Here is a 57,671-nt window from a genome sequence, read left to right as displayed (position 1 = left end):
TAAGGATGCAGCACAGGACAGTCAAAAGAAACTAAACGTCGTCGCCACTACGACGATGCTGACCGATTTAGTAAAAGAAATTGGCGGTGACCATGTGTCCGTCCAAGGTCTTATGGGCCCTGGCGTAGACCCTCATCTCTATCAAGCGAGCGCCGGCGATGTAACAACTATGTCTAAGGCAGATGTTGTAGTGTACAACGGTGTTCACTTAGAAGGTAAAATGGGTTCTATTTTCGACAATTTAACAAAACAAAATAAAGCTACTATCCGCGTATCCGACGCCATTAATCCAGCTACTCTACTCGACTTTGACGAAGAAGATGGCGTGAAAACTAAAGACCCTCATATTTGGTTCGATGTAGCAAATTGGAAACTTGCAGCCAAGGCTGTATACGAAGGACTTTCAAAAGCAGACCCAGCTCACAAAGAGGATTTCAAAAAACGCTATGATGCATACCTCACTAAATTAGATGAAACAGATGCATACATCAAAACTCAAGCAGAATCAATTCCTAAAGAATCTCGCGTTCTCGTAACAGCACACGATGCCTTCCAATACTTTGCTCGTGCGTATGGCTTTGAAGTAAAAGGTTTGCAAGGTGTAAGTACTGCTACAGAAGCAGGCACACAAGATGTGAATGAACTTGTGCAATTCATCGTAGATCACAAAATTAAAGCGATCTTCGTAGAATCTTCTGTACCGCACAAAACAATTGAAGCCGTTCAAGAAGCAGCTAAGGCTAAAGGTTGGAACGTTGCCATCGGTGGCGAATTATACTCCGACTCCCTCGGTTCTGAAGGCACTGAAGGCGGCACATATATCGGTATGGTAAAAGCCAATATCGATACCATCGCTAAAGCACTTAAATAAACAATGATAAAAGGAGGTCTCTATGGAATGGGCCGTTGAAGTTGAAGATATGACCGTAGCCTATACGACAAAACCCGTATTATGGGACGTAGATATGAAGGTACCCATCGGTTCCTTAGCGGCTATCGTCGGCCCTAATGGAGCCGGTAAATCTACATTATTAAAGGCCATGTTAGGCCTATTAACAGTTATCTCAGGTAGTGTTAAGTTTTATATCGACCACCACCTTGCGATGGACAAAAAGGATTACAAGAAAATCGCCTATGTCCCTCAAAGCGGTAGCGTAGACTGGGACTTTCCTACTACCGTATTAGATGTCGTACTTATGGGCCGCTATGGTCATCTAGGTTGGTTCAAACGACCAAGTAAAAAGGATAAGGAACTCGCCCTCTCCATGATTGAAAAAATGGGCATGAGCGACTATGTAAATAGGCAAATTCGTCAACTTTCAGGGGGCCAACAACAGCGTGTATTCCTCGCGAGAGCCCTCGTACAAGAGGCAGATATTTACCTCATGGACGAGCCTTTTAAGGGCGTCGATAAAACGACGGAGCACGCCATTATCTCCCTTTTACAAGAAATGAAAGCGCGCGGCAAAACGGTTATCGTCGTACATCACGACTTAAATACGGTACCTCAATATTTCGACTGGGTAACGATGGTCAATAAGCAAACTGTTGCCTATGGTCCCGTAGCAGAGACCTTTACCGATGAGGTCATCGAGCGCACCTACGGCAAGGGGAGGATTGTATGACCATACTCCAGTCCTATACGACACAGATGGTATTGCTCGGCACGGCTCTCTTGGGCCTTGCCAGTGGTATTGCAGGCACCTTCGCTGTACTGCGCAAGGAAAGCCTAATCGGTGACGGTCTCTCCCACGCGGCACTGCCTGGTGTAGTCATCGCATTCTTGCTGACCGGTATAAAAGACATTGAGGTACTCATTATAGGTGCCGCCCTGTCCTCTATCACTGCGGCGTGGCTCATAACCATTACCGTAGAAAACAGTAAAATCAAATTCGATGGTGCTCTGGCTACTATACTATCTGCTTTCTTTGGTCTTGGTATGGTTCTACTCACCTACCTTCAAAGTCTGAACAATGCAGGTCAGGCGGGGCTTTCAAAATTTATATTTGGACAGGCCGCCACCATATTAGCCCGCGATGTGTACATTACATCGGCGGCAGCGCTCATCATTATCGTTTTAACAGCCTTATTTTGGAAAGAGCTAAAGCTCATTTCCTTTGACGTAGAATACGCCAAAACATTGCAAATTCCCATCACCTTTACACTCATTTTATATCGATTCCTATTGATCATGACCATCATCATCGGCATTCAATCAGTAGGTGCTATCTTAATCAGTTCCCTACTCATTGCACCGGCCGTAGGGGCTCGTCAGTGGACGAACAAGCTAGGTACCATGTGTATGTTAGCAGGATGTTTCGGTATGGTATCTGCTATCGGCGGTACCATTTGGAGTACAACAGTACAAAAACTGCCTACAGGACCTGCCATCATCGTCATTCTGTCGATTATTGTACTGTTGAGCCTCATATTTGCACCTAATAGAGGCATCTTGTGGCAATTCCGGAAAAGAGGTGCCCCATGACAGTACATACAGAGATTTTATTCATTGCCATTGCGGTATCCATCGCGTGCGCTATCCCTGGTGTATTCCTCGTGCTGCGCCGCATGTCCATGATGGCTGACGCCATTACGCACACCGTATTCCTCGGCATCGTGCTCGCTTTCTTTGTAACGGAAGACTTAAACTCGCCCTTGCTTTTAGTAGGGGCAACCATAGTCGGCGTAGGAACAGTGTGGCTTACAGAGATGATTCATAACACGGGCCTCGTCAACGAAGACGCATCCATTGGTATCATCTTCCCCCTCCTCTTCTCCATTGCCATCATTCTCGTCAGCCTCTACAGCGGCAACGCACACCTTGACGTAGATACGGCACTTCTAGGGGAAATTGCGTTCGCTCCATTCGACAGATGGATTGTAAACGGCACCGACCTAGGTCCTGTTTCACTATGGATTTCCCTTGGGGTGGCATTCATCAACCTCCTATTAGTTATGCTCTTCTACAAGGAATTGCAGCTATCCACCTTCGATCCACTATTAGCAGGGCTTTTCGGCTTCATGCCTGCCCTCATCCACTACGTGCTCATGACCATGGTATCCCTCACCGTGGTGGCTTCATTCCAAGCAGTAGGCGCCATTCTCGTTATTGGCCTCATGATCGGACCTGCGGTCATCGCTTATTTATGGACGGACTCTGTGAAAGCCATGCTCATTAGCAGTATCATCATCGGCATTATCTGTGCCGTTATCGGTACAGAAGTCGCTTTCACCCTAGACGTATCCATTGCAGGCGCTATCGCAACAACGATTGGTCTCGCATTATTAATTGCCGTTATTTGCACGCCAAAGACAGGCTATATTGCAACCTATCTTCGCCAACGCCACTTGCGTCGTCACTATCGAGAAACGATGATGCTCTGCCACATCTATACCCATATGAATACACCTGTGGCGGCCATTGAAAATGGTATCGGCACCATTCACGAACACTTGAACTGGAAGCCAGACTATACACACCAAGCCGCAACACACCTTAAGAAACAAGGCTTGTTGTACGTAACAAATGGGTACTATATGCTGACCGATAAAGGTGTAGCGCAAGTTAAAGAAATTATTTAAATATAATACCAATACTTTGTCCCAACAAAAAAGAAGCTGAAACCAATGCTAATCTGCAAGATTTCAGCTTCTTCTTTTATATTTAATTATATGGCTAGAACACAACACGCATCTGATACCACTTAGCACCGCCGTGATCAGATATAGACTCGCCTTCATTTACAAAGCCAAACTTGGCGTAATAATGAATCTTTTCTTCCTTACATGTCAAAATAACGCCTTTTCGATTTTCTTCTTTGGCCAATTTTATGAAAGCCTCAATCAACTGCCCCCCTACACCGCGATTGCGATACGCTGGCATTGTATTTAGGCCAAATATCATCTGCCATGCCCCATCAGGATTGTGCATAGATGCATCAGCAAACATCTCATCGGTTAGGATTTCATCATCCGTTACAAATCCATCGATAAAACCGATAGGTGTATCACCGTCAAAGGCAATTAAAAACTGACCTGCATAATGATCTAATCGTTCCTTAAAAGCCTCACGAGGCGCCGCCTCAGCAGGAGGAAAACAAGTTGCTTCTATATGTGTCACTAAATCTAAATCAGCGGTTGTCGCTTTTCGTATAAGCATATTATTTAATCTTTCATATTACATAAAACAAATACATGGTTCATTATAATCTGGTAAAAGCTCATCATGTGTTAAAAATATCATATCAGATGTTTTAGCCTGAGCAATTAACAAACGGTCAAATGGATCTTTATGAGCTTTAGCATTCTCATCACGATGTAATGTAGATAGTGCTAACACATGTGGAACCAATATAGGTAACAATGTAAAACCCGCCCCCGCACAGCTATCTTCTACCATTACTGCATCAATAGGCATACACATTGGACGTTTAAGATGCTTAATTTCAATTTCCCATAGGGAAAGAATACTGTAATAAATATTATTATTTGGATTCATTATCATATCACTTGCTTCTTTAGATAATGAATCATCACCTAAAATAGACCATAGTAAATAATGTGTGTCCAATAATATATTCATATTGTATCTCCAAACATTTCTTCTATATCTTTATCCCATTTATCAAAATCTTTTGGCATTTTAAATTTACCTTTTGCAATGCCTATACGTTTCGACACATCCACTTTAGACTCTGTTTGCCTATTGTCTTCAGATAGTGTAAGCTGTGCTACAGTCCGTCCATCTTGTTTGATATACACAACAGACTCTTCTCCTGTCTGTAGTTTTTTTACAAGCATAGGCAATTCTGCTGTAGCTTGTGTTATTGTTACTTCACACATAGTTTTGCCTCCTCTCTTTAAAATTTATGTTGCTATTACCCTAAGTATATACTGTTTAACTACTAAAGGCTACACCAAGACATATTCTCTTGTGTAGCCTTCACTATGCATATTCTATTCTCAATTTATATACTATGTAATATGATAATGCTGATTTACATATCATTAAAGCGCTTTGCTCATATAGTTTACTATAACTTTCTCATCTCACGAACGAATGCCTCCACCTCCTGTAAGTTCTTTGGAAACTCGAAATACATATATCTCTCAGTTCCATAAATAGGATTTCTAAAATCATAACCGCTCAACAACAAATACTCGATAATCTTCCATTCTTTATCATTAGATTTTTTAGGAGCTTTAAACTTCTCATTTACAAAGTACATTTTACCTTTACATATAGGACAGGTTTTATTTGTATTAAATAACTCATAATTCGTGCCCTCCGATAAGGCGATTCGACAGTTAGTACATACATTTTTATAGCCCATGATTATTTTCTCCCATTTGTTTATGTTGAAAGATTTATTTTACAAGCTCTCATCAATTACATATACCATGTCACCTGTAAAGTATATGTCCATTATACAGTGAACTGGATTCCCTTCAGTCCATAACCATCCTTGGAGTACAGCACGGCGCCAATTATAGGTCTCTGTAAGGACCTCAAACTCACTTTCACTATACTCCTGTTGATATTGAGGTAACTTAATACTTTTACCTGTAAAAGTATCTAATATTGTATTATTAAAAACGAGAATTTCTAAACCATCAATATCACATTTCTCAAATACAATCTTAGCCTTATGAGTTTGTTCAACACCGTTCTCATAGGAGAACATATAATCAAAGGTAAAGATAAAATTACCATCTACGTATTCAATTTTTTGTAAGCTTGCATCGTGGAGAGAATACTTAAAATCCTCTCCGAAAGATCTTGTGATTTTCATAGAACCTCTATTTTCAAACAACTGTTTAACCAAAATCTATAACTTAAAATCAGTATACCAATTTTTGTACAAAATACAAAAGCCTCCCATCAAAAGATAGGAGGCTTATTTAGCTTAGAAATAACTATAGTTATTTCTTATTCCCACTCAATTATAGCAATTAATTTAGATATAACATCCTATACGATATGATGGATGTATTGTGTATTGTGTTTCGTCTAATATACATAATTCAAATAAATAATAAATTGAAATATAATCAACTAAATATTAAAATCCCCTTTGAAATATCCTTAAATTTTTTATCTTTATATACTTTATGAATTATATTCTTATTATCAAAAGAAATTATGTAATCAATAATCTCTTTTAGCCTTTCATTAATATCTTCTCGATTCAATATATTTATAATTTGCCTTATATTTCTCGCTCTTATAGATGTCCCTGAAGATATAGAGTCTAAGTATTTATTTAATTCAACTAAGGTTACTTTAATTTGTTCTTCTGATAACAACTTAAATAAAGAGTCATAATATTTTATAGCCCCTAGTGAAACTCCATCGCAATATGAAACCTCTCGACCAATTCTACAAACCAAAAAAGTATTAATTAATTTTATTTCTCTATCCTTGGGAATATCTGCAGAAACAGAAATATATTTCATTATTTCTCTTGCTACCGGTACTTCATGATAATAATTATCCCAACTATCATGAATTTGAATTAGATCATCACACAAACTGCTAATAGTTAAGCTACGTTCAGTGATAGATAAATATGACAAACCATCACAATTCTCTAAAAACTTATATGCCAACTCTTCTTTTGCCGTTTGTAAACTATTACGATAAAGAAGCTTCTTCTCTCCAAAATCAACTTTGATATCTTCTTTACAGTACTCCCAAACCTCTTTAGAAATTTTAAGAATATTATTTCTTATCTCCATAGATGTATCATCTGCAATAAAAATACCAAATAAAGAACGTAATAATGCTCCCGCCATTGAAGATGAAAGTTTTGCAATAGCTTCACCAATAGATTGTATTTTATTATCATCTATTGGTTCTCTATTTGTTTTTATTCCTTGAATAATCCCTCTTATAAGAACTGCTGAATCAGATGGCTTATCAGTAATTACCTCAGATACACACGTTTGTAACCACCCTAATAGTTCTAGTGCATTAATATCATAAGAATTAGGATGAGATGCTCCTATTTGGTTCCTCATATCTAATATATGACATAACTTTAAATAAACTACATTTGATATCCACTCCAACTTTTTAAGGGTCTCGAGCATAACTCTATCTTTAATACCAGACAAATCCTCCTCTGTCAAATATTGATCTCTTACCTTAGTTGAAACTGCATTATCAAAAAATACATCAATACCAAAATAAACAATTCGTTTTCGAAGACTTATAACAACTTCATTCCAAATATAATTTAATGAAGCATCAAAAAGCCCTATCAAAGCACCTGCAACAAATCTAGATAAATATGTTGCGTTTTGCCTCTGTTCTGCAGGAATATTAGCCATAAGGCTAGGTAAGTTATTTATCAACCTAATACGTTCATCTGTATTAGCAATTATATTTTCTGATGGCAATCCCCATTCTTTCAACATAGACTCAAACTGAGTACCTTGCTCAATTAATGTATTATTCCTTATGATAACTTCTTGCTCAGGCATCTTTCCCACCTCTATTTAATTAATAATAATAGATTACACAACTATCAACATATTTATTTTAAAACCAAATATCTTTTTTAAACAAAATTCCCTCCCTATTTTTGTTTAAATATTAATATCGTCTCAACTACAAGGCTAGATCCATTATCCCACAATATCTTTTACCTTCTTACAAACTAATTGGATACTTCACTTAAACTCTTCTTACATATTTACTAACTTGTGTAATTAGTGCTTTTAATACTTGTAAGCAAATTGCTGCGGTGTGTATATCAGGATTAAATTTCGAACAAAGTTGTTGATATGGGTGAATATAATTTCGAAATTCTCTAAGAACATGACTAAACTTCTTAACATCTTCATGAATTATATCTAATTCATATGCAGATTCAATAAAATCATTAAGTGTCCACGCATTAAACGGTTTAACTTTTCCATCATTTCGATTAGTAGGAGCGCTATTCACAGTATTAAAACTTCTAGGATACTTTGTAGCAATACCTAATAGTATTCCTTCAGCAATACTACCAATAAGGATAATGGCTGATAATGCACAGCCTGCCTTTATATCACTCTCAGCTTCAATCATCCTAATCTTTAAAATTTCAGTTATATTATACTCTAATCCGATATCATCAATAGATGTATCAAACGCTAATTGTAAAAACTCTTTTTCCGAAATATCTGATTGTCCCTTTACCGGAGGAATAATTATCTTATCTAATTTTTCAATTAAGATTTTCTCATTCTCTCTAACGACTTTAAGCTTATCAAACACTAAATATTGGTTAAACTCATCAATTAGATTATCTAAATAATCTATCCTACCGATATAATTATTCACAGCAAATATAGCTTTAATACAACTCTCTAATTTAGTCGTTCCATTAATTTCATTTAATTTTAGTTCAGTAAATATCCATCTAGATGGAAATCCTTGCCCATAATAATCATTAAATCCAAGTTTATTAAAAAAACTAACTAACTCAGATCCAGATTTATAATCAGGTGTATCATCACCATTTATTATTATCCTAAGTTGTTTAATTGATTGTTCACATAAAAACATAATCTCCCCCATTTTAACTTTATCTAGTTAATACAATAAGTTTATATTAGATATAATTACACAAAATCAATAATTCCCTACATTTTATATTCAATAATTTTCCTATTTAATTATACTACTTTTAAGATTTTATGAATATTCACCATTTATACCTTATAATAATCGCAATTGATTTAATTATTCATTTCATAATAATAGAAAAGAGCCAACAGAAGAATTCTTCTGTTGGCTCAATTATTTACCCCAAATTAATGTTTGTTCTGAGAATTATATCGATAAATAAGATAAAAGAGAATAAAAATTAATACGATTTACTTATTATTCCCACTCAATTGTAGCAGGTGGTTTAGATGTAATATCGTACACGATACGGTTAATGTGTTGTACTTCGTTCACGATACGACGGGAGATTGTATCCAATACGTCGTAAGGGATGCGCGCCCAGTCAGCAGTCATGAAGTCTGTTGTTGTTACGCCACGCAATGCCAATGTGTAATCGTATGTACGGAAGTCACCCATAACGCCTACGGTACGTGTAGATGTTAATACTGCAAAGCATTGGTTGATGCTGCGATCAAGGCCAGCTTTTGCAATTTCGTCACGGAAGATGTAGTCCGCATCACGCAAGATGTCGAGTTTGTCTTTCGTGATTTCGCCCATTACGCGAATAGCAAGACCAGGACCTGGGAATGGTTGACGCCATACGAGGTAATCGGCCAAGCCTAATTCAGAACCAAGTTCACGCACTTCGTCTTTGAAGAGGTTGCGCAATGGTTCGATAAGGCCTTTGAAGTCTACAACTGCAGGCAAGCCGCCTACGTTGTGGTGAGATTTAATAACTTCTGCTTCGCCAGTACCGGACTCAATAACGTCAGGGTAGATTGTACCTTGCGCCAAGAAGTCAACGGAGCCGATTTTACGACCTTCATCTTCGAATACACGGATAAATTCTTCGCCGATAGCTTTACGTTTCGCTTCTGGATCTTCAAGACCAGCCAATTTATCTAAGAAACGTTTTTCTGCATCGACGCGGATGAAATGCATGCCGGAATCTTTGAAAGCTGCTTCAACTTCATCGCCTTCGTTTTTACGCATTAAACCATGGTCAACGAAGATACAAGTCAATTGGTCGCCAACAGCTTTAGAAATAAGAGCTGCCGCAACGGAGCTATCTACACCGCCAGACAATGCTAACAATACTTTGCCATCGCCTACAGTGTTACGGATTTCTTCAATAGCAGTTTTTGCATAGTTTGCCATTGTCCATGTGCCTGTGAAACCACATACTTCATACAAGAAGTTGTGAAGCATTTCTTTACCATGTTCAGTGTGCAATACTTCTGCATGATATTGCATAGCGTATAATTTGCGTTCTTTATTTTGCATAGATGCAACAGGGCAGTCTTTTGTATGCGCAACAATTTCGAACCCTTCAGGAACTTTTGCTACATAGTCAACGTGGGACATCCACACAACTTGGTCTTCGTCCAAGCCTTTGAACAATGGGGATGTAGTGTCCACTTTAGTAGGTGTTTTACCAAACTCACGGTTGTCCGCAGATTTAACTTCACCACCCAATGTATGCGCCATAAATTGCATACCATAGCACATGCCAAGAACTGGAATGCCAAGTTCAAAGATTTCCTTTTCAATTTTAGGAGAATTCTCTTCGTACACGCTGTTAGGACCACCAGTGAAGATGATACCTTGCGGCTTCAATTCCTTAATTTTTTCCAATGCTTTGTTGTATGGATATACTTCGCAGTATACATGATTTTCACGAACGCGGCGTGCAATCAACTGATTATATTGACCGCCGAAATCGACAACAATAACAAATTCCTTGTTTTCCATAGTTCCTCCGTATGCATCTATTTGTGAAAGTATATTCACCAATTTATAATGTCCATACATTCCTGTACTGGGGGTGCGTTTTAACAAGCAAAACGCTAAATTTCATTACATTTCATTATACCATACGAAGTATATGGACTCCATATATTCCGTATGAAAGTTATACATTACTTTTTAACGTTCGGATTTCTTATGCATTTGCACGGCCCCGACAGGACAAATTGAATAGCAATCACCACAACTGATGCAGCCGCTACCAATGATAAATTTTGTAGTTCCTTCTGTGATGCATTGTACAGGACAGTCTTCAGCACAGGCCCCACATTTCACGCAGGTATCGTCTATATCAAATTTTAGATTTCCCATATTACATCACCTCGCTATCAATCATGGGGACTATCATCAACTTGCTATCAGATTTTTATTTCTATTTATTTTCGAATTCACGATTATACGCAATAGCCGAATATAGTGCACGAGCTACGCCATAGTGATTATTATCTGTCGTTTCATAACGGGCGGCAGCTTTCACATTATCTCGTGCATTTCCCATAGCCACGCTGGCGCTGGCAAAGCGGATCATGGATAGATCATTTTCGCTGTCGCCGATAGTCATCACCTCGTCAGGAGTATAGCCCCAATGGTTCGCCAAGGCCTCTACGGCTGTGCCTTTTGTCGTATGAGGTAACACAAATTCTAAATTGCCCTCGCTAGATTCAAGGACATCGTAAAAGCGTTCGCGCCCTTTGCCATCTATAGCTGCACCTTGGAACTCATCCCGCAAATCAGCTAGGATGCATTCGCGTATACGTTCATCGCCATAAAAGATTTGAATTTTCTCCGGTCCTTCTGGTAACGATTCTAAATGAGCTATTAAATCGGGCACCATGGTACGTGTTTTTAAAATGAACGGCCTAATATTCGGTCTAAAGAAATGTTCTGCTTGCGCTGTCTCATTATCAACAACAGGATATTGACCGAAAATCTCGGCTTTCACATAAGCCTCTACAAACACACCATAGGTCATTAGTTTTCTCACTAAATCCATGGTCCGAGTTTTATCAAGAGTAATGTGAACGAGTTCCTTTTGTTCTTCTTTATCCATGACATAGGCGCCATTGGTGCACACAAAATAACGCAAGCACGGCATGGCCTCGATGACATCGTCCATCTCATGCCAGGCACGGCCCGATGCGATGGCCACACGGATACCGCTTTCACGAGCGGCACGAACCGCATTGACCACCTCTGGATCTACGGATTTCGCGTCATTCACTAAAGTGCCATCCACATCGGACGCGATGAATCGAATGGGTGTATCACCAGTAAGGCCTATATAGTTTTTAATGTCTAATGGTTCAGATGAGGACATAAAACCTCCTTTAATACAATATAAATTTTACTTGATGTACAATATAGATAATCACATAAGATTGTAGAATTACTATTTCAAAGGATGTGAAATCATATGCATATAATTATCGATCGAGATGCCGTTTGTGCAGCTGATGATATGAGTCATCATCGCGAAGAATTTACCGTACCAGACGGCATCACCATAGCTAGTTTATTTGAATATCTTGAGTTTAAATACATTCCTATCATCGCTGGAAATAACGTGGTATGGGCACTCCATCACCACGACATTGAGGTGGGCACTTATTTTACCCAAAATCGTAGTTTTATAAATGGCAATGTTCCCTTATCATCTATCATCAGTAATTCTGAAAGAGGCAACGAATTCTATCTACGATATTACAGCTCCCCAGAGAGATACAGGAAACATTTTATTTAGCGCTATTTCCATCAGCTAGAAACTATTTAGTAATATTATATGTAGATGAGAATTATTTAGTTGCATTAAACTCAGCCACAATTTCTTCTAAGATAGTTGGATTTTCTACTAATCGCAACAATGTACCTCCAATGATATTGGCGCCATCTACAATGGTTTGCTCAATGGTTGGTTCCAGCATAGCGTCCGCAAATTCTTTGGCGTGGCACACCTTATCTGGACCGGCCAAGCGCAATTTAGGATGGAATGCGGCACATTGATAGCTGACATTACCGATATCGGAACTGCCCCCAATGTCCGCTGGACCTGGTTCAAAATCGAGTCCCATGTCAGCCATCACGTCCTCGATGAGGTGTGTGCCACGATGGTTTTGGTTCATATCATCATAAGGATTTCCGTAAAACTCAACATCTACTGTTGTACCTGTACAAAGGGCAGCGCCTTCAAAGATTTTTTTAATCTGTTCAGATAAACCGTTCAAATAGTCACGTTCTGTATGACGCACGGTAACCTCTAATTCGCCAGTCGCAGGAATGACATTGGATGCGGTACCACCATTAATAATCCACGTGCCGATGCGAGACTCTGGACGCACTTGTTGACGCAGCATATCCATGGCATGGATGGCGAGTTGCACGCCGTTTACCGCATTGATGCCATTCCAAGGCTCGCCAGCCGCATGGGCCGGTTTACCGTGGAATGTAGCACGGAAACAATCAAGGGCTAAGAATTGTGAATTCGGCCGCGTTTCTTCGCCATCAAGATGCACCATAATGGCAAAATCGTAATTCTTGAACACACCAGCGTTGCACATATCCACCTTGCAGCCCATCGCTTCCTCATCAGGGGTTCCAATGATGTCGATATCCATGTTGAAAGCTACGCCTTCTTGCTGCATCTTATGCAATGCAAGAGCTGCTAGTACACTCATAGATCCGCTAGCACAATGGCCACACGCATGTCCCACATCTGGGAGCGCATCGTATTCGCATAATATAGCTAAACGGCCCTTAGGATTATCTACTTTCACAACAGACGCCTTAAAGGCAGTCGGCAAGTGACAGAACTCATAGGTCACAGGAATACCGTGTTTTTCAAGGACAGCACCGATTGTCTTAACAGACTTAAATTCATGACTAGACAGTTCTGGATTCTTCGCCAATGTATAGTTAATGGTGAAAGCCTCTTGGGCGAAGCTTTCAGAAGCACTGGAAAATTGTTCAGTAAGAGACATAGGTCCTCCTAAATGTGTGTATAAATAATCGACCTTATTTAGTAAAAGGTACATTTCGTGTACTTAATTTGTTTACTTACCTTTAATTATACAATGTTATTGCCTATTGGTTCAAAATTCCGTACAATAGAAACAGATTAATATGTTTGTATCGTGTTTGAGGAGGATACTATGTTTAAATTCAAAAAATTAACAGCCATCGCACTCGTAGCTGTTGCTGCTATGGGTTTATTGGCTGGTTGTGGCAGCGAAAAAAGCAAAATGACACAAGAGGCTGGTGTGTTACGTGTAGGTTCTGAAACTACATTCCCACCATTCGAATTTACTGAAGGCGATAAATACGTTGGTTTCGACGTTGATTTGTCCGAAGCCATCGCTAAAAAATTGGGCCTAAAAATGGAATTCAAATCCATGGGCTTCGACGCTTTGATTCCAGCAGTTCAATCTGGCGATATCGATATGATTGCAGCCGGTATCAACGCTACTCCTGAACGTGAAAAAGCATTGGACTTCTCCGATGTTTACTTTGACCAAGGCGGTTTCATCACAGTTGTTCGTAAAGACAACACGTCTATCCATAACATGGACGAACTTGCTGGCAAAACTGTAGGCGTTCAAATCGGTACTGTTCCTGTAGACATGGCAAAAGCTATTCCTAACACAACAGTAAAAGAAATGGACTCCAATGCCAATATCTTTATGGAACTAAAAGCTGGCACAATCGATGGCGCCATCATCGACAATGCAGTTGCTATGTACTACTTGAAACAAGGTGCTGACAAAGACCTAAAACTCGTAGGCGAACCTACTAAAGCCCCAGGTATAGTTTTGGGTGTGAAAAAAGGCAACAAAGAATTGCAAGACGCTGTTAACAAAGCACTTAAAGAACTTAAAGAAGATGGCACATACCAAAAAATTTACGATAAATGGTTTGGTGACTATAACAAAAAATAATTTCTAGTCAGCAGCTAGAACGATAATCAAAAGACACCCCGCGAAAAAACTCCACCGGCCGGGTCTGTCCCCTTCGGGGCAGGGCCAAAGTCGTTTTTTCGCGGGGTGTCTTTTTTCATATATATTCTATTTCTGCCTAGAAAATTATTTCTTTGTTATACAGATAAGAAAGTACTGCGCTACGCGGAGCCCGAAGTCGTTTTCAGAGAGGGTGTTCTCTTTTTACGCTATGTACATTAATCAATTATTTTTTGTTGTGAAAGGGCAGGGCCGACGCAGGGTGTGAGCTAACAGAGGAGCATAGCGACGCATGGGAGCCACACATCGCTAATCCAGAGGCGTAAGATTTTCCAAAGGAAAATCCACAGCATCTGGAAAAGTCGTTTTTTCACGGGGTGTCTTTTTCATATGCACTCTAACCTGACTTAAAAATTATTTTTCGTTATATGCCTGAGAGGGATAAGGCCCGAAGTTGTTTTCAGAACCGGTTCTTTTTACTATCCTATCATCGTAAATAGAAATTATTTTTTCGTTATACGGAAGAGAAAGAGGCCGTAGGCCCTCCTTCCTATCGGTTGGGTTGGCAATAACGGATTTTATCAATTTCACTACTATTATATTCCGCGTGTCGACTATGGACCGAGAGATAGAACCGATGGGCCCCAAAATCCGACTTTAGCCCTGTGAGCCCGCAGGGCGTAGTCAGACCCGGCCAGTGGAGGTTCTCAGGACACGTCATCACACGGGCCGTAGGCCCTCCTGTCCCTCGGTTGGGTAGGCAATAACGGGTTTTATCAATTTCACTACTATTATATTCCGCGTGTCGGCTATGGACCGAGAGATAGAACCGATGGGCCCAAAAATCCGACTATGGCCCTGTGAGCCCAAAGGGCGTAGCCAGACCCGGCCGGTGGAGGTTCTCAGGACACGTCGTCACACGGGCCGTAGGCCCTCCTGTCCCTCGGTTGGGTAGGCAATAACGGATTTTATCAATTTCACTACTATTATATACCGAATCAACACTAGAACGAGATAGTTGAAGGTGATGGGGCCTCTGAAAACGACTTCGGGCTCCGCACAGGCCGTAGGCCCTCCTTCCTATCGGCTGGGTGGGCAATAACGGATTTTATCAATTTCACTACTATTATATTCCGCGTGTCAGCTATGGACCGAGAGATAGAACCGATGGGCCCAAAAATCCGACTTTGGCCCTGTGAGCCCGAAGGGCGAATCAGACCCGGCCGGTGGAGGATTTTTGGGCCCATCGGTTCTTTTCCTCTTCTACCATTTCCTACCGCGGTATATAATAGTAGTGTATTGTATAAAAACGAAAGGAGGGCCTATGGCTCAATATTTCACAGACCGCCTCCAACGGGTCTTCCACTTAATTTTTATGTCTTATGATCCGCAGTCCGCTCAAGAGGGTCTCCGCATATTAGAGTCGATTGTAAATAATCAATCAAACGATACAAAGCCATCCCAACATGAACTGCGCTCAACGCCAGATAGCGCTTGTACCATCGATACAAAGGAAATATACCAAAAGGCATTATCGCCTGAAGAGCGTGAATTGGGTGATGCATATGCCCTATTGGCACGTGTCTATGCAGGGCCTCGCTTTACGTGGGCCGAGTCGGGTTTTCCAGAGGATAATATGCGCACGTATCAGTGTTTGCATGATAGTATCCGCCGGAATAGTTCAATTGGCACATTACAAGCATTGCGCATAGCCGGCTCTATTACACCTACGGTGAGGCGAGATATGCAGTTGTCCTTTGATGATGCATTCCGCATCATCTATGATTATGCAAAGCAGGACGATGCATACTGCCAATATATTATAGGCAACGTATTCTTTTGGGGCGATTACCACGTTATTAACGAGGCTAAACAACTATTAGGTCCAGAAAAGGCTAGCTTTAGTCAACGATTACACCAAGCGACGCGCAGCAGGAGTTTACGTGAAGTCATTGCTACCTTGCGCGGTATGGTAGACGAAGAAACGCTACAAGCAAAATCTCGGGAGCATGCGAAATACTGGTTTACCAAAGCCCTTGATCAAGGGCTCGCCATGTTCCAAGGGAACTTGCGCAATATTTATATCGATGAAGGCGATTATGAAAATGCACGCCGTGTGGCACGCAGGGCCGCTGAACTAGGCAATCCGACCATGATGCTCTATACGGCTCTCGACCATCACGAAAGAGGCGAGTTTACAGAGGCTTTCACATGGTTTACAAAGGGCGCCGAACTAGGCCAGCCAGAATGCATCGCGGAACTTGCGGACTATTACTACCATTTTTATGAGCAACCTGCGTTGCGCGCTGCCATCCCGTATGACCCAATCAAGGCTACTGAACTGTATCAACAGGCGGCCACAAAGGACTTTAATGACGCCGGTTATGCAGCGTTGCAAGCCGCATTTAACTATATCTTTCACATTGGAGGGCTCCCGCTCGACTGGGGGCTCATCGCCGATTTGACACACATGGCGGCGACAAAGGATCGGTTCCTGTTCTCCTTGCCATATATTAGTTACATGCGCATTCACGGTATCGGTGTGACCAAAAACATCCGTTTTGCTATTCAATCATTGACTCGCGTGTTAGAGGAGGAGAAACGGGCGCTTCAAGAGGAGGACCGCGTGCTCTTCTACGACATTACCCGTGCGCTCACACGCGTTGCCTTGGGCTACGCCTATGAAAAAGGTTATGTGACGGGAACACCTGACCTCGACAGTGCAGTCCATTATTATGAAAGCTCGCATCAGTACATCATGTCACACCTCGCCAATCGCAGCGAAGAGATTAAGGATATTCCGGTAGATGATGAAGCAGCAGAACGATTAGCAGCCTTCGAAGAAATAGACGGCCATTGGCATTACAAGGAAGGTATAACCGAATCCTCTACGACCGTGCGCCCGGCCCCTACCACATGGCCTCACAATGCGGCTCGATTATCCGTTACTATGAATGGCTTTCAGTGGGATACCACATTATATGACCGAGAAACCATCGATAAGGCCCTATCCACACAAGATACGGTGGTGCTTAGCTTTTACAATCATTTCCTAACCATTCCAGACAAATTGCGGAATATCTATAAACTGGAGACTAAACGTATGCCACGCAACACCTATCAGGTTCGGTTATACGGATACGATTCAACCGAAGGGCATGAGATTATCTATAAATCGTTGCTCAACGCAGAGGATGCCCACAATTTGTGGCATGCTCTTTATGAAAGCCACCGTTTACCGGAGCTTTCAGAGGCATGGGCCATCGAAACAGACGAGGAAAAACCGACATGGCACTATGTACTCGACGTCGATCAAGAACCATTCCTACTCGAGGAATATGACGATGCCAACGCCATGATACAAGCATCATTGGAAGGCCTCAAGAGCAATCGCTACGAGCAAATCAACGTTCGTACCCACGATTTTATTGGGCCATCCTATTTCATATTCAAGGGCAAGCGGTCCACACCATTTAGGGTGCAACTGTACCTCAAGGAATCGATGCGCCATATCGTCGACGAACACGGCAAGCAAAAGGACATTCCCGGTAATACATACCTATTTGAACAGTACTTTGGCAATGAAGTGTCCTTGAATTACTGGATACAACGAACCATTACGACCTTAGATATTCCAGAGCTAGATAACTGGAAACCGCTCAGCGTACCTAAGGATTTGCAATAATAGAATACATACCAAAAGGAGCTAGTACACAGCGTACTAGCTCCTTTATTATAACCTAAACATAGGCTACATATATTATAAACGATCATGAGGGTAATGAACGTGGAAATCCCCATTTAGATTGAGCGCCTGCATATCTTGACGTTCAATCTTATCAAGCATTTTAGAACGAGCAGTTGTCATGCTATCATCACTATGCTTTCCACCAAAGAGAGCAAACTTAGATTTACCAAGCGTATACATAGTCTGTACATAAAACTCGCCAGAGTGTCCAAATGGTTTATCATAGCCCATGCCTACCGAAATGTGAGGTGTCACATTTACATTGACACCAGTTTTAATGCCATTTTTATAGACACCATTTACAGGGAATTTGATATTATAGTTATCATTGCTAAACCATTCTATGTCTCTAATCTCTCCACTCATACGATTCCAGTGGTAACGGTCGATATAGGCTCGCAAATAACGGGCATTTTTGAAAGTTCGTGCATAGCCGATATCATATCCAGAGGCAACACGTTTTTCATGACTTTCACCAACATTAACTTCTGTATCTTGTATATTATAAGGTGCCGGAATCATTTCGTCACGTACAGTTAAACTATGTGACGACGTCGTATGTCCTAGTGGCTTATAGAAGTTAGCATAAAATTCATTCTCACCAGTTACATATTCTACACCCAAACTAGTACGCTTATAATGTTCTTTGAAAGCATAATCATAAAAAGCATTAATACCTACATAGCTATGCTCTCCTTTACTTAGTCGTCGATAGCCGAGTCCTATACTTCCAGTTGTACCTATAGATTGTGTAGATTGATTAAAGTCATATTCATATACAATGCCGCCCGCATTACGAGTTACATGGTTCGCATATCCATTGGCAATTTGACTTACACCGCCATGAGAGCTAACTTTTCCTTATACAAATACTACGCTCTTAGAGTTGTTATCAAAATGACCTATAGGTTGTAAGGTCTCTATGCTATATATTGGCTTGTGATTGGTTTGAAACTTCGCTGAAATATCAGTTCGATCAGCCCAATCTTGATAACTGCTAGAATTCACTTTCACAGCAGTATTTGTATCAGCACTATCCGCTAATGCAATAGTCCAACACATCGTACAAGCTGCTACACAAAGTAGCAATCGTATATTAAACTTTGTTTTATGATACATTTACCCAATACCCCTTCTCTCACATAATTATTATTGCAACATAAAAATTACCATCCTTTAGGTAATTTTTATGAGTTACAGATTATAAACCTACATCGACAACGCCATGATCATAAGTTTCTTCTACAGTTTCTTGTACAACCATATCACTGCGATGTACCTTATCAAGCATCTTAGAACGAGCCGTTGTAATCGCGCTTTCACTATGTTTACCACCACGCCAAGCAAACTTGGATGTACCGATGGTATATTTCAAGATCGCATAAGGACCACTCAAATGATGAGATGCCGTTTGGTAACCCGCATCAAGAGTAAGATGCGGTGTGATATGGAATTCTGCACCCACTTTAAAACCTTTTATGGCATCACGTTTTTTTAATTTATAATACCCTACTCTTACAGCCTCTCTACCACGCCAATTATAATAGTCCGCATAGACACGGGCCCATCGAGCATTTTTGAAGGTCCGTGAGTATCCTACATCAAATCCACTGGCAGCAACCTTTTCTAATAACATCCAATGATTTTCATAAGAAACCACACCATAGTTATAAAGACTTTGATCGGGATCCATACCATATGGATACAGTCCTGCAGGATCACCTAATACATTACTACGCCCACGGAGTCCTATATATTTTCTATCATCAGTCCCCAGATTTCGGTACAGATTAGCATGAAATTCATTAAGACCTGCCACATATTCTACACCGCCACTAACGCGCTTATAACCACCTTTAAACACATGGTCATAGAACGCATTAACACCAACATAAGCATGTTCACCTTTGCTAAGACGACGATAGCCAATGCCAATATTAGCATTCATTCCTAATGATTCTTTCTTATCTGTTTGCTTATCATGTGTTATAAACGTCCCTGCAGGTCTGGCTGGAACCCAATAATTATTTAATGCACGAGATGAAATCTTTTCTCCACTGCGCCCAATCCGACCTTGTACAAAGACAACGCTTTTAGCATTTTCATCATAATGGGTTATAGGTTGCAAGGTCTCAATATACAATTTATTGATTTCAGTAGATTTTAAACTTTTCGAAGTTACACTATTTAGAACATCATGTCTATTCGATGATTCACCAACATAATGGTGCTGACTATGCGTCTCTTTCGAATCTTTCATACCAACGCCGACTACCACATCTGTACGGTCCATCCAGCTAGAACGAACAGCCTCTTTCCTAGCTGTATCGGATGCAATTGTTTGTTGTGCAGAATTCAAACCATTGGCCTCTTGAACCTCTGCAGCCATTCCTATTGTAGATATACTGAAAGCCATAGTACCCAAAACCATAGCTTTCAATAATAATTTACCTGACATTATATATAGTCCCCTCTCATAACAATGATAAAACTAACATTTTCTCCATATTATAGATGATTAATAGGTGCTAAATAACCGTATTCAATGTCATCAAAGGATTCTACAATCATGTCTTGACGACGTACCTTATCTAGCATTTTAGATCGAGCTGTAGTAATCGTATCATCACTATGCTTGCCACCCCAGAAGGCAAATTTAGATGTACCTAATGTATATTTCACAGTACCATACATCCCCTTCGACATATTGTTAGCATTATTATACCCAATATCTAAGGATATATGTGGTGTTAACTGTAATTCAGCACCGATTTTAATCCCCTTATAGTGATTTGCATCCCTCACTGAAAACCATGGTACGGACCAATGGCCTGGGCGCCCCGGATTATAATATTGTTCATGGCCAAAACCTTGCCCCTTCCAGCGATATCCATTTACATAAGCACGAGCCCAACGAGCGTTCTTAAAGGATCTAGCAAAACCGATTTCATAGCCACCTAGTGCTCTACCGCCTTTGTAGGTATAATAATTTTCACTAGAAATCGTATCATAAGGGAATGTTGATGGATAGCCATTAGGATACAAGCGTTTTGGATATGGATTACCACCACCACCTTTTACAAGGTCCTTATCCCCAAGCCCCCTGTACACATTAGCATATACCTCGTTGAGTCCGTTTACATACTCTACGCCGCCGCTAATACGATTGTAATTGTCCGAGAAAGCTCGATCAACGAATGCATTAACACCTACATATGCATGTTCATTGCGGCTAAGACGTCGATATCCAATACCAACAGTACCAATAATCCCTAATATTTCTGATGATTTTTCATCCGTATTTTTTATGGTGTAATTAGATAGCTGCCCATTCCTAAGTATTATAGGTTCATTAATAAAATAACCCCTCATCTCTTTAGAAGCTATTTTCTCACCGCCACGTCCAATGCGCCCCTGTACAAACAGAACACTTTTACTGTTCTCATCATAATGAGAAATAGGCTGCAATGTTTCTATATAGGCTTTCGTTAAATTACCATAATCAGACTGCTTATTATAGATTGAATTTTGGTCATCCGTTAAAAAATGACCTTTATCTAATTTAGATTGCCCTCCAGTCTGTACACCTACAGCAATATCCGTGCGGTCCATCCAATTAGATTGCACTGCCTCATGCTTTGCTGTATCGCTCACTTGTGGCGCCACATTGGCCGCTCCCACTATAGCACTTGTGCTACACACTATGGCCCCCATAACCATAGATGTTAATACTAACTTATATTTCATTACGAAACTTCTCTCCTTTTAGTTTTATAAATTATCATCAATTTTATAAGTGATCATTAGGTTTTACATACCAATCTTCTTCATATGTATGGCCTATTGTTAACGGACTACGCTCTACCTTATCTAACATTCTAGCGCGAGCATTTGTAATAGCATCATCACTATGTTTACCACCATGCCAAGCAAACTTAGAGGTACCCAATGTATATTTAACAAATCCATAGGCACCACTAGTATCTTTGCTATCCGATGTATAGCCTACATCTAGCGATACATGAGGCGTTACTTGTAATGTAGTTCCTACTTTCCATCCATGACTGTTGCCAATTTCTAGCGTTTTCAATAATGCATTGCTATGATTAGGCACACTAAGACCATTCCAATGATATACCGTCGCATGTACACGAGCCCAACGAGCATTTTTAAATGTACGAGCATAACTTACATCATATCCAGATAATACCTTTTGAGACTCATGTGGCATATAGTAAGCAGGGCCCCCAGCCAAATCAAATGTGAAGTACGATGGCGGTAAATGTATCATATCAGATTGTGATTTCACACTCCCTAAACCTCTATATACATTAGCACGAACTTCGTTAAGACCTGATACATATTCTAGGCCCCCACTTACACGATTCGCATTCTCGGAGAAAGCGCGATCAACGAAGGCATTGACACCAACATAGGCATGCTCATTCTTACTAAGATGGCGATACCCTAAGCCCGCATTCGCTACCGTACCTAATGATTTCGTATGTTCATATTTTTCTGCCATATATCGTTAATCACCTTTACCCGTTGCAGGATTATAAGGATACCAAATCTCATGATATCCGTGATAGTAACTAACAGAATGCTCTTGGCCACCTCGACCAATACCGCCTTGTACAAACAATACGGACTTGGAGTTCTCATCATAATGAGTTAATGGTTGCAATGTTTCTATAGACACTTGTGTACCCACTTTAGACTGTGTGCCAACATTAATATCTGTGCGGTCCATCCAATTGGATTGCACGGCATCATGTTTTTCCGTGCCTTGTTTATTTTGTTGTATATTGGTTGCATCTTGTATATGTGTAGACTCTACACCCGCTGCAAATCCAATAGCACTAATAGAACAAGCTATGGCTCCAAGAACCATAGCTTTTACAACTAATATTCTTTTCATATCTCTCATTCTCCCTCTATATGTAGTTCTAAGATGTATATTCATCTTTATTTCATTTTTTATTATATGTATATATTTAGATATAGTCAACGAAAGAGCCTACATTTAAACCAACAATAAATATCGTTTAAATCTCAAATCTGCATATTATTTCATTCTATTGTAAGTAAAAATATACATAAAGAAAAAACCCTCAAAGCTGAGTATACATACTCAAGCTTTGAGGGTTTATGAGGGTTTTGGAAACTTTATTATTTAAATAAAGGCAATAATGCGTTTACCAAACCAGTAAGAGCAGCCATAACAGCTTTAATGATTGTTACTACCATTGCATATTCCTCCTTCTCATACACTCACTTACTAAACTAACTATAAACATCATAAACGAACATTTTAATTCTAATATGAAATGAGTAGATTTTTACACATAAAGTTTTCATGAGGAAAATAGGACGATAACGATTATCATCATATATTTGAGGAGAATGGTAGCATACAATGAATTCATAAATCTAAAAAGTTTTTAATTTTTTTGCTCGTTCTTGTATGAATTGGCCAATCATATATGCACGATCCATACCAAACTCTGGTTCTACCAGTTGATTATATCTATGTTCTACAATCTCCATACAATGGTTTATAATGCCATCCCAATCTACTTTTACAGCAGAGGACACATGTTTCAATTCCAGCGTATGAGTCTTGTTAAAGGCTACGGACACATCAGCATTACGGTTGCGCCTAACAGATGCCGCTTTATACCCCAAGGAGTTTCCGTTATCAAAAACAGGAGCAAGCCCGATGAATTCTAGGCTTTCACTATTACGAAGAGCCCCAAAATTGCCCCAATGACGATCTTCATTAGCAATGAGCGCATCAAGCACAATCATTTGCTCTAACTGACTCGTCACGTCAGTAAGACCAAATGAATGCAACTGATTCACATAATGCGCGTATTCACTCACATCATTTGGTTTTATGTTAGTCGTCAATTGCCATGCAGGAATGTATTCTACATTACAATTCGTAAAACAGTCGCAGACCGATACATTCTCAGCTTCATCCGACATATAATCCAAATAATACGTTATATAAGGCACATCAAAATAGGCTAATATATCGCTAACAACGGCCTCATTAAATGGTTCCTGTTTAAAGGTCAATTCTCCCGCTTTTGAAAGCAAAATTTCATCTCCGCGGTGCAACCAAATCTGACGTAATGTCCCATTATTCGATGTATTCGGTGTCCGACGCCACGGATCATATTGATGTAATGTATCAATAGCGCCTATTAACACTTGATCATCGGGAATTGGATTATCATAAAAATTCACATCAGACCAAGTCACAGAACTATCACAAGGTTTAACCCAATAATGGTCAGAAATACTCACCATATACGATCGCATGGACAATTCAAACGCATCTTTTGCCTTATACAAGGCCTTAATAACATCATAATTAGAACGACTTTGCGGAATAAATCGATGGTCAATAAATTCATTTAAAGCACGCTCTCTGTTATGAGGCTGCACAAGCATATTAACGGGTACATGAGCCGCATTCAATACATCAATAATACGGGCCCAATTTCTATCATCGAAAATAGCAAACTGTAAGACAGGTACATCCCTATGCATTAACATAAATTGCATGATATTCCCTCCCTTTACTAGCAGCCAATATTTCCATCATTGTAACACAAAACAAAAACACCAGAAAAGCACGCTAATAGAGAACGTAGTTTTTGGACTAATAAAAATATCCCCTTCGAGAAGCGACTTTGGCTAGACCGCTAGGTCGTTAAAGCCGGTGGAGCTTATCGGAGGGGATATTTTTATATTGTGTTAAAATAAGTCGCTATTAGAGAGATTTCACTATTTCTGCACAGCGACGGCATAGTGTAGGATGTTCGCTATCTTGGCCTACTGTATCGCGGTGGATCCAGCAGCGTTCACATTTTTCAAGTTCAGATGGAGCAACTACTGTCGCTACGCCTGTTTCTTCGTCTTTTACAGCCTCTGCTGGTGCAGCGCCGTTTACAATGTGAGCTTCAGATACAATAACGAGTGCAGCTAAGTCTTCTTCACCAAGAGCGTTCAATGCATCAAATGCAGCGCCTTCAGCATATACTGTAACGGATGCATCCAATGGGTGACCGATTGTTTTGTTTTGACGAGCAAGTTCCAATGCTTTTTGTACAGATGTACGCAAGTCTAACAATTGGCTCCATTTATCAGCCAATTCTTGGTTGAAGTGTTCAGGATGGCCTTGTGGCCAATCTTGAAGCATAACGGATTCAGGCATGCCGTCTTCTTTAGGCATGTACTTCCAAACTTCTTCTGCTGTGAAGGAAAGTACAGGAGATACCATAGCTACCAATGTTTTCAAGATTTCGTACATTGCTGTTTGAGCAGAACGACGAGCTACGTTGTTTTTGCTTTCAGCGTACATAGTATCTTTCATTACATCAAGGTAGATGGAGCTCAAGTCTACTGTACAGAAGTTATGAATTGCATGGTATAACATGTGGAATTCATAGTTTTCGTATGCGTCAGTAACCTTTTGACGTACTTCTTCTAAGCGCAACAATACCCATTTATCGAATTCGGACATATCTGCGTAAGCCACTTTATCAGTGTTTGGATTGAAGTCATCCAAATTACCAAGCAAGAAGCGGAATGTGTTACGGATTTTACGGTATACTTCGGACAATTGTTTTACGATGTCTTTGGACAAACGTACGTCTGCTTGGTAATCCGCGGAGGATACCCACAAACGCATAACGTCAGCGCCATATACGTCGATGATGTCGCTTGGAGCTACTGTATTACCTACAGATTTAGACATTTTGCGACCTTCGCCGTCCACAACGAAGCCGTGTGTCAATACGGAATTATATGGTGCTTTACCAGTTGTTGCTACTGCAGTCAACAAGGAAGAGTTGAACCAACCGCGATGTTGGTCAGAACCTTCAAGGTACATAGCACATGGTACTTCAAGATCGTTAACTTCAAGTACGCCAGCCCAAGAGGAGCCAGAGTCAAACCATACGTCCATGATGTCAGTTTCTTTTTTGAACTCATCATGACCGCAATGAGGACATTTGAAACCTTCTGGTAACAATTCTTTTGCACTGTGAGCCCACCAAGCATCGGAGCCTTCTACGGCTACTTTTTCTTGTAATGCTTTGATCGTATCATCGTTGATGATGTGCTCGCCACAGCTTTCACAATAGTAAATAGGAATTGGCACGCCCCAAATACGTTGACGGGAAATTACCCAGTCACCACGATCGCGAACCATGTTGAAGATACGATCATGGCCCCATTTAGGAATCCATTGTACTTGATTGTCGATTGCATCAAGTGCTTGTTGACGATATCCATCTACAGAGGAGAACCATTGTTCTGTAGCACGGTAGATGACAGGATTTTTACAACGCCAGCAGTGAGCATATTGGTGACGCAAGCTAGATTTGTGAAGCAATGCATTGTTATGCGCCAAGATTTTGATTACAGGCACCTCTGCATCGTGAATCTCTACACCAGTCAATGGGAATTCAGTATCACCATAACGGTTGTCGTCCACTTGTTTCGTGTAGTTACCAGTTTCATTAACAAGAGATACGATAGGAAGTTCAGTTTTGCCTTCCTTGTTATAACGCATAACGATGTTAAAGTCATCTTCACCGTGTGCAGGAGCTGTATGTACGCAACCAGTACCTGCTTCGAGTGTTACATGGTCACCACACAATACTGTAGCATTACGTTCAACAAATGGATGTTTGAATTCAGCCAATTCTAAATCTGCACCAGAGAAGCGATTTACGATTTCGTAGTCTTCAATACCGATATCTTTCATAGCCGCATCAACGAGTTCAGTAGCCATCAAGTAGTATTCGTCACCTACTTTTACCCAACCATATTCAAGCTCTGGGTTAACAGAGATTGCTACGTTGGCAGGCATTGTCCAAGGAGTAGTTGTCCAAATAACGGAGTATGCTTGTTTTGGATCTACGCCAGCTGGCAATGTTACCTTTTTCTCGGATACGTAAGGGAATTTTACGTAAATGGAGAAAGATTTTTTCTCAGCGTATTCGATTTCTGCTTCTGCCAATGCAGTTTCGCAGTGTGTACACCAGTATACAGTTTTAAGGCCTTTATAGATGTGGCCGCGTTTTGCCATTTCACCGAAGATACCAAGTTGTTTAACTTCAAACTCAGGGCGCAATGTCAAATAAGGGCGTTCCCATTCGCCTAATACACCAAAGCGAATGAAGTCTTGTTTTTGGTTTTCTACGCATTCTAATGCATATTCCTTACACTTATTGCGCAAATCAAGAGGCGCCATTTCATGACGGTTAAGACCAGTGTTTTTAATAACCGCATGCTCAATTGGCAAACCGTGCGTATCCCAACCAGGAATGTAACGAGTATAATGACCAGTCATTGTTTTGTATTTCATGATGATGTCCTTCAACGTTTTGTTGAGGGCATGACCGATGTGCAATTTACCATTTGCGTATGGAGGGCCATCATGCAAGATGAAAGGTTTTGCGTCTTTACGCAATTCCAAACGTTTTTGATAAATTTTGTTGTCTTCCCAGAACTTTAAAATTTCTGGTTCGCGCTTAGGCAAATTGCCGCGCATTGGGAATTCTGTTTCAGGCAAATGTAACGTCTTACCGTAATCCATGATGTGCTCCTTTTACATAAAAAAATCGCCCGCCCCCGAAGGGACGGACGTAATATCCGTGGTACCACCCTACTGACCTTCTGTGAAAGCTAGAATATTCCAAGCATACGAAATAACTAGGCTTCAATTTGTGAAAGCCACTTAGACATATAACGGTGTTCACCGGCAGGTTCCTGCTTGCTCCAAAGTGATCCGCACATCTCTAGATTTCCAAACCTTTCAGCCCATGAGTTTGGTCTCTACTAAATCCGTCTGAGACGTGCCGTCTTTTTCAACGCAATATTCATATAATAGATAATTATAGGGCTCATAAGGGTAGGTTGTCAAATATATTCTACTCGAAATTTATATCATGTTTAACATATACCATTTCACATTATAACTCTTGCGGTACATACGGCTTCTGCACAGAATCTAATAATGCAAAATTCATGGGACTACTTACCATTTCATTATATTGCTCAACCACGGCTTCTTCCGTTTCACTACGAGGATCAGCAATAAAATCCTCAATCGCTTTATCAAGATGTTTCTTTTGCTCTAAACGATTCTGAGCCTCGGCAGCAGTAATCTTTGCCCCAATCCCATCGGCGGCTTCTTTCTGTGCTTTTACCCATTGGAAATCACTATCGGATTTATGCTCTACAATATAATCTACTATACCACTATAGATAAGCATCATTTCCGCCATATTAGCGCCATTCGTCTGCCCATTGTTGCGCATCAGCTTAACAAGACGTTCTCCCTCCTGCTTGTGATAGGTATTAACAATGGTATCTAACGCATCGTATTTTGGTTCAAATACATCCATTAATGATGAAAGTTTCTCTAACTGCGTATGAGCAAATGCATAATTATCTGATTCATAGCGCTTTTCTTTATAATACGTATCTAGCTCTTTTACAGCCACCACAATGTCATGCAATACCGGTAATAAAGCATCCGTAGTGGCTTCCAAGTCACTATGCGTATGCCCCGCATCTCGCGCAGCAAGGAGTTCTTGCTCAAGACGTTCATAATCCCGCTCTTTAAACTCAGCTAACGGTATATTTTGTCGTGCTTGCTGCACCGTTTCCATATGTTGATGGCTATATTTTACACTAGTAAAATTAAACTCATTTGTGGCGGCCAAATAAAACTTAAAAACACGCCAGATTTCCTTCTCACTATCACTTTGCGTAGCTTTCACCTGACTGCTATTCCTTAAATTATCCATATTAAACTCACAGCCGCTTACAACGCCTACACTCACTACGATGCACACAACTAAACCTAAGCGGTGCCACCAGTTCTGACCAACCATCTATCTCTCCTAAACGTGCTACATCCCGATAAATTAATATTACAGATATTGTATAAAATTAATACATCCAATTCAAGATGAGGAAATAGCTGGACATACAGAAGAATGAAACTACTTCGGAACGGTATGATAAAACTGCAAAAATCATGAAATAATAGTAGATATGTATCAATAAATCATAATAGCTATATTCCTCTTGTTTTTGCAAACATTAGTTCTATAATATAGATATAAGAAAACCCCATACAAAGTATGGGGCATGAAACATGATGTTTCATAATAACTGTGGGGCAAACATTTCGCTCTATCAAGGCCCCCCTTAGTGTTATTCTATACGATTAGTATAGCAATAGTGATTAATCATTGTCAATTAAAGGAGAGAGAAACATGACTAACACACTACGCACAAAACAAGGAACCCCTATCATACCCCTACCAAAAGCATTCTCATTTATTCAAAATGGTATTACCGAGTTTGATTCAATTCTATCTTTATTTAAATGGAATTATTCAAATACCAAAATTATTATTGATGGAAACCAATGCAAACATGCAAGCTATCAAACACTCACACTACTAATCTTATATTTATGGAAGCTAAAACAACAAAAAACATTTATTTCCATCCAATTTCCTAAACATTCCATACTAGATATTATGTGGAATCGTTTAGATGGTCCAAACTACCTCTCTATTCTAAATAATTCCCAAAATAACTTTCACTACGTCTACAACAAACCACTCTTCGCCATCAAATACAAAGATCATAATATTACGCAAATGCTAAATACAATTCGTGATTACGCTATGGACTTACCTACAGATTTAATTAGAGGATATGAGGATGCAGTTCGTTATATCATATCCGAACTAACATATAATGCATTAGAACACGGTTTTAATCCTCAGATTCCATCATTATTACAATTTAACTGGTATCGAGATAAAAACCAACTATCATTTATTCTTGCCGACCTCGGTATTGGTATAAAAAACCATTTAGAATAAACCTATGCACCTTTCACAAACAATACAGATGCCATCGCTATGGCACTAGAGCCTGAAATCTCTGGTACATTTGGCGTCAACGTGGGACCTTATAAACAGCAAAACAATGCTGGCATGGGCCTTTACTTATCTAGTAATCTTGGCAAAACATTAGAAGCAGATATGTACATCGTATCGGGCGATGGTGTCGCACATATTTCTCCACTAGATGTAACATACACAACGCTAAACAACTCTTGGCCCGGCACATTTATATACATGACCATTGGTTTTGATAGGCTAAAAACATATGACCTTCATAAACACCTAGAGGATTTTAGAAAACACGCTACCGAAACTGTAGCTAAACGAAATAATATAGTCCGCGCTCCCGAATTGTATATTGATATGTACAACTATTGTGGAGAACGATGTGAAGTCAAATTAGAGGCCATTAATCTTAGAGAGCGAAAAATTATTCCGGCTATACAAAAAGGAGAAACCGTAGTCCTTAATTTCTCTCACGCTATAACAGCTACACACAGCTTCTTAACCGCTTTATTGGCAGATCCAATTAAAATTCTAGGTCTCAAATCATATAAACAAATCAAGATTATAGGGGCTAATGAAACCATTCGGACAATTATAGATTTTGTATTTGATACATATACTAACTAGAAGCTACTACATAAAAAAGGTGTACCAACACGTTGATTTGTGTTGGTACACCTTTTTTAATGCCCTACCATATGCTTAATATATTATGCTAATAAAGCTTTTACAAGTTCTTCTGCTTTACCAAAATCATCTACATCTGGGTTCCAGTTACATTTAATTTCAGGTTCTACCACGGAGAAACCATATTTAGTTAATTCTTCACGAAGTACCTTCGTAGATTCACCAGACCAACCGTAGGTACCAAATACAGCAGCCTTTTTATTTTTAAACTTCAATTCACGCAAAAAGTCGAGCCAACCAGCTACAGAAGAGATAACACTATTCCCTACTGTCGGAGAACCAACGGCAATCGCTTTTGATTTGAATACTTCTGTCATGATGTCGTTTTTATTGGTTTTACTGATGTTAAAGATCTTAACCCGTGTATCAGGAGATTGTTTAGCAATCTCATCAGCAATTTTATGGGCTAATTTCTTTGTACCATCCCACATAGTGTCATATACGACTGTAATTTGGTCTTCTTGATAGGCTTGAGACCACTCATAGTATTTCTCTACGATTTGCAATGGATTTTCACGCCAAATTGCACCATGGCTAGTAGCAATAATATCAATTGGCAAGTTGAGCTTTTGAATTTCTTCAACCTTAGCTTTTACCAATGGAGAGAATGGATTCAAAATATTAGCGTAATATTTCATCGCCTCTGCCCATAGACGACATTGATCAGCCTTATCGGCCCACAATTCTTCTACCGCAAAATGTTGTCCGAACGCATCGTTAGAGAACAAAATATTGTCGCCAGTCATATAGGTTGCCATAGAGTCAGGCCAATGGAGCATGCGCATTTCTACGAATACCAAAGATTTACCGTTGCCGATATCTACGGAATCACCTGTCTTCACAGTTTTAAAATTCCATTCTGGATGATGATATTGACCAACTAAGGACTTAACGGCATTTTCTGTACAGTAAATCGGCGTATTAGGAATTTTTTCCATCAAAGCTGGCAAGGAACCGCTGTGATCAACTTCGCCGTGATTACATACGATAAAATCAATTTTGTTTAGATCAATTTCAGATTCCAAATTATCAATAAACTCTGAGGAATGAGGTTTCCATACTGTATCGATGAGGACGGTTTTCTCCTCTTCAATCAAGTACGCGTTTTGGCTAGATCCATTATTAATACTGTAATCAGAGCCGTGGAATTCTTGTAATTCCCAATCAATTTTACCAACCCAAGATACGTTATTTTTTATATGCTTTCTCATAATAACCTCCATAATTCTTGTGAAAGTCTTTCACAATCAATAATATGTATGGCCTATGTGGCATCTGTATATATGTACCTATCTATATACCTATGCATATATCACACCTTGGTCATTAACTATGGTTTTATTATAACCATATCGCATAGTTAAGTCTGTATCTGCAGGTACAGATTTGATAATTATTCTAAAAAACTACTCAAGGGTAATCAAATACTTTATATGAGTATACCATTGATACACCATGAGTGGTTAGAAGCATATACAGTTATAGGAGTGATTATTTACTATCTTTTTTTGATAGTCCTGGAATTGCTTTATAGATATATAGTGCAATATATCCATCAACTAGACTATGAACAATAGTACCAGCACCAACAAGTACGAACACAACGTAGATAAGATCAATATTAGGCATCGTAGTTGTTGTGTAGAACAAGAGGCAGGCTAGTACTTCTCCAATGGCGTGAATAATGGCACAGACAAGGTTAAATGCAGCGAAAGATAACGCCCCTGTTAATACACCTGGATGATGTTTAATATAATAGGCCCCCATCAAGGCAAAGATGATATGAGAGGCAGCGCGCATAACGATAACAAGAGGGAACCCTGCTACGAAGAAACCTAGCGTAGAACCTATTACGACACAAGCAGCCATCTTACGAGACAAGAACATAGCCAGGAATATAGGTACATGACTAGCCAATGTATACGAAGCCGGTGGTATGACAACTTTCAACGGCATCATAATAGGAATCATGATGGCTAATGCCATCAACAACGCAGTAATGGTTAAATTTCGATATATGGAAGAATTCATAAAGGCCTCCTTGGAAATGTATTGCCCACTGATTACATCTACAATATTCTAATGCATAAATTTTTAATATATTAAATACGGACTATAAATATCTTTAATTTCCTACACTGCCCCACAAGTTAAGGATAACAACACCAACCACAATAAGACCTATCCCCAAAATAGTGTACATATTATAGCCCTCACTAAAGATAAAGACAGAAATGAGTGCTGTCACCACGAGCCCTATAGATAAGGCAAGTAAAAAATAAGATAACATAACTCCTCCTACAAAAAAGAGAGGGCCTTACAACCCTCTCTTCAATACATAAGTACGCACTCAATCGCACCTATTATAAGCGTTCGATAACAGCTTGCGCCATTTCTGTGGTACCTACGCGTTTCAAGCCTTCGCGGTAGATATCGCCTGTGCGGTAACCATCAACGAGCACTTGTTCAACAGCTTTTTCAATAGCGTCAGCCACTTGAGGCAAATCAAGGGAGTGACGGCACATCATAGCTGCGGACAAGATTGTACCCAATGGGTTCGCCAAGTTTTGGCCCATAATGTCTGGTGCAGAACCGTGGATTGGCTCATACAATGCTGTGCCAGTACCCATGGATGCAGATGGTAAAAGCCCGATAGAACCAGAAATAACAGCGCCTTCATCAGACAAGATATCGCCGAACAAATTTGTTGTAACGATAACGTCGAATTGTGCAGGATTTACAACGAGTTGCATCGCTGTATTATCTACATAGAAGTAATCTGTTGTGATGTCTGGATTAGCAGCAGCTTTCTCTTGAGCAATTTTACGCCACAAACGAGAAGAAGCTAATACATTTGCTTTATCTACAGATACAACCTTTTTGTTACGTTTGCGAGCTGTTTCCATGGCAATGTCCATGATGCGCTCTACTTCGTAACGGCTGTATGTTTCTTTATCCCAAGCAAACTCGTTAGCGCCTTCACCTTGTGCCTCTTCGCGTTCACCGAAGTAAATCCCACCAGTCAACTCACGAACAATAACGAAATCTACATCTTGTACAAGTTCCTTTTTAAGCGGGGAATACTCTTGCAAGGATGGATAGATTTTTACAGGACGCAAGTTACAGAACAAACCAAGCTCCTTGCGAAGACCAAGGATTGCTTTTTCAGGACGAATAGAAGGATCTACATTATCCCATTTAGGACCGCCTACAGCACCTAGCAATACAGCATCAGCAGCTTTACAAGCCTCGATAGTATCCTCAGTCAAAGGCACACCGTATGCATCAATAGACGCACCGCCCGCTTTTTTATCAATCCAATTAACCTTTACACCGGCTTTCTCAAAAGCCACATCACACACAGCCTTCGCTGCAGCAATAATCTCAGTACCAATACCATCACCAGGAATCAATACGATATTTTTTTCGCTCATCTATATATTCCTCTCCGACGATGAAGCCCCGTTGCAAGCCTCCATTGCCTTAACGGGCCGAGGCCATAGGCCTCGCCCTAGCAAAAGTCGTTTGCGACGGGGCTTCATCGTCTACATCTATCCATATGTACATCATTGCGAAAAAAATCGCAATGATAAGCTACATAGAGCCGAGGTGCATGCTCTGACGCGACTTTAGTAGGTCAAGGCCCTCGGCCGATGACCGTTAAGCTAGCTGGAGCGTCAGAGCATCACCGAGGCTCGGCCACGTACTTATTTGCGATGTTTCGCAAAGTTCACAAGACCTCCTGCTGCCGCAATGTCTTGAATGAATTGTGGCAATTCAGTGCCTTGGTATTGTTCGTTTTTAGTCAAGTTGTACACGATACCTTTAGATAAATCTACACCGACTGCATCGCCAGCGTCGATACGATCTACTTGTTCGCCGATTTCAATAACTGGTAAACCAATGTTGATAGCATTACGGAAGAAGATACGAGCAAAGGAGTGTGCAATGATAACAGGCACACCTTTTGCTTTGATAACGCCTGGTGCGTGTTCACGGGAGGAACCGCAACCAAAGTTTTTGCCAGCTACCATGATTTCGCCAGCTTTCACATTTGGCGCGAAAGTAGTATCAATATCTTCCATCGCATGTTCAGCCAATTCGTTCCAATCAGCAATCGCCAAGTAACGAGCCGGAATGATTACGTCTGTATCTACATCGTCGCCGTAGCGCCAGATTTTTTTGCTTTCAAAATCCATATTAAACCTCCTCAGGGCCTGCAATGCGGCCTAACACAGCACTTGCTGCCGCCACGTAAGGGCTTGCCAAATATACTTCAGAATCAACGTGACCCATACGACCACGGAAGTTACGGTTTGTAGTGGAAACGGTTCTTTCACCAGCTGCCATGATACCCATGTAACCACCTAGGCAAGGGCCACATGTTGGCGTGGACACTGCGCAGTCAGCTTGAATGAAGATGTCCAATAAACCATCCTTCATAGCTTGATCGTATACATCTTGGGAACCAGGAATTACGATACAACGAACGAATGGAGCTACTTTGCGACCTTTGAAGATTTCTGCAGCTGCCACCAAGTCTTCGTAACGGCCATTTGTACAGGAACCAATGATAACTTGATCGATTTTAATATCTTTGTCGATCTCGTTGATGTAATGTGTGTTGGATGGCAAATGAGGGAATGCTACAACTGGTTGCAATTTGGACAAATCGATAGTCACAGTTTGAGCATATACTGCATCAGGGTCTGGATTAATTGGTTCTACAGGACGATTTACGCGGCCTTTGATGTATGCTTCAGTAATTTCATCATATGGGAATACGCCACATTTACCACCAGCTTCGATGGCCATGTTACAGATTGTAAGGCGGTCAGCCATAGTCATGTGTTGTACGCCGTCACCAGCGAATTCAAGAGCCATGTAACGAGCGCCGTCTACGCCGATTTTACCGATTAAATCAAGGATTACGTCTTTACCAGTTACCCATTTGTTAGGTTTGCCGATAAGCTCAACCTTAATAGTTTCAGGTACTTTGAACCAAGTTTTACCTTCTGCCATAGCAACGCCCGCATCAGTAGAGCCTACGCCTGTGGAGAACGCATTTACCGCACCATATGTACAAGTGTGGGAGTCAGCACCGATCATCATTTCCCCAGGACCGATAAGGCCTTTTTCTGGCAAAATAACGTGCTCGATACCCATTCTACCTACTTCAAAGTAGTTTGTGATGCCATGTTCGCGTACGAAATCGCGCATGACTTTCGCTTGAGTAGCGGATTGAATATCTTTATTTGGTGTGAAATGATCCGGCACCAAGTAGATTTTATGACGGTCAAATACAGGTTTGCCGATTTTCAAGAACTCTTTACGCGCCGGTGGGAATGTGATGTCGTTCATCAATACCGCATCCAAATGACATTCGATGATTTGGCCCGGTTTTACAACATCAAGACCCGCGTGGCGAGCCATATTCTTTTCAGTAATGGTCATACCCATATTATTCTTCCTCCTGTTGTTCTAGCTCCATAGCTAGGAATACTGAGTTAACTGCATTGATGTATGCGTTCACACTTGATTTAACGATATCGGTGCTAATACCACGACCATGGTACAAACGACCGTTGTATTCTACCTTAAGGGTTGCTTCCCCAAGGGCATCTTTACCTGCTGTGATAGCACGGATTTGGTAGTCTTTTAAGCTAATTGGCAAGCCAACCACACGTTCAACTGCTTTAAGGGATGCGTCTACTGGACCGTCACCTACGGCAGCATCTGCTTTCTCCCCTTCTGGGGTCATGAGGCGAACGTCAGCATATGCGTAGCCTTTTTCACCTAATTTGTAGTATTGAGCCACGAGCTCGAATGCTTTTTTGTGATGTAAGTTATCTACTACAAGAGCGATAATGTCATCATCGTATACTTGTTTTTTACGGTCTGCCAATTCTTTGAATTTAGCGAAGAGGTCGTTGATTTTCTCTTCTGTGAAAGATTGGAAACCAAGTTTTGCCAAATGATCGGCAAAGGCATGACGGCCAGAGTGTTTACCCAATACGAGGTCTGTTTTTTCAGCCCCTACGGACTCAGGAGTCATGATTTCATACGTTTCAGGGTTGCTCATCATACCATGTTGGTGAATACCAGACTCATGAGCAAAAGCGTTAGAGCCAACGATTGGTTTATTTGGAGGAACTACAACACCTGTTAAACGGCTCACAAGTTTAGATACTTTCGTAAATTGTTTTGTATCGATGTTCACTTGAAGGTCGCCGAAGTAATCATGGCGTGTTTTAAGAGCCATTACAACTTCTTCAATCGCTACGTTACCAGCCCGTTCGCCTAGGCCATTAATTGTGCCTTCTACTTGGCGTGCACCTGCTTTAATAGCGGCTAACGTATTCGCATTAGCAAGACCTAAGTCGTCATGGCAGTGAACAGAGATAATTGCATTTTCAATACCTGGTGTATGTTCTTTAATATAGCGGATTTTATCACCGAACTCATTAGGGTTCATGTAACCTACTGTGTCTGGTACATTAATAATTGTTGCACCACCAGCAATGGCAACACCAAATACTTGGCATGCGAAATCTAAATCAGAGCGTGCCGCATCTTCACCGGAGAACTCGATTTCATCAACCTTACCTTTTGCATATGCCAATACGGATTTAACCTTATCCAATACCTCTTGGCGAGTCATTTTTAATTTATATTCCATATGAAGCTCGGAAATAGCAATGAATACATGTAAACGGCTACGTTCCGCATCTTTCAACGCATCAATCGCTTTTTGTACGTCCTTTTCATTAGCACGAGCCAATGCACAAATTGTTGCGCCTTTCACTTCGCGTGCAATCGTTTGTACTGCTTCAAAATCTCCAGGGGATGCTGCTGGGAAACCAGCCTCGATTACATCGATGCCGAGGCGTACTAGGCCTTTCGCAATTTCAATTTTTTCAGGAGTTTGTAAAGATACACCTGGTGTTTGTTCCCCATCACGAAGGGTTGTATCGAAGAAATATACGCGATTTTGATCCATAATCTTCACCTTTTCTATACTAATAAAACATAACACTGTATTATATCTATCAATTGTGAAAGTTTAGTCAAACAAAACGTAGAATTAAAGTGCGTGCTCGCAAGCGACTTTAGTAGGTCGAGGCCCTAGACCGAAGACCGTTAAGCTAGCTGGAGCGTCAGAGCACCACTTTAATTCGGTCACGTAGTATGGTTGACTAAACTTTTATAAAAAAAAGCCCCTCAGAACAACTGTCGTTGCTCAAAGGGGCGTTATATTCATAACACGGTACCACCCTAATTGGGACTCGTTGCGGGTATAACGGAACCACCGTCGATGACTACTGCTACATTCGCCACCAAAGCTCACGGGAGAGTGTCAGCGTACAACCTCTATTGCCTCGCACCAACCGGCAACTCTCTGAAAGCAGGATCTGTAAACCTTTATACCCATTCATAGCTCGTATTTAAGATATAAAGATATTGTACTTTATTCTATAGAGTAATGTCAATTAGGATATGATGAAGTTTTACTGAGTCAATATAGGACAATAAAAATAGCAGGGTGACCGCCCTGCTATTTTTTCGTTCATATGAGACTATGTCACATATTGACATCCCTTGTCATATATAGAATAACACTTCACTATAGTATGGTCAATGTACCCTCTACGCAATCAATCTTAAAAGCTTATCCACTCTAAATTCTCAAAATTATTTAACATTCGTTTATCCATTTTTACCACTTTATTAGATAGCTCTATTTGACCATTAATAAATGAAATATCTGTATACCATTCCTTTAAACTAGCATACACTTCATTCTCTAAATCAATAATGATGGTTTCAATGGGATCCCAGGTTTTGTATCTTACAGACTCGACCATAACCATGCTATTACCTATGAAAGTAACATCCCTACCATAAATCCAAAACGGCAATACTTTCTCCTTTATAGAAATAGAATATATAGCATCTCCATGAGGCGGTTCCGTTTCATATTGCACTTTTATATTGTACTTTTCCATTATCTCATTGCTGGCATTTTCTATATATGATAACTTTGAAATCTTGTAATTATCTACTTGCATAAAAAAACTCCATTATTTTTAGTATTAATTTTTGCTATACTAATTACGAAGAGAGTCAATTGACGTGAGTTAGGTTCATCTCCGCGAGGAGGTGATACTATGACAAATCATGAAGTTACCTATGTAATTATCATAATTCTGTTATCAGTAGTCACTATCATTGTACTAGTCAAATAGTACAATGATAAACGCCTAACGTATAAAGGAGTGCATTCCTCTAACACGTTAGGCGCCATCATAGTTTTATCAAGTTTTAGATGAGCCTAACGCCCTAATCACGTTAATTGGCTCTCTTTATATTTATATTATAAACTAATCATATTTAAAAAGATAGTACAATAAGTAACTCAATTTATCCCTACGCATTTAATCATTTCTCTAGCCTGTTCAATAGAAATAGGCTCATTAAATAAGAACACATGGTTCTGCCCCTTATGTTCCCAAGATGCTAAGTAAACGGCGTCATCCACCATTCGATAAGTCACGGTCATGCCATTTATAATCTCTGTTTTCTGAGGTACATAATCCTTATAGTCACCTGCGATATTACCCGATACTGTCGATACGCGATACTTAATATACTTTGGCATATCATCTACACGGTCAAAATATGTTCCTTTTAAAAGCTCATGATAAGCATACACAACTTGTAATACATCGTGATCTACAATGGATACATGTACAGGACGTAATCCCTCTAAACCACTTGGCAACTGCGGTTTAAAGTTCAAATGTTGCTTAGCCTCATATAGAGTATCAAACACCTCTAAAGATTGACCTTTACGAGTGCTTCTATAATCCTCATCAGTCATAGTGCAACTTCCAAGTCTATCTGGACAAGGAAACTCATTTCGATCACCATAGGGCTGATCATAAATCGAATTACCATTAAGACGAAACCGCAACAAATCATCTGCGGACACAACATTGATGGAACCTATAAAAGCTAGCGTAGCTAACGCACATACAACCTTTTTCATGATACAATCCCCTGCAAACAAACTACATTTATTAACTAAATTATATCATTAAAAATTGAAACAGCTATCATCATAAATCTATCCTATTTGATAGTATCTATCGCAAATAATTCTACTATTCAAAATTATTGTAAGTGCTATAATGAACTTATAAAAATGAACAGGTGCTCATAGATAGTACGTGTATTTTTCCAAACTTATATTTACTAGTTATATCAAGGAGATTATCATGACACATACACGATTAACACAACTCGTACAAGCTTTATTAGATGCACCTACAAGCAATGAAACAGTAAAGGAATTCGCTCAATCTTGGATTAATGCAGAAGGTACACCTAAACAAGAAGAACTTACAAAACAACTCGTATCCGTAGCAGAACAAAACATTGCACTTATCGATGAAACAATAGGCTTTGCAGGGTCTGAACTTGCTACACAAATCCTTGGCGAAGAAGGCGCAGCTAACCTATTACAACATGCTAAAGACATTAAAGCAGAAGGCGCAGAATTCTGCGACTGCCCTGGCTGTGTAGCTGCTAAAAATATTATTGATTTGAAAGCGGAAATTGAATAGTTTATATAAATAAAAATAGCTCCTAAGGGAGCTATTTTTATTTATATTATTTGATTTATATCTTGATATTACGTTCTATAATATCCCCCTTAGATAATATGGTTGCAGTAACATCGTATCTATTTTTTGTGATAATTATACTACACCCATAATCATATTCAAACCTTCCATTTTCTTCTGTCATTTCAGCTAATTTTTTGATATCCTCCTCCGCATTATCATTCCACCAAGGTTTTACTTCTATAACAACAAAATTGCTACTATTACATCCACGTCTATGCACTATAATATCTGGTCTTATCAACTCATTAGCCTTATTCTTTTTAGAATCAGCTATATCCCGGTTATATTCACAGTCTACATCATACTCATCTATACATAATGATAAATAGTGCCCAATTTTATGTGAAATGGACAACTCACTTACATGATTATCAGTTTCATTAAATATTAAGTATTGATCTTTATAAAATAACATATCTAATGCAATCTTTAATGCATCATAAAAACGCTCTAAGGTATTCATAAAATATCTCCTTTTAGTATTTGTAGATGAACTAAATATAATTCCTTTATATAACTAATTTGACCTACTATCTTACATATTCTACAAAATACTTTATCTTACAATATGTATTTATCATCGGTTCTAAAAAATTCTAATTCACAAGCAGCTATTCCTCTCTTATACTCCGTTTTCTTAAAAGTTCACGTTCTTTTTTTATATAGATATATAAACTAATATAAAACCAATATATACAGTATCCGTAAATAAAGCTCCGACTAAATACGAATACTAATTCAATCCATTCTTTATGTGTCATATTAGGAAGTAACCAGCTAAAAGAAATTAAGTGCTTTATAGGATTGATGATTTCAAATGATGAAGTATACCAATCCGGAGAAATTAAAACACCTATATGATTAAACATCGCAAGAATATAATATACGCCTCCAATAAAAGGAATATAGACTATTGATAATTGTAATAAGTCAAAACTTTGATTACTTATAAATTGACAGTATGACTCCATATGGCTTAACGACTTATAAAAATCTTCAGATAATTTCATGAAGTATTCTTTTTTATCTAATTGCTTTATTATAACTTCTAAGATATAAGCTATAAGTAGTATCAAAAATAATATCCCTGGTATGCTACATACAAAAGGGATTAGCCAATAAAGAATAAACTCAACTTTTTTTAGCAATACTTTTACTATTTGAGGTAATATAGATTCAAAATCTAATATATTTACTCCATAATAAGTATATAAGTAATCAGCAAACAAACATAATAAAAAAAGTAAAACAAAAATCTTTGTAAATAAATCAAATCGCTTTCTAACTAAATTTATCAATGCCATAATACTCTCACTCATATATACCTCCTTTTATACATAAAATATCATACCATAATATACTATTATAATTTTACTTATAGTTAAAATCGTATAATTTATTGATTATACGTATAAAAAAGCCCCTGTATAACAGGGGCCTTCTTTATTCTCCAGCACTGACAAGTGATTTTGTATATGGGTGTACCGCTTCTTTAAGTCGTTTTGATTCGATAGTTTCTACGATTTGCCCATCTTTCATAACGATGATTCGGTCTGTTACGGCTTGTAAGAGTCCGATGTCATGGCTGACGAACACATAGCCGAAGGGTTGTTCCTTATGGAGTTTTTGTAATAAATCTAGTACTAGCTTTTGATTTACCGCATCAAGGGCTGATGTAGGTTCATCAAAGAGTATTAGTTTTGGATGCATCAACATAATCCTTGCCAGTACCAACCGTTGCAGCTGACCACCACTTACTTCATGAGGATATTTCTGAACAATAGTTTCAGGTAGATCTACATGTTTAATCCATTTGCGGATATCTTCCTTTGCAGCGGCTATATCCATAAGCCCATAGTTGATATACGGCTCTAAGAGAAATGCTTCTAAGTTCATCCGCGGTGGAATCACCGCCAAGGGATTTTGGAACATCATCTGCATAGAGCGATATATTTCTGTATGGTTTTGAATGGAATGGATTTCTCCACCAAAGAGTCGTAAGGTGCCAGATGTAGGTTTTTCTAGCATAGCAATCAGCCTAAGCAGCGTACTTTTACCAGAACCACTACCACCAGCAATGCCTACCCGTTCATTGGCAGCTACAGAAAAGGATACATTGTCAACAGCGTGAACCGTATGATTGTGGTTTGTATATTGTTTACAGATATTCTCAAGTTGAATCATACTACACCACTTTCATTACGGAATCTAACAAAATACGAGTATACTCATCTTTTGGGCATGCCATAACCTCTTCGGTAGAGCCTACTTCAACGAGTTGTCCCTTATTCATAACGCCAATGCTATTAGCAATGCGTGCGGCCGCCTTGATATTATGGGTTACGATAATAACTGTTGCCCCAAGAGCTTGTGTTACCTCTTTTAAAAGGTCTAGCACAGAGGCTTGCACGAGCATATCCAGAGCACTAGTTGGTTCATCGGCAAATACGATGCTCGGCTTCAAGATAAGGCTTAGTGCAATGGCTAACCGTTGTTGCATGCCACCGCTCAATTGAAATGAATAGGACTGCAAAATCCGATCTCCGTCGGTTAAGTGAACAAGATTAAGCATATCTATAATGCGGCTTACATCATAGCTTTCACCATGAGCATGGAATAAATCTTTGAAGTGATTTTCTACAGTACGATTTGAGTTTAGATAGGCGCTAGGATTTTGAAAAATCATAGAAATCTTCGTGCCCCGCAATTGTCGCCAATCACCATCGCTTAAGGTAGAAACATCGGTACCATTTAGCAAAATTTGGCCGCTAATGTTAGCTTGTTTTAACATGCCAAAGGCGGCGCGAACTAACGTAGATTTACCAGAACCACTTTCACCAACGATAGCAAAGACCTCACCAGTGGGCACGGAGAAGGATACATTGCGTACCGCTTGCTCCGCACCGTATGAAATTGTAACCTTATCAAATACAATACAATCAGATTTATTCAATAGTAGAATCCTTTGTTAACAAGTAGTAATCGATAGGATGAACCGGTACATTTTTAACTTTTGCAGTAGATACAACCGTTGCACTTGGATACAACAAGTAAATATCTGCTACATCATCAACTAAAATTTGTTGTGCTTGTCTTGCAATATTAGAGCGTTCGTTTTGATCAAATGTTACGGACAATCGGTCGATTAACGCATCTACTTGAGGATTAGTATAACCGCCAACATTAGCTTTTGCGCCGGATTTGTAGAACAAGCTGAGGAACCAATAAGGATCATTTGTAGACATGGTAATAACGTTACGTTCTACCAAGTCAAAGCCATCTGTACCTAGTGTATCCACTTCATCAGGGCTTTGTAATTTCTTAAGCGTTACATTGATACCCGCTTGTTTCAATTCTTGTTGAATTTCTTCGTACATACTAGTGTCTTTACCCCAAACAGCTAATGTTAGAGATAATTCTTTACCATCTTTAGCATACACACCATTTGCATTTTTAGCATAACCAGCTTGTGTTAAGATTTGGTCCGCTTTTGCTACATCAGTTGTCGCTTTGTTAGCGATTGTATCGTAACCTAGCTTTGCAGAAGGTGGGAATGGTGCTGCACCTGGTGTGGAACCATTACCGATGATTTTCGCCATGGAATCATAGTTAATGATATGAGCTACTGCATTACGTACATCTTTATCATGTAATGGAGATGCTGCAGTTTGGTTCATTTTTAACATGAACACACGAACGCCAGAGATATCTTGGATATTGAAACCATCTTTAAACAAGCTACGGTTAGCAGAGTCCACCTTTTGGATGACGTCAACGTCTTTAGATTGCAATGCCATCGCACGTTTATTGTTGTCTTCGATGTCTTTTACTGTTACAGAATCAAGACCTGGTTTGCCGCCCCAGTAATCTGCAAAGGCTTCTAGTTCAATGGTTTCGCCCTTTGTGAAAGATTTAATTTTATAAGGGCCTGTAAGAACTGGTTTTGTTGCTACGTCCTTAAGATCCGCTGTATCCATGATGACAAACGCAGGTTCTGTTAAGCTAGACAACAAGGAGCCATTAGGCTCTGTTGTTTTGATAATCAAGTTTTGACCATCTACGGTAATGGACTCGATTTTAACAGCTTTTGCGGAACGAGCACTTTGTTTCATAGTGTACTCGATGGACTCTTTTACCTTTTGTGGCGTCATAGGTGTGCCGTTTTGGAATTTTACATTTTCACGGATATGGAATTTCCATGTAGTAGGGTCCACATTTTCCCAAGAATCCGCTAATTGTGGGGCAAATTTCATGTCTGGTGTAACAACAGCTAATGTTTCGCCAGCACCGATACGAGTCAATGTCCACGCATCCCATTCGTGTGTTGGGTCTAATGTTTCACCAAACCAATACAGACCAACATTCATGTGTTTTCCTTGCTTAGCCGTATCACTGCCACACCCCGTCAAGAGGGCCACCATGGACAACATAGCTAAACATACTAATAACCAACGTTTCATACTTTCTCCTTTGTAAAAAATTACCTTTTTGAAAGGCTTTCACCAAAAAATCTATACACAGCGCGGTTAGCGAGATACATCAAGTGCATCGCGCAATGCATCGCCAATATAGTTGAATAAAACAACAGTAATAAAAATGGCAAGGCCTGGATAAATGAGCAGCCACGGCGCCGTTTGTAGAAAATCTCTAGAACTGAGTAAAATTGTGCCCCACTCAGGATCCGGCGGTTGCACACCGATTCCGATGAGTGAGAAACTAGCTACCAAGATGATAGCATCCCCTAAATGTTGAATAATAACAATCACCAACGGCGGCAACACATTCGGAAGAATATAGCGCCACAGAATTCGTAGATTTGAAGCACCTGACATACGAGCAAAGGTAATGTACTCCGCGTGGCGTTCAATCTGTACGAGGCCTCGTGTGATACGTGCATATTCCGCCCATTTCGTAATGCACAAGGAAATGATTACATTCGTTATGCTAGGTCCCATAATACCGATGAAAGCAATGGCAATCACCATGTTCGGGAACCCTAGTACCAAATCAATCAAGCGAGATAACCAACGGTCAATGCTAGGTGTAGAGAATCCTGCTAACCCACCAATAGCGATACCGATGGCCCCACTAATGCCAATGATGGTGAAAGCAATCCCTAAAGAGGCTTTACCACCGTACAAAATACGAGACCACACATCACGACCGAGTTGGTCAGTACCTAATAGATGGGTACTACTAATGTCTTGTAAGCGGTCCGCGATACTCGTCGTTTCAGGATCAAATGGTGCTATATAGGGAGCGCATAAGAAAAATGCGATCCACAGAGCTGCTAATACCAACATAACGTATAAAGTATAGGGCTTTCGTCTATTCATAAGAGCCTCCTTTTATGGCGGCTCTTCGCTTCGGATTCAGCCAAATACTCAATACATCAATGATGATATTGATAATAATGAATACCAATGTAATCCAAATGATATAGCCCTGCATCAATACAAAGTCTCGCGCCATAATGCCTTGTACCATCATGTACCCAATACCCTTGATGGCGAATACTGTTTCAATAACAGCAGAGCCACCAAGCATAGCGCCCATCGTTACGCCCATCATAGGCAATAACATCAGTCCTACATGAGGGAATATATATCGAATAAATACCATCCACTCTGGTAAGCCTAATGCACGCGCTCCTTGAACGAAGGGACGCCTGGATATCTCTAAAATAGCATTACGCAAGCGACGGATATATAGTCCACATAGCCATAGAGCTAATGTAACAGCTGGCAATATATAAGCAGAAAAACCATTTGTGTTCGTTACTGACACTAGCTGTAATTTAACGCCAAATAAGTAGAGCAACAATAGGCCCACCCAGAAGCTAGGAATCGCTAAGGCTAGAAACGTCAATAATCGTACACCATGATCTACCCATGAATCCTGATACTTGGCGGACAGCATCCCTAATGGAATGGTCACTACAATTCCCATGACAAGTGCTAGTGATACGAGGCCCAATGTATTAGGCAAGGCCCCCGATAACAATGTGCTTACCGGCATTGAATACAGGATCGATTCCCCAAAATCACCTCGAACAATTTGTCCAAGCCAACGCACATACTGTTGCCACCACGGATCATTGAGACCTAATTGTTCTCTTAATTGAGCCACCAACACCGGATCAGGCGTGGCACCCACGAGATTAAATTTCATTGCCACCGGGTCGATAGGCGACAATTTAATCAATACAAATGTACCGATAGTAACAACTAGTAAAATACCAACTATACTCACCAAACGCTGTAGTATTAATCGATACAATCCATCACCTACCTTCTTTTATTACTAAGAAACTATCCACCTTTATTGTAGCAATAATATGCACATCCATGTATACCCATCCAGGTATATTATAACTATTCTCATTATGAAAGTTTCACATAACGAAAAAACAGCCCCTCATACGAGGAGCTGTTTATATGTATACATTTTAAATTATATTATTGCATATGTGTTTTTTTTGACACTGTGTTAGTAATAATAGCTTTTGCCATATCGCGATTGACAGGACGTTCAAAATAGATGGAATGGTTTTGACCATCTTTTACCCATGTTGCAAGGTATACCATGTAATTACCGCCTTTGAAAGTCACCTTTGTGCCGTTTACTTTTTCAGTAGCCGTAACTTTATAATTGTTGTAATCGCCGCTGATATCACCTTTTGTAGTACCTACGCGATATACAATACGTTTGCCTGCTGCTTGATTGCGCGTTGCATCTTCGCCAGCTTGGTATACATATACTACTTGTAATACATCTTTTTCGATAGTACTTACAGACTCAACATTATAGCCTACAGGTAATACTTTAGGTAGATGAGGCATAATATTCATGTATTTAGCGGCTTCATCAATAGTAGCGAATTTATGAATTGGACTTGGCATACCAACCATTGGCGCTGCCTGTTCTGCAACTACAGGTTTAGCTGGATCTGGTTTTACATCAAAAGTACCTTGCGCACCGGCAACAGTGTAAGAACCTACACAAGCACACGCAACTGCCATTAATACAAATTTTTTAACCATGAGTATAATCTCCCTTCGCGTAACATAAAAATTATTAAAAACACATTTATTTTGTATGTGATTTTTCCTCAACAATATTACGGATAATAGCCTTCGCCATATCTCGTGTAACGGGGCGATAAAAATCTAAAGAATGATTTTGTCCATCTTTCATCCACGATGCAAGATAAGCCATTTTGTCACTGCCTTTGAAAGTAACCTTTGTACCATCTACACTTTCAGTTTCTATAACCTTATGAATTTTATGGTCACCACTGATATCACCAGTTAACTTAGATGAACGATATATAATATATGCGCCTCCATCTTGATTATAACATGGATCCGCACCAGATTTATAGACATACACAACTTGTAATATATCTTTCTCTAAAGTGATGACAGATTGAATATTAAAGCCTACAGGTAACAACTTTGGCATCTGTGGTGTAATATTCATATACTCCGCCGCTTCTTTAACTGTGGTGAACACATGTACAGGACTCGGCATAATAAAATTTGGTTCCGTAGGTTCAACTGAGATTCCACCAGTCATAGACACAGAACGATTCCCAACAGATAGATCGTGAGCACTAGTAATGCTATAGGAACCAATAGCTGCACATGCTAAAGAAGCCACTAGTAATGTCTTTATCTTTGTTGTCATAACAACAATCTCCAAAAACAAATTTTGTAAAACTATATTTATTAAAATATACTTAATAAATATATCCTAAATGATGTAGGATTTAAAGTAATAAATGCTACCTATATCATTTTAACAAGTTTAGTATAATAGTCTGTTATTTCTTATGAACCATAAAGCCTGCCGCTTGTTGGTTCGCCATGATGGTCACATCAGAGATTTGCATGCGCTTAGGTTGATTTGTTACATACAATACAACATCTGCCACATCCTCTGGTTGAACGGCTTCAATACCAGCATATACAGATTTTGCGCGTTCCGCATCACCGTGAAAGCGCACTTCACTAAATGGAGTTTCTACAATGCCAGGTTGAATGGTGGTAACCTTAATATCTGTAGTTATAGTATCCATACGAATGCCATCGGCCAACATTTTGACAGCGGCCTTAGTAGCACAGTAAACGGCACCGCCTGGGTATGCGTAAATCCCAGCTGTAGAACCCATATTTACAATATGACCTTCATTTTTATCAATCATGAAAGGTAATACTGCCTTTGTTACATAAAGAAGTCCTAATACATTCGTATTAATCATTGTGACTGCATCTTCTACGGTACTATCTTGAAATGGATCGAGTCCCTGTGCCAGACCTGCATTATTTACAAGTACATCAATGCCACCAAAAGCTTCGATAGCTGGTTTTACCTTAGCATCTACATCTTCACGTTTGCTCACATCAAGTACAAGCGTATCCACACGAATGCCATATTGTTGCTCAAAATCTTCCTTAATCGCCGCCAAGCGGTCTGCACGACGACCAGCAATCAATACATTATCTCCATCTTGAGCGAATGCACGGGCACACTCAAGGCCGATACCAGAAGTAGCACCTGTAACGAAAATTTTGCGGTTCATATGTATTCCTCCTTCTATTTAACAGTGATGACAGGGGCGGAAAAAAGACACGCTATCGCGCAAGCGGGACCCGAAGTCTTTTTCCCGCCCCTATCATCACATACTTTAAATACATCGGTCCTGAATTACATAATAAAACACAAAGATTTTCATTACTAAACAAAGAAAAAGAAAGTAATTCAGGACCTCTATCAGATTGTGTCCTCTCTACGGTAGGGCCAAAGTCGGGTTTGGAAGCCCATCTGGACCTGTTTTAAATACGTTATCCTTATTTCCCGCAAAGATTTTTGTTACGGGGAAAGGGAAAGTTGTAATTCAGGGCCTCAATTATAATTTATGTTTAGTGGATCCTTCTTTTGGATTTGTATCGATTGTTTTACCAAGTTCGGTTTCATTTATATCTTGGATTTCATAGCCCCAGCGTTTTAGCATGGTTTGTTGTTCTTGTTTTAGGAAATCGAAGAATTGAATGCGATGTTGCTCTGGGCTTTCATAATATCCAATTAAAGCAGTCCGATATTCTACTTCACGAGATTTTGTTATCGTAATTGGGCATAATCCATTCTGAATAAGGTTCCCATTCATCATGAGCAGAGCGGTTCGTTTATTGCCATCGCCAAAGAACTGGTTACGAGCCATCTCGGCATATAATAGAAGCGATTGTTCCAACGGATTATCCTCTAGCTCTTGGCACCTAGCTATTAATTGGTCCCAACAGGAATTTAAATCCAAAGGATTAGGCGGTGTGTAACTTGTACCACCTATAGCTACTGGTGCATTGCGAAAACCACCAAATCCTAGCCGGTTCTCACTTTCAGAAACCAACTTATTATATTCGATAGTCACTAACTTATTAATCTGAAATCGTTTTAACCGCAAATCCTCTATCAAGGCTTGCCAGCCACGATTAATATTATCTATCTGTCGAGTCTCACTTACACTGAGCCCCGCCACAGAAGTACCACACACAATCGTCTCAACCTGCGGATACGTTGCCGTGTTTCCCTCCATCTGAGCCATATCAAACACAAACTGAGCACGCAACTTCTCAGCGATAAACAATGCCAAATCAAAACCTACATAACCATTACTATCAGCAGTCACAACATCACCTCCCTACGTCCATTCAACTATGATATGTATAACACCATTTTACCATATTTCTACTTATATTATTTCAACGAACATGTTGGCGCTAATTTAAGGGGAAACATAAAAAGATTGGGCCTATGGCTGTATTGACTGTAGAGATAAGAAAGAACCCCTTTCGAAAAACGACTTTACCCTCACTGTGGATTTCCAACGATTATGCTGGCGCTAAAAATAGACTAATGTAGATAGCAAAGAACCGATAGGGTTCTGAAAACGACTTTTTCCTGTTCCTATCAACAAATGTGTAGGTGCTAATTTAAGAAAAACATAAAAAGATTGGGCCTATGGCTGTATTGACTGTAGAGATAAGAAAGAACCCCTTTCGAAAAACGACTTTGGCCCTGCGGAGGCCGAAGGCCGGAGTCAGACCCGGCCGGTGGAGTTTTTTGGAAGGGGTCCTTTCTACTACGGCAATTAAGCTAAGAGCCCAATCTTTTTATGTTCTATTTTAAATGCGCCAACATATCGTTGAGAACTTCCATACAATCCCCAACAATTCCATAGTTAGCGTGCTGGAAGATTTCTGCATTTGGATCATTGTTAATGGCCACGATTGTATCGGCACCAGAGATGCCGCTTACGTGTTGGATAGCGCCAGAGATACCAAATGCCAAGTATAGTTTAGGGCTTACGGTTTTACCGGTTTGGCCTACTTGGTATGGCAGTTCAATCCAGCCTTTTTCAACGAGTGGACGGGTAGCGCCTACAACGCCGCCGATAGCATCAGCAAGTTCGTAGAGTTTATCAAAGTTTTCCTTTGAACCCATACCACGACCGCCAGCTACGATGATATCCGCTTCTTGGATATTATAACCAGACTTGCTGAATGGAATAAAATCTAGCCGTTTAGTGCGAATGTCTTCGGCCTTTAGGTCAAATTGTTCAAGTTGGATACGGCCCCAACTGTCCGCAATGCGCTCAGGTTTTTTGAATACATTAGGACGAACAGAGCCCATTTGTGGACGATGGTTTGGCGAAATAATTTCAGCCAAGATATTGCCACCTAAAGCAGGACGGGTCCATTCTACAAGGCCTTCTTCTGTATCTACCGTTAGGATAGTGCAATCTGCTACAACGCCATTTTGCATGCGACCAGACATGCGCGGTGCTAGGTCACGGCCATTGTTGGTAGCACCAATTAAAAGGATATTCGGTTTATGGTCTTCAAAGAAATCCGTCAATACCTTTGTATAGCCATCCGTTGTATAGTATTTCAAGAGGGGACTTTCAAAAACGTGAACAATATCGGCACCATGAGCCACAAGTTCCTCCGCCTCAGCTTGTACGTTTTCACCGAGGAGCATGACTTGCACGAGTTGGCCCAGTTCTTTGGCGATGCGGCGGGCTTGACCGATAAGTTCATACGTAACTGGATGCACTACGTCATCGATGGTATCAGCTACGACAAAAACGTCTCTGTATTCATCAAAATTTGTCATTATCGGTCACCTCCTTCGGAAACAGCATCAGCTTTAGCGGCCTCTGCTGCAAATGTATTTGGATCTACCGCCTTAGGTTCGCTAGGCACCACGCTTTCAACAGACGCAGCTCGCTGTACTGGGTCATTTACGTCAATGCCCTCATCGTCTTGCGCCTCTACAACCGGTGTGTCATTTGGCACCAAAAGGTGTGCGAACTTTTCAGGCTTGATGTGGTACGCCAATTCGAGCACCTTTTTGGCACCTTCGTCGACGGATGAAAGCATTTCTACCTTGCCACGAAGCGGTGGTTGGTATACCTTGCGTACCCGTGTTGGGGAACCGGTAAGGCCAATGCGGCTTTCATCAATATGAGGCATATCACGCAAGGTAATATGATTAATAGTATATCGTTTCGCGTAAATGGAGCTCCAAAGGCCAGGTTGACGTGGCTCGTTAAGTTCGGCTGTCGTCGTCACAAGCAATGGCAACGGAGCTTCAATCACTTCATAACCGTTCTCGTGCTCCCGCTTTACAATCGCCTTTTGAGAGGCTTGGTCTACGGAAAATTCACAAGCATAGGTAGCTTGCGCCATACCGAGTTCCTCTGCGATTTGAGGGCCTACCTGAGCTGTATCGCCATCGATAGCTTGTTTTCCGCAGAAAATGAGTTGGAACTGACGGTTCATGGTTCGTTGAATATGACGAATAGCAGATGCAATCGTATAACTTGTAGCCAATGTATCGGCACCACCAAAGGCACGATCTGTTACGAGCACCGCATCATCAGCGCCTAACGCCAAGCATTGACGCAATGCCTCTTCGGCTTGTGGAGGCCCCATAGTCACAACCGTAACGCGACTGCCTTCAATTTGGTCTTTCACAGTTAAAGCCGCCTCAAGCGCGTGCATGTCGTAAGGGTTTACAATACTAGGCAGACCTGTGCGGATGAGATTATTTGTTTCCGGATCTAGTTTAATTTCCGACGTATCCGGTACTTGTTTTATACAGACTAATAATTCCATGCACTCACCCCTGTCTAAACTCTACGCCCTTGGCGTTACGAGGATATTTCCAAGTCTTAACAACACTGTGTCCACATAATACGCGACATGTGCCACATTCGAGACAGCCCGCAAAATCAAAAGCAAGCGTGCCGTCCTCTTGCAATGTGTATAAACCTGCAGGACAACCATTCACGAGCTTCATCGCTTCTTCGCGGCTTACGCTTTCACCATCAATAATGATGTGAGGACACGTTTCATCTACATAATATTTATTCGCGCCCAAACGCTCTTCTAATTTCATAGGGAACGCACCCCTTTCCATGCATCACGAATCAATCTGAATAGGCCTACATCCTTGACGCGGCGTAACAATTTTTTCATCAATGGCACCGCACCGTCACCATTTACGGTGAATACATCACGCATAAGATTGTTTACAAATGCAGGATACTCATTAAAAATACGCGGATTAGAGGCCAAGAATTTCGGCATATTTTTATACAATTTCATATCGCGACGCAACCAAGACGCCTTGATTTGTTTTTCGTACAATTTAGTAACGCGATCCATATTTTCGTCGCGTAGCGCCACATTGACCGCCTCAGCTGCGCACATGCCGGACTCGATAGCCAAATCCATACCACGAATCGTGTACCCCAGATTCATGCACATCCGCGCCGCATCACCAACGATGATGTAACCCTTGCCGCCCAATTTTGGCATCGCTTTATAACCGCCTTCAGGCACAAGATGCGCGCTGTGTTCCTTTAATTGACCATTTTTCAAAAGCGGTGCAATTCTAGGATGACTGGTGAAAGCCTCCAACATTTCGTCAACTGATTTATCTGCCAAGCCGATATCCTCAAGGCCTACTACCATGCCTACGGAAAGGCTGTCCTTATTCGTATATATAAAGCCGCCGCCTAGTAGACCATCTGTCATATCGCCCAACGTAAGCCATGCCATGCCTTCATCACCAGATAACATAAGGCGATTCTCGAGGTCCTCTTTTTTGAATTTATATACCTCTTTCACACCCACAGCCATCGTCTTAGGATCTGTAGGGTCAGCCAAACCAGCCTCTTCTAAAAGCACTGTGTTAGCACCTTCAGCGATGATAACAAGTTTTGCATACACCTCATCATCGTGACAACGTACACCTACAACGCGACGTTTTTTACCTTCCCCTTCGGTGATGAGTTCCGTTACCTGTACATTAGAAACGAGCAAAGCCCCTTTCTTCTCAGCCTCTTCGGCCAGCCATTTATCGAATTTAGCACGCAACACAACATAGGATTCTTCATTTTCTTTCACATCTTGGTAACTATATTCGATGGTCGTCATCTCATTGCCAGCACCGATGGAAATGCGTTCCTTTGTCACCTTTCTTTCAAGCGGCGCACGATTTCTAAAATCCGGTATCAATTTCTCTAGAGAATGCGTATAAATACGGCCGCCCATCATATTCTTAGCACCTGGCGCCATCCCGCGCTCAATGACCAACACCTTCACACGCTGCTCCGCCAAACGTAACGCCGCTGCAGCACCCGCCGGCCCTGCCCCTACGACGATAACGTCAAATCTCTCATTTCGATCTATTGCCATATACTCAGCTCCTTTTTATGAAAGCCTAACTTACATAAGTCTATATATTATATATTCACGATACAGATTGAAAATACCTTTTTAACATACCACATGTACATGAAAATTGTATAAGAAAATCAGAACCACCCGTAAAACGGGTGGTTTGCTCACGGGCTATAAGCCCGTAGTACTAGGCCAGCGTCTAAAGGCGCTGGCTTTCACTACGTTCAAGCCGCATAGCCATTGACTCGTAACGGTCCCCTTAAAGGGGATATGTATTACTTGCTACCCTTAAAAGGGTCCTCATATTCTTTTACACTAAGTTTATCTTTCATTTGGTCATGTAACTCTTGCTCACGTATATATTTTTTTACGGTAGCTTCATTTAATCCTACCGTACTTACATAATATCCCTCGGACCAAAAGTGTCTATTTCCAAATTTATACTTTAAGTTTGCGTGTTTATCGAACATCATTAGCGCACTTTTACCCTTTAGATATCCCATAAAAGATGAAACTGATATTTTAGGTGGAATTAACACTAGCATATGCACATGATCTGCCATAAGCTCCCCCTCTATAATCTTGACGCCCTTATATTCACATAAACGTCTCAGTATTTCAAGTAAACTATTTCTGTATTGATTATATATAACTTTACGTCTATACTTAGGTGTAAATACTATATGGTATTTGCATAACCATTTTGTGTGCGCAAGGCTCTGTGTCTTTGTTGCCATATAAAATCACCTTTCTTTTGTATATAATGCGGCTTGAACACCTACATTATACTTAAGCAAGGTGATTTTTTTGTATAACTTTCGGGTTATAGGACAAAACGTGTTGGTACTTTAATCCCAATCATTGAAAGATAATTTGTCATAGTTATGCAAATCACCCCAAGAAATGGCATCCCCCCAAGTTGGAATTATGCCTTGAAGTTGGGCTCTTTCATTCATAGATCTATATATTTTAGAAATACTTGCATCAGTTGGCATTACCTCAAGTATTTCTTTTGCAGAAAGCGGTCTTGGTGAGTGTAAATAACACCACCAAAAGACCGCTTTTATACGTTTTTCTACAGACATCCCTCGATGGTAACGCAATAAACGTCTGAGTTGTGCGTTTACCCCGCCTTCAATAGGGTTATTAGTCCTCGGACATTCTTTATCCAACACCAATGTTTCATCTAAATATCGAAACATTGTCTCTGTATTAATTAACACTACTAGAGAGTTATAAGCTTTTAATAAGCGTTCATGCATAGCTCTTAAATTATCATTACTATCACGTGTCATTTCACTTAGAAACTCTTTAAAAGTCACTCTCCAATTAAATAATCGTTGAATCCATATTTGTGCATCTTCTTGTGTTTTTACACTATACAAATCGCTTGCTAAATCTCTTAACATAATGCCTGCTAATGTTTTAGGCCGTCTAGTAGTGTAACGATGCACTTGCCATACAGCATGAACAATACAACGTTGAAGTTTGGCCGTACGCCAAACTTTTTTTAATGCTTTTCTAAGGCCAGGTCCACCATCAGAAACGACCACAATGGGGGTCGCTATTCGCTGCATAAGAGCTTGCCATGATCGAGACTGTTCTGACCTACATAAATACCATCCTAATACATGTTCACCATCATAACAGATCAAAATACAAGCTTTTTTAGCTAAGTAAATACCATCAACGAATACCACATCTCTCTGGGTTTCAATTTTGGGCGACATAGGCCATATTTTCCAGAAATCAGCTATCTGTCTACGAAATGTACGGCCCTGCCCAGGCATGTCCTGTTGTGTTTCTTTACTAAATAACCAATTTAGAAATCGATGAAAACATTTAGTAGTATTATCAATAGTTTGTGTAAAGGTGATGTTACACTGCTTACAATGCCATCGTTGTGATCCAGCTTTAGTTTTCCCATATTTTTGACAAGAAAATCCACAATTTATACATCTTACTAGCATGATTATTCCCTCCACTTAGAATACGATTTTCTAAGAAGATATAACCTTATTAAAGCCAGTAAAATCAAGGGTTTTGAGATTTTTTACCAACACATTTTGTCCACCCTCTAAGTTTATCAAAAGAACTTAAAATGGCGATAGAGCCAGTAATTTACTGGCTCTATCGCCTATAAAACCAACACGTTTTGTCCTATAACCCTAACTTTCGTTGCCGCACCCGCATAGCGGGTGGTTTTATGATTCGCGACTACGTCGCGAACCAGTCTAAAGACAATAATAAAAAAACTCACACGTTCGTGTGAGTTTTAGTTTGGTGACCCAGAAGGGATTCGAACCCCTGGCCTTTTGATTCGTAGTCAAACGCTCTATCCAGCTGAGCTACTGAGTCATGTACTTGGTACTTGATTATATTAACATAATGACTAGCTTTTTGCAAGCATTATTTTAATATTTTTAAGTAACTTTTTTATAGAATTGCGACCCGAAGGTCGCAGCTCTAAAGTTTGGCAGGGGCAGTAGGACTTGAACCCACAACCAACGGTTTTGGAGACCGCTACTCTACCAATTGAGCTATACCCCTATGCACATCAAGTGTACTTGATACTTGAATATAATACCAAGAAGCGCCCCCATCTGTCAAGGCAATTCTAAGATATTTAAGAATTTCATCTTTTTTATATAATATATAAATTACTATCAAAGTACAAAGATAATTGTCTCCTCACTTTCATGTATACAAACAGATAATTATTCTATAACAATACTATTTATACGAAAAAAGGAAAGAGCCCTTTCGGGCTCTTTTTGTCTACTTAACTTTTATCTTTATATATACGGGAGATGGTATATATAATTAGAGAGTTTTGTATATGTATTGTTTTTTATACACAGGGAGAGTATTGTTGTGTATTTAAGTGTTGTTTTATGTGTTGTATTGTTTTGTGTTGTGTTGTTTGTATTATTTGTAAAAGGGACAGATAAAAGTTATTAAGTAGTAGACCTCCATTTCCTAGTTGATCTCAATCAACTATTGATAGTATAAAGATTCTATATGAATTATGAGTGAATAGAATTTAAACAAATTGTAAAATGAGTAATTTTTTGTGCATATTTATATATGATGTGTGAATCACAAACGTCTCTACGCGCCTCTATCACCCCATACTCTATTTTCTCAGGTACGCTGGTCGGACTCTACATGTAAGTATATATAACAAAAAAGGCTAACCATTTGGTTAGCCTTTTTTAGCTTAATCAGCGACTTCCTATCCTCCCAGGCCGTCTCCAGCCAAGTACTTTCGGCGTTTACGAACTTAACTACTGTGTTCGAGATGGGAACAGGTGGACCCTCGTAGCTATCGCCACTGAATCTGTCAGAGTTTGTACTCTGAAAACCACATAGAAGGTATATATATATATTTGTTGCACATTTCCGCTTATTGTTATTAAGTAAAGCC

Annotated in this window: 54 protein-coding genes, 2 tRNA genes, 1 rRNA gene, 1 pseudogene and 1 other annotated feature (1 of these 59 running past the window's edge); of the genes and pseudogenes, 10 read left to right on the top strand and 48 right to left on the bottom strand. The window is 40.1% G+C overall.

What is annotated here, in order from left to right; all coding sequences use genetic code 11:
* The 4 genes in view from VAHSUH02_RS02950 to VAHSUH02_RS02935 are tightly spaced (at most 22 nt apart) and all read left to right on the top strand, a layout consistent with a single transcriptional unit that may run on beyond the window.
* A protein-coding gene (locus VAHSUH02_RS02950; RefSeq protein WP_005384370.1) for a metal ABC transporter solute-binding protein, Zn/Mn family crosses the window boundary here: on the top strand, positions 1-871 show its 3' portion. The gene continues 71 nt to the left of window position 1, outside the view; only the last 871 of its 942 coding nucleotides appear in the window; its start codon lies off the left edge, out of view; its stop codon occupies positions 869-871.
* A gap of 22 nt (positions 872-893) precedes the next feature.
* The gene (locus tag VAHSUH02_RS02945) at positions 894-1,625 is read left to right on the top strand and encodes a metal ABC transporter ATP-binding protein (protein WP_005384369.1); all 732 of its coding nucleotides are present in this window, start codon (positions 894-896) and stop codon (positions 1,623-1,625) included.
* Positions 1,622-2,485 (top strand): metal ABC transporter permease, encoded by an 864-nt coding sequence (locus VAHSUH02_RS02940; protein ID WP_005384367.1) that lies wholly within the window; start codon positions 1,622-1,624, stop codon positions 2,483-2,485. The genes VAHSUH02_RS02945 and VAHSUH02_RS02940 overlap by 4 nt, the downstream gene beginning before the upstream one ends.
* On the top strand, positions 2,482-3,582 hold the full coding sequence (locus VAHSUH02_RS02935; protein WP_005384366.1) for a metal ABC transporter permease: 1,101 nt from the start codon (positions 2,482-2,484) through the stop codon (positions 3,580-3,582). Before VAHSUH02_RS02940 ends, VAHSUH02_RS02935 begins: the two co-directional genes overlap by 4 nt.
* Before the next feature lie 94 nt (positions 3,583-3,676).
* Here the strand turns inward: VAHSUH02_RS02935 and VAHSUH02_RS02930 are convergent, their stop codons facing one another.
* From VAHSUH02_RS02930 to VAHSUH02_RS02885, 10 genes are all read right to left on the bottom strand, one after another.
* On the bottom strand, positions 3,677-4,159 hold the full coding sequence (locus tag VAHSUH02_RS02930) for a GNAT family N-acetyltransferase (RefSeq protein WP_005384356.1): 483 nt from the start codon (positions 4,157-4,159) through the stop codon (positions 3,677-3,679).
* Between the two features lie 18 nt (positions 4,160-4,177).
* A complete protein-coding gene (locus tag VAHSUH02_RS02925; RefSeq protein WP_005384355.1) occupies positions 4,178-4,582 on the bottom strand; it encodes a type II toxin-antitoxin system VapC family toxin in 405 nt (134 codons plus the stop codon).
* A complete protein-coding gene (locus VAHSUH02_RS02920; RefSeq protein ID WP_005384354.1) occupies positions 4,579-4,842 on the bottom strand; it encodes a type II toxin-antitoxin system Phd/YefM family antitoxin in 264 nt (87 codons plus the stop codon). Before VAHSUH02_RS02920 ends, VAHSUH02_RS02925 begins: the two co-directional genes overlap by 4 nt.
* A gap of 191 nt (positions 4,843-5,033) precedes the next feature.
* Positions 5,034-5,333: a hypothetical protein gene (locus VAHSUH02_RS02915; protein WP_005384353.1), complete on the bottom strand. Its 300-nt coding sequence runs from the start codon at positions 5,331-5,333 to the stop codon at positions 5,034-5,036.
* Between the two features lie 39 nt (positions 5,334-5,372).
* A complete protein-coding gene (locus VAHSUH02_RS02910) occupies positions 5,373-5,792 on the bottom strand; it encodes a hypothetical protein (RefSeq protein WP_005384352.1) in 420 nt (139 codons plus the stop codon).
* Between the two features lie 259 nt (positions 5,793-6,051).
* Positions 6,052-7,485 (bottom strand): hypothetical protein, encoded by a 1,434-nt coding sequence (locus VAHSUH02_RS02905; RefSeq protein WP_005384351.1) that lies wholly within the window; start codon positions 7,483-7,485, stop codon positions 6,052-6,054.
* Positions 7,486-7,678: 193 nt separating this feature from the next.
* The gene (locus VAHSUH02_RS02900; RefSeq protein WP_038149020.1) at positions 7,679-8,554 is read right to left on the bottom strand and encodes a hypothetical protein; all 876 of its coding nucleotides are present in this window, start codon (positions 8,552-8,554) and stop codon (positions 7,679-7,681) included.
* A gap of 318 nt (positions 8,555-8,872) precedes the next feature.
* Entirely contained in the window at positions 8,873-10,408 is a 1,536-nt protein-coding gene (gene guaA, locus VAHSUH02_RS02895; protein ID WP_038149019.1) for a glutamine-hydrolyzing GMP synthase, read from the bottom strand.
* 174 nt (positions 10,409-10,582) lie between these two features.
* Entirely contained in the window at positions 10,583-10,774 is a 192-nt protein-coding gene (locus VAHSUH02_RS02890; protein WP_005384339.1) for a 4Fe-4S dicluster domain-containing protein, read from the bottom strand.
* A 61-nt stretch (positions 10,775-10,835) separates the two neighbouring features.
* On the bottom strand, positions 10,836-11,780 hold the full coding sequence (locus VAHSUH02_RS02885; RefSeq protein WP_005384337.1) for a Cof-type HAD-IIB family hydrolase: 945 nt from the start codon (positions 11,778-11,780) through the stop codon (positions 10,836-10,838).
* 96 nt (positions 11,781-11,876) lie between these two features.
* On the opposite strand from VAHSUH02_RS02885, the gene VAHSUH02_RS02880 reads away from it, so the two are divergent.
* The gene (locus VAHSUH02_RS02880; RefSeq protein WP_005384334.1) at positions 11,877-12,203 is read left to right on the top strand and encodes a hypothetical protein; all 327 of its coding nucleotides are present in this window, start codon (positions 11,877-11,879) and stop codon (positions 12,201-12,203) included.
* A gap of 52 nt (positions 12,204-12,255) precedes the next feature.
* Here VAHSUH02_RS02880 and VAHSUH02_RS02875 read toward each other — a convergent pair whose 3' ends face one another.
* Positions 12,256-13,437: an amidohydrolase gene (locus VAHSUH02_RS02875; protein WP_038149017.1), complete on the bottom strand. Its 1,182-nt coding sequence runs from the start codon at positions 13,435-13,437 to the stop codon at positions 12,256-12,258.
* A 171-nt stretch (positions 13,438-13,608) separates the two neighbouring features.
* On the opposite strand from VAHSUH02_RS02875, the gene VAHSUH02_RS02870 reads away from it, so the two are divergent.
* On the top strand, positions 13,609-14,391 hold the full coding sequence (locus VAHSUH02_RS02870) for a basic amino acid ABC transporter substrate-binding protein (protein WP_038149016.1): 783 nt from the start codon (positions 13,609-13,611) through the stop codon (positions 14,389-14,391).
* Between the two features lie 1,342 nt (positions 14,392-15,733).
* Positions 15,734-18,094: an SEL1-like repeat protein gene (locus tag VAHSUH02_RS02865; protein ID WP_038149014.1), complete on the top strand. Its 2,361-nt coding sequence runs from the start codon at positions 15,734-15,736 to the stop codon at positions 18,092-18,094.
* Positions 18,095-18,169: 75 nt separating this feature from the next.
* On the opposite strand, the gene VAHSUH02_RS02860 is transcribed toward VAHSUH02_RS02865, so the two are convergent.
* The 8 genes and pseudogenes from VAHSUH02_RS02860 to VAHSUH02_RS02830 all read right to left on the bottom strand — a co-directional run bounded on the left by VAHSUH02_RS02860 (position 18,170) and on the right by VAHSUH02_RS02830 (position 29,079).
* Complete coding sequence (locus VAHSUH02_RS02860; protein ID WP_248841644.1) at positions 18,170-18,883, bottom strand: inverse autotransporter beta domain-containing protein; 714 nt, start codon at positions 18,881-18,883, stop codon at positions 18,170-18,172.
* A gap of 135 nt (positions 18,884-19,018) precedes the next feature.
* Positions 19,019-19,276, bottom strand: a complete 258-nt coding sequence (locus tag VAHSUH02_RS09790; protein WP_005384325.1) for a hypothetical protein — start codon at positions 19,274-19,276, stop codon at positions 19,019-19,021.
* An 82-nt stretch (positions 19,277-19,358) separates the two neighbouring features.
* The gene (locus VAHSUH02_RS02855) at positions 19,359-20,615 is read right to left on the bottom strand and encodes an inverse autotransporter beta domain-containing protein (RefSeq protein WP_005384324.1); all 1,257 of its coding nucleotides are present in this window, start codon (positions 20,613-20,615) and stop codon (positions 19,359-19,361) included.
* 50 nt (positions 20,616-20,665) lie between these two features.
* Positions 20,666-21,904, bottom strand: coding sequence for an inverse autotransporter beta domain-containing protein (locus VAHSUH02_RS02850; RefSeq protein ID WP_038149013.1), 1,239 nt, complete (start codon positions 21,902-21,904; stop codon positions 20,666-20,668).
* A 43-nt stretch (positions 21,905-21,947) separates the two neighbouring features.
* A pseudogene (locus VAHSUH02_RS02845) lies at positions 21,948-23,078 on the bottom strand (inverse autotransporter beta domain-containing protein).
* A gap of 512 nt (positions 23,079-23,590) precedes the next feature.
* Positions 23,591-24,733, bottom strand: a complete 1,143-nt coding sequence (locus tag VAHSUH02_RS02840) for a HipA domain-containing protein (protein ID WP_005384318.1) — start codon at positions 24,731-24,733, stop codon at positions 23,591-23,593.
* A gap of 208 nt (positions 24,734-24,941) precedes the next feature.
* Complete coding sequence (gene ileS, locus VAHSUH02_RS02835) at positions 24,942-27,776, bottom strand: isoleucine--tRNA ligase (protein WP_005384317.1); 2,835 nt, start codon at positions 27,774-27,776, stop codon at positions 24,942-24,944.
* Positions 27,777-28,152: 376 nt separating this feature from the next.
* Complete coding sequence (locus VAHSUH02_RS02830) at positions 28,153-29,079, bottom strand: DUF3829 domain-containing protein (protein ID WP_005384316.1); 927 nt, start codon at positions 29,077-29,079, stop codon at positions 28,153-28,155.
* Positions 29,080-29,466: 387 nt separating this feature from the next.
* Between VAHSUH02_RS02830 and VAHSUH02_RS09785 the strand changes: the two genes are divergently transcribed.
* Together VAHSUH02_RS09785 and VAHSUH02_RS09780 are read left to right on the top strand one after the other, a co-directional pair.
* Positions 29,467-30,087 (top strand): hypothetical protein, encoded by a 621-nt coding sequence (locus tag VAHSUH02_RS09785; protein WP_005384315.1) that lies wholly within the window; start codon positions 29,467-29,469, stop codon positions 30,085-30,087.
* A gap of 39 nt (positions 30,088-30,126) precedes the next feature.
* Complete coding sequence (locus tag VAHSUH02_RS09780; protein WP_005384314.1) at positions 30,127-30,744, top strand: STAS-like domain-containing protein; 618 nt, start codon at positions 30,127-30,129, stop codon at positions 30,742-30,744.
* Positions 30,745-30,827: 83 nt separating this feature from the next.
* Here VAHSUH02_RS09780 and VAHSUH02_RS02820 read toward each other — a convergent pair whose 3' ends face one another.
* The 9 genes from VAHSUH02_RS02820 to VAHSUH02_RS02780 all read right to left on the bottom strand — a co-directional run bounded on the left by VAHSUH02_RS02820 (position 30,828) and on the right by VAHSUH02_RS02780 (position 39,853).
* A complete protein-coding gene (locus VAHSUH02_RS02820; RefSeq protein ID WP_038149012.1) occupies positions 30,828-32,015 on the bottom strand; it encodes an oxygen-binding di-iron domain-containing protein in 1,188 nt (395 codons plus the stop codon).
* A 280-nt stretch (positions 32,016-32,295) separates the two neighbouring features.
* Positions 32,296-32,835 (bottom strand): hypothetical protein, encoded by a 540-nt coding sequence (locus VAHSUH02_RS02815; RefSeq protein ID WP_038149010.1) that lies wholly within the window; start codon positions 32,833-32,835, stop codon positions 32,296-32,298.
* A 94-nt stretch (positions 32,836-32,929) separates the two neighbouring features.
* Entirely contained in the window at positions 32,930-33,094 is a 165-nt protein-coding gene (locus VAHSUH02_RS02810; RefSeq protein ID WP_005384305.1) for a DMT family transporter, read from the bottom strand.
* A gap of 73 nt (positions 33,095-33,167) precedes the next feature.
* Complete coding sequence (gene leuB / locus VAHSUH02_RS02805; RefSeq protein ID WP_005384303.1) at positions 33,168-34,238, bottom strand: 3-isopropylmalate dehydrogenase; 1,071 nt, start codon at positions 34,236-34,238, stop codon at positions 33,168-33,170.
* Positions 34,239-34,511: 273 nt separating this feature from the next.
* Positions 34,512-35,003: a 3-isopropylmalate dehydratase small subunit gene (locus tag VAHSUH02_RS02800; protein WP_005384302.1), complete on the bottom strand. Its 492-nt coding sequence runs from the start codon at positions 35,001-35,003 to the stop codon at positions 34,512-34,514.
* 1 nt (position 35,004) lies between these two features.
* Positions 35,005-36,264 (bottom strand): 3-isopropylmalate dehydratase large subunit, encoded by a 1,260-nt coding sequence (leuC, locus tag VAHSUH02_RS02795; protein WP_105112042.1) that lies wholly within the window; start codon positions 36,262-36,264, stop codon positions 35,005-35,007.
* Position 36,265: 1 nt separating this feature from the next.
* On the bottom strand, positions 36,266-37,804 hold the full coding sequence (locus VAHSUH02_RS02790) for a 2-isopropylmalate synthase (protein WP_005381515.1): 1,539 nt from the start codon (positions 37,802-37,804) through the stop codon (positions 36,266-36,268).
* A gap of 241 nt (positions 37,805-38,045) precedes the next feature.
* Positions 38,046-38,249: a binding site (T-box leader), on the bottom strand.
* 216 nt (positions 38,250-38,465) lie between these two features.
* Positions 38,466-38,873: a hypothetical protein gene (locus tag VAHSUH02_RS02785; protein ID WP_005384298.1), complete on the bottom strand. Its 408-nt coding sequence runs from the start codon at positions 38,871-38,873 to the stop codon at positions 38,466-38,468.
* A gap of 347 nt (positions 38,874-39,220) precedes the next feature.
* Complete coding sequence (locus tag VAHSUH02_RS02780; protein ID WP_005384296.1) at positions 39,221-39,853, bottom strand: hypothetical protein; 633 nt, start codon at positions 39,851-39,853, stop codon at positions 39,221-39,223.
* A gap of 229 nt (positions 39,854-40,082) precedes the next feature.
* Here VAHSUH02_RS02780 and VAHSUH02_RS02775 point away from each other — a divergent pair, with 229 nt between their 5' ends.
* Positions 40,083-40,430 carry a hypothetical protein gene (locus tag VAHSUH02_RS02775; protein WP_005384295.1) on the top strand — a complete coding sequence of 116 codons (348 nt, stop codon included), beginning with the start codon at positions 40,083-40,085 and terminating at the stop codon, positions 40,428-40,430.
* 55 nt (positions 40,431-40,485) lie between these two features.
* Here VAHSUH02_RS02775 and VAHSUH02_RS02770 read toward each other — a convergent pair whose 3' ends face one another.
* From VAHSUH02_RS02770 to rrf, 20 genes are all read right to left on the bottom strand, one after another.
* Positions 40,486-40,956: a hypothetical protein gene (locus VAHSUH02_RS02770; protein ID WP_005384293.1), complete on the bottom strand. Its 471-nt coding sequence runs from the start codon at positions 40,954-40,956 to the stop codon at positions 40,486-40,488.
* 148 nt (positions 40,957-41,104) lie between these two features.
* On the bottom strand, positions 41,105-41,812 hold the full coding sequence (locus VAHSUH02_RS02765) for a hypothetical protein (RefSeq protein ID WP_005384291.1): 708 nt from the start codon (positions 41,810-41,812) through the stop codon (positions 41,105-41,107).
* A 124-nt stretch (positions 41,813-41,936) separates the two neighbouring features.
* Positions 41,937-42,677 carry an ABC transporter ATP-binding protein gene (locus tag VAHSUH02_RS02760; RefSeq protein ID WP_005384290.1) on the bottom strand — a complete coding sequence of 247 codons (741 nt, stop codon included), beginning with the start codon at positions 42,675-42,677 and terminating at the stop codon, positions 41,937-41,939.
* A 1-nt stretch (position 42,678) separates the two neighbouring features.
* Entirely contained in the window at positions 42,679-43,446 is a 768-nt protein-coding gene (locus VAHSUH02_RS02755) for an ABC transporter ATP-binding protein (protein WP_005384289.1), read from the bottom strand.
* Complete coding sequence (locus tag VAHSUH02_RS02750; RefSeq protein ID WP_038149008.1) at positions 43,439-44,953, bottom strand: ABC transporter substrate-binding protein; 1,515 nt, start codon at positions 44,951-44,953, stop codon at positions 43,439-43,441. The genes VAHSUH02_RS02755 and VAHSUH02_RS02750 overlap by 8 nt, the downstream gene beginning before the upstream one ends.
* A gap of 66 nt (positions 44,954-45,019) precedes the next feature.
* Complete coding sequence (locus tag VAHSUH02_RS02745) at positions 45,020-45,829, bottom strand: ABC transporter permease (RefSeq protein WP_005384287.1); 810 nt, start codon at positions 45,827-45,829, stop codon at positions 45,020-45,022.
* On the bottom strand, positions 45,822-46,772 hold the full coding sequence (locus VAHSUH02_RS02740) for an ABC transporter permease (RefSeq protein ID WP_038149007.1): 951 nt from the start codon (positions 46,770-46,772) through the stop codon (positions 45,822-45,824). The genes VAHSUH02_RS02745 and VAHSUH02_RS02740 overlap by 8 nt, the downstream gene beginning before the upstream one ends.
* Positions 46,773-46,951: 179 nt before the next feature.
* Positions 46,952-47,536, bottom strand: a complete 585-nt coding sequence (locus tag VAHSUH02_RS02735; RefSeq protein ID WP_009661867.1) for a hypothetical protein — start codon at positions 47,534-47,536, stop codon at positions 46,952-46,954.
* A 46-nt stretch (positions 47,537-47,582) separates the two neighbouring features.
* Entirely contained in the window at positions 47,583-48,182 is a 600-nt protein-coding gene (locus VAHSUH02_RS02730) for a hypothetical protein (protein WP_005384281.1), read from the bottom strand.
* A 136-nt stretch (positions 48,183-48,318) separates the two neighbouring features.
* Positions 48,319-49,077: an SDR family NAD(P)-dependent oxidoreductase gene (locus VAHSUH02_RS02725; RefSeq protein ID WP_005384280.1), complete on the bottom strand. Its 759-nt coding sequence runs from the start codon at positions 49,075-49,077 to the stop codon at positions 48,319-48,321.
* Between the two features lie 327 nt (positions 49,078-49,404).
* Positions 49,405-50,181, bottom strand: a complete 777-nt coding sequence (locus VAHSUH02_RS02720) for a Fic family protein (protein ID WP_005384278.1) — start codon at positions 50,179-50,181, stop codon at positions 49,405-49,407.
* A gap of 491 nt (positions 50,182-50,672) precedes the next feature.
* On the bottom strand, positions 50,673-51,668 hold the full coding sequence (locus VAHSUH02_RS02715; protein WP_005384276.1) for an electron transfer flavoprotein subunit alpha/FixB family protein: 996 nt from the start codon (positions 51,666-51,668) through the stop codon (positions 50,673-50,675).
* Complete coding sequence (locus VAHSUH02_RS02710) at positions 51,668-52,672, bottom strand: electron transfer flavoprotein subunit beta/FixA family protein (protein ID WP_005376408.1); 1,005 nt, start codon at positions 52,670-52,672, stop codon at positions 51,668-51,670. Before VAHSUH02_RS02710 ends, VAHSUH02_RS02715 begins: the two co-directional genes overlap by 1 nt.
* A 4-nt stretch (positions 52,673-52,676) precedes the next feature.
* Entirely contained in the window at positions 52,677-52,955 is a 279-nt protein-coding gene (locus VAHSUH02_RS02705; RefSeq protein ID WP_005384274.1) for a ferredoxin family protein, read from the bottom strand.
* Complete coding sequence (locus tag VAHSUH02_RS02700) at positions 52,952-54,259, bottom strand: FAD-dependent oxidoreductase (RefSeq protein WP_005384272.1); 1,308 nt, start codon at positions 54,257-54,259, stop codon at positions 52,952-52,954. Before VAHSUH02_RS02700 ends, VAHSUH02_RS02705 begins: the two co-directional genes overlap by 4 nt.
* A 260-nt stretch (positions 54,260-54,519) precedes the next feature.
* Positions 54,520-54,981 (bottom strand): IS200/IS605 family transposase, encoded by a 462-nt coding sequence (gene tnpA / locus VAHSUH02_RS02695; RefSeq protein WP_105112041.1) that lies wholly within the window; start codon positions 54,979-54,981, stop codon positions 54,520-54,522.
* Positions 54,982-55,092: 111 nt separating this feature from the next.
* Complete coding sequence (locus VAHSUH02_RS02690; RefSeq protein ID WP_005384160.1) at positions 55,093-56,214, bottom strand: IS1249 family transposase; 1,122 nt, start codon at positions 56,212-56,214, stop codon at positions 55,093-55,095.
* Positions 56,215-56,525: 311 nt separating this feature from the next.
* Positions 56,526-56,602 (bottom strand) — tRNA-Arg (locus tag VAHSUH02_RS02685).
* A 116-nt stretch (positions 56,603-56,718) separates the two neighbouring features.
* Positions 56,719-56,794 (bottom strand) — tRNA-Trp (locus VAHSUH02_RS02680).
* Between the two features lie 672 nt (positions 56,795-57,466).
* Positions 57,467-57,583, bottom strand: a 5S ribosomal RNA gene (rrf, locus tag VAHSUH02_RS02675).
* Between the last annotated feature and the right edge of the window lie 88 nt (positions 57,584-57,671).

The sequence above is a fragment of the Veillonella atypica KON genome, from assembly GCF_002959915.1.
Classification (GTDB): domain Bacteria; phylum Bacillota; class Negativicutes; order Veillonellales; family Veillonellaceae; genus Veillonella; species Veillonella atypica.
The sequence above is the reverse complement of the archived record's forward strand: the minus strand, read 5'-3'. Positions and strand labels throughout refer to the sequence as shown.

Excerpts from the sequence above, each read along its gene's own strand:
- VAHSUH02_RS02945 (WP_005384369.1), top strand. The coding sequence starts at position 894 with ATGGAATGGGCCGTTGAAGTTGAAGATATGACCGTAGCCTATACGACA.
- VAHSUH02_RS02940 (WP_005384367.1), top strand. The coding sequence starts at position 1,622 with ATGACCATACTCCAGTCCTATACGACACAGATGGTATTGCTCGGCACG.
- VAHSUH02_RS02935 (WP_005384366.1), top strand. The coding sequence starts at position 2,482 with ATGACAGTACATACAGAGATTTTATTCATTGCCATTGCGGTATCCATC.
- VAHSUH02_RS02930 (WP_005384356.1), bottom strand. The coding sequence starts at position 4,159 with ATGCTTATACGAAAAGCGACAACCGCTGATTTAGATTTAGTGACACAT.
- VAHSUH02_RS02925 (WP_005384355.1), bottom strand. The coding sequence starts at position 4,582 with ATGAATATATTATTGGACACACATTATTTACTATGGTCTATTTTAGGT.
- VAHSUH02_RS02920 (WP_005384354.1), bottom strand. The coding sequence starts at position 4,842 with ATGTGTGAAGTAACAATAACACAAGCTACAGCAGAATTGCCTATGCTT.
- VAHSUH02_RS02915 (WP_005384353.1), bottom strand. The coding sequence starts at position 5,333 with ATGGGCTATAAAAATGTATGTACTAACTGTCGAATCGCCTTATCGGAG.
- VAHSUH02_RS02910 (WP_005384352.1), bottom strand. The coding sequence starts at position 5,792 with ATGAAAATCACAAGATCTTTCGGAGAGGATTTTAAGTATTCTCTCCAC.
- VAHSUH02_RS02905 (WP_005384351.1), bottom strand. The coding sequence starts at position 7,485 with ATGCCTGAGCAAGAAGTTATCATAAGGAATAATACATTAATTGAGCAA.
- VAHSUH02_RS02900 (WP_038149020.1), bottom strand. The coding sequence starts at position 8,554 with ATGTTTTTATGTGAACAATCAATTAAACAACTTAGGATAATAATAAAT.
- guaA (WP_038149019.1), bottom strand. The coding sequence starts at position 10,408 with ATGGAAAACAAGGAATTTGTTATTGTTGTCGATTTCGGCGGTCAATAT.
- VAHSUH02_RS02890 (WP_005384339.1), bottom strand. The coding sequence starts at position 10,774 with ATGGGAAATCTAAAATTTGATATAGACGATACCTGCGTGAAATGTGGG.
- VAHSUH02_RS02885 (WP_005384337.1), bottom strand. The coding sequence starts at position 11,780 with ATGTCCTCATCTGAACCATTAGACATTAAAAACTATATAGGCCTTACT.
- VAHSUH02_RS02880 (WP_005384334.1), top strand. The coding sequence starts at position 11,877 with ATGCATATAATTATCGATCGAGATGCCGTTTGTGCAGCTGATGATATG.
- VAHSUH02_RS02875 (WP_038149017.1), bottom strand. The coding sequence starts at position 13,437 with ATGTCTCTTACTGAACAATTTTCCAGTGCTTCTGAAAGCTTCGCCCAA.
- VAHSUH02_RS02870 (WP_038149016.1), top strand. The coding sequence starts at position 13,609 with ATGTTTAAATTCAAAAAATTAACAGCCATCGCACTCGTAGCTGTTGCT.
- VAHSUH02_RS02865 (WP_038149014.1), top strand. The coding sequence starts at position 15,734 with ATGGCTCAATATTTCACAGACCGCCTCCAACGGGTCTTCCACTTAATT.
- VAHSUH02_RS09790 (WP_005384325.1), bottom strand. The coding sequence starts at position 19,276 with ATGTATCATAAAACAAAGTTTAATATACGATTGCTACTTTGTGTAGCA.
- VAHSUH02_RS02855 (WP_005384324.1), bottom strand. The coding sequence starts at position 20,615 with ATGTCAGGTAAATTATTATTGAAAGCTATGGTTTTGGGTACTATGGCT.
- VAHSUH02_RS02850 (WP_038149013.1), bottom strand. The coding sequence starts at position 21,904 with ATGAAATATAAGTTAGTATTAACATCTATGGTTATGGGGGCCATAGTG.
- VAHSUH02_RS02840 (WP_005384318.1), bottom strand. The coding sequence starts at position 24,733 with ATGCAATTTATGTTAATGCATAGGGATGTACCTGTCTTACAGTTTGCT.
- ileS (WP_005384317.1), bottom strand. The coding sequence starts at position 27,776 with ATGGATTACGGTAAGACGTTACATTTGCCTGAAACAGAATTCCCAATG.
- VAHSUH02_RS02830 (WP_005384316.1), bottom strand. The coding sequence starts at position 29,079 with ATGGTTGGTCAGAACTGGTGGCACCGCTTAGGTTTAGTTGTGTGCATC.
- VAHSUH02_RS09785 (WP_005384315.1), top strand. The coding sequence starts at position 29,467 with ATGACTAACACACTACGCACAAAACAAGGAACCCCTATCATACCCCTA.
- VAHSUH02_RS09780 (WP_005384314.1), top strand. The coding sequence starts at position 30,127 with ATGGCACTAGAGCCTGAAATCTCTGGTACATTTGGCGTCAACGTGGGA.
- VAHSUH02_RS02820 (WP_038149012.1), bottom strand. The coding sequence starts at position 32,015 with ATGAGAAAGCATATAAAAAATAACGTATCTTGGGTTGGTAAAATTGAT.
- VAHSUH02_RS02815 (WP_038149010.1), bottom strand. The coding sequence starts at position 32,835 with ATGAATTCTTCCATATATCGAAATTTAACCATTACTGCGTTGTTGATG.
- VAHSUH02_RS02810 (WP_005384305.1), bottom strand. The coding sequence starts at position 33,094 with ATGTTATCTTATTTTTTACTTGCCTTATCTATAGGGCTCGTGGTGACA.
- leuB (WP_005384303.1), bottom strand. The coding sequence starts at position 34,238 with ATGAGCGAAAAAAATATCGTATTGATTCCTGGTGATGGTATTGGTACT.
- VAHSUH02_RS02800 (WP_005384302.1), bottom strand. The coding sequence starts at position 35,003 with ATGGATTTTGAAAGCAAAAAAATCTGGCGCTACGGCGACGATGTAGAT.
- leuC (WP_105112042.1), bottom strand. The coding sequence starts at position 36,264 with ATGGGTATGACCATTACTGAAAAGAATATGGCTCGCCACGCGGGTCTT.
- VAHSUH02_RS02790 (WP_005381515.1), bottom strand. The coding sequence starts at position 37,804 with ATGGATCAAAATCGCGTATATTTCTTCGATACAACCCTTCGTGATGGG.
- VAHSUH02_RS02785 (WP_005384298.1), bottom strand. The coding sequence starts at position 38,873 with ATGCAAGTAGATAATTACAAGATTTCAAAGTTATCATATATAGAAAAT.
- VAHSUH02_RS02780 (WP_005384296.1), bottom strand. The coding sequence starts at position 39,853 with ATGAAAAAGGTTGTATGTGCGTTAGCTACGCTAGCTTTTATAGGTTCC.
- VAHSUH02_RS02775 (WP_005384295.1), top strand. The coding sequence starts at position 40,083 with ATGACACATACACGATTAACACAACTCGTACAAGCTTTATTAGATGCA.
- VAHSUH02_RS02770 (WP_005384293.1), bottom strand. The coding sequence starts at position 40,956 with ATGAATACCTTAGAGCGTTTTTATGATGCATTAAAGATTGCATTAGAT.
- VAHSUH02_RS02765 (WP_005384291.1), bottom strand. The coding sequence starts at position 41,812 with ATGAGTGAGAGTATTATGGCATTGATAAATTTAGTTAGAAAGCGATTT.
- VAHSUH02_RS02760 (WP_005384290.1), bottom strand. The coding sequence starts at position 42,677 with ATGATTCAACTTGAGAATATCTGTAAACAATATACAAACCACAATCAT.
- VAHSUH02_RS02750 (WP_038149008.1), bottom strand. The coding sequence starts at position 44,953 with ATGAAACGTTGGTTATTAGTATGTTTAGCTATGTTGTCCATGGTGGCC.
- VAHSUH02_RS02745 (WP_005384287.1), bottom strand. The coding sequence starts at position 45,829 with ATGAATAGACGAAAGCCCTATACTTTATACGTTATGTTGGTATTAGCA.
- VAHSUH02_RS02735 (WP_009661867.1), bottom strand. The coding sequence starts at position 47,536 with ATGGTTAAAAAATTTGTATTAATGGCAGTTGCGTGTGCTTGTGTAGGT.
- VAHSUH02_RS02730 (WP_005384281.1), bottom strand. The coding sequence starts at position 48,182 with ATGACAACAAAGATAAAGACATTACTAGTGGCTTCTTTAGCATGTGCA.
- VAHSUH02_RS02725 (WP_005384280.1), bottom strand. The coding sequence starts at position 49,077 with ATGAACCGCAAAATTTTCGTTACAGGTGCTACTTCTGGTATCGGCCTT.
- VAHSUH02_RS02715 (WP_005384276.1), bottom strand. The coding sequence starts at position 51,668 with ATGACAAATTTTGATGAATACAGAGACGTTTTTGTCGTAGCTGATACC.
- VAHSUH02_RS02710 (WP_005376408.1), bottom strand. The coding sequence starts at position 52,672 with ATGGAATTATTAGTCTGTATAAAACAAGTACCGGATACGTCGGAAATT.
- VAHSUH02_RS02705 (WP_005384274.1), bottom strand. The coding sequence starts at position 52,955 with ATGAAATTAGAAGAGCGTTTGGGCGCGAATAAATATTATGTAGATGAA.
- VAHSUH02_RS02700 (WP_005384272.1), bottom strand. The coding sequence starts at position 54,259 with ATGGCAATAGATCGAAATGAGAGATTTGACGTTATCGTCGTAGGGGCA.
- tnpA (WP_105112041.1), bottom strand. The coding sequence starts at position 54,981 with ATGGCAACAAAGACACAGAGCCTTGCGCACACAAAATGGTTATGCAAA.
- VAHSUH02_RS02690 (WP_005384160.1), bottom strand. The coding sequence starts at position 56,214 with ATGCTAGTAAGATGTATAAATTGTGGATTTTCTTGTCAAAAATATGGG.